The organism is Methylobacterium sp. Leaf456 (assembly GCF_001425465.1).
In the GTDB taxonomy this organism is placed as follows: Bacteria; Pseudomonadota; Alphaproteobacteria; order Rhizobiales; family Beijerinckiaceae; genus Methylobacterium.
Map to the genome: position 1 here is coordinate 447,884 of NZ_LMQV01000043.1, position 57,492 is coordinate 505,375.

The following is a 57,492-nucleotide window of genomic DNA, read 5'->3' on the forward strand; positions in this document are numbered from 1 at the left end:
GCCCCCGTACCGGAGCTAGATGTGCGTTCGACGGGGCTTGTCTATCCGAATTGGGATATTCCCCGAGTCCGAAAAAATCAGGCGGCGGTCGGACCGGTCTCCAGCGGCGCGGCCTCGCGGGGGCGGATGTCCATCGGGTTGCCGCGCCACACGATGGCCGTGCGGCCCCAGGCGCTGGCCCAGATCGCGGGCAGCAGGGCGTCGCGCACGAGGAAGGCCAGCACCAGCCGGGGCGAGCGGTGCCAGCCGGCCCGCACCGCGAGCGCGACTTCGGCGCCGTACCAGAGCGCGCCGATGCCGATCAGCAGGGCGGTCGCCTCCATGGTGCCGATCGCGAGCGCCGCGAGCGTCAGCGGCAGCAGCGGGCCGATGCCGATCTCGGGGGCGAAGAACAGCGGGAAGGTGACCCGCCGCAGCCGCGCCCAGCGCACCTGCCGCGCCCAGACCTCGCTCAACGAGCGCCGTCCGAGGGGCTGGCGGAACGGCGAAGCCACGAGATGGACCCGGCAGCCGGCGGCGCGCACGAGCTTGGTCGCCGCCGCGTCCTCGGCGATCTCGGCGTTGAGCGCGCGGATGCCGCCGCGCGCGTCGAGGAACGGCTTGTTCCACAGCATGCTCTTGCCCTGGGCGAAGCCGAGGCCCAGCGCCTCGCCGGCATATTGCCAGCGCGCCTGCAGGGTGTTGAGGAAGGCGCATTCGACCAGCGCGAAGAAGCCGTCCGGCCGGTCGCCGATCGGCGTCGAGCAGACGAGGCCGGTGTCCGCGCGCCACGCCGCCTGCATCTGGCCGATGTAGTCGGGGGGCATCATCACGTTCGAATCGGCCAGGATCACCCAGTCGTGGGCGGCGGCGTCCCAGCCGCGGACGCAGTTGTTGAGCTTCGGGTTACCGCCGATGCGCTCGTCGCCGAGGATCAGCCGCGAGGGGATGTGTGCGTACTCCGCCCGCACCCGCTCCAACATTGGCAGGATCGGGTCGGCGGCATCGGCCACGCAGAAGATCAGCTCGTAGGCCGGGTGGTCGAGCCGGAAGCTCGCCCGCAGGGTCTCCTCGCTGAAGGCCTCCAGGCCCCGCAGCGGGCGCACCACCGAGATGGGGGCGTTCGCCGGAAACGCGGAGGCGCGGCGCCGTCGCCCGATGCGAACCATCGCCACCGCGAGGCTCGCGAGGTTGACGAGCACGAGCGCGAGGACCGCCCAGAGGGCGAAGGTCGCGAGCGTGCCGCTCTCCGGCAAGGCGGCCATGCGGGGCGTCTCCGAACGTGCGGCATCGGGCGCCGGGTCGCGCCCCTTCACGCCCCTAGCAGCGCGGCCTTATCAGGCGTGTGACACCTCATCTCCGCCTCAAGGCCGTTCTTGCTGCCGATCGTGTTCCATCCGGCCTACGAGGCCGCCCTGCCGGAGGGCCACCGCTTTCCGATGCGGAAATACGGCCGGCTCGCCGAGGTTCTTCTCGCGCGCGGGCTGGTGCCGGACGGGTTCGTGACGCCGGAGCCCGCCGACGCCGCTTTGCTCTCCGGCGCGCACGATTTCGCTTACGTCGAGGCGGTGTTGACCGGGCAGGTGCCGCGGGCGGTCGAGCGGGCGATCGGCCTGCCGGTGACGGAGTCGGTGGTCGCCCGCTCCCACGCCTCGTCGGGCGGCACGCTGTGCGCCGCGCGGCTCGCCCTCGACCATGGGTTGGCGGGCAGCACGGCGGGCGGCAGCCACCATGCGCGCCGAGCCGGCGGGGCGGGGTTCTGCGTGTTCAACGACGTGGCGGTGGCGGCGCTGGCGCTCAAGCGGGAGGGGCGCATCCGGCGGGCGCTCATCGTCGATCTCGACGTGCATCAAGGCGACGGCACCGCCGACTGCCTTGCCCGCGAGCCCGACCTGTTCACGCTCTCGGTCCATTGCGAGCGCAACTACCCCACCGACAAGGTGCCGGGCGACCTCGACATCGGCCTGCCCGACGGGCTCGGCGATGCGGACTATCTGGCGGTGCTGGAAGCGCGCCTGCCGCCGCTGGTCGAGGGGTTTGCGCCGGACCTGATCTTCTACAACGCGGGCGTCGATCCCCACCGCGACGACCGCCTCGGCCGGCTCGACCTCACCGACGAGGGGCTTTCGGCCCGCGACCGTTTCGTGGTCGGGCTGGCGAAGTCGAAAAGGGTTCCGCTCTGCACGGTGGTCGGCGGCGGCTACGGCAGCGATGTCGATGCCATCGCGGCGCGGCATGCGCTGGTGTTCGAGGCGATGGCGGGGGTGTGAGGGCCCTCAGGCCGCGCTCGCCTGCGGCGGCAGCGCCCGCCGGGCCTTGAGCGGGATGCTCTCGATCAATCCCGGCACCTCCCGCGCGGGCCGAGCCGGGCTGTAGAGGAAGCCTTGCGCGCTGTTGCAGCGCTTGAGCCGCAGCAACTCGGCCTGCTGCACCGTCTCGACGCCCTCCACCGTCACGTCGATGGCCAGATCGCGGGCGATGACCATGATCGCCTCGATCACCGTGAGGCATTCGCGGCGGTGAATCAGGTCGCGCACGAAGGCACGGTCGATCTTGATCTTGTCGACGGGAAACTGGGTCAGGTAGCTCAGCGACGAGAAGCCGGTGCCGAAATCGTCGAGGGCGATGCGCACGCCCGAGGCCCGCAGGCGGCGCAGGTTCTCGATGACGCTGGGCGTGCTCCCGAGGAAGATCGTCTCGGTGATCTCGATCTCCAGGCGGTTGGGGGCCAGCCCGGTCGCCTGCAACGCCGCCTCGACCTCGGCGACGAAGCCCGGCAGGCGGAAGTGGATCGAGGAGATGTTGACCGCGACCCGCAAGGCTTCGGGCCAGCCCGCCGCCTCGGCGCAGGCGGTCCGCAGGGCCCAGCGGCCGATCTCGATGACGAAGCCGGTGCTCTCGGCGATCGGCACCGTCTCGGCCGGAGAGACCGCGCCCTCGCCCGGCCGGGTCCAGCGCAGCAGCGCTTCGAAGCCGACCACATGCTCGTCGGCGAGGCTCACCAGCGGCTGGTAGTGCAAGGCCATCTCGCCGTTCTCGAGCGCCGGGCGCATCGCCGCGTCGAGTTCGCGGTGGCGCTGGGCGCGCCGCTCCAGGCTGGCGTCGAAGGCGTGCCAGCGGCCCTTGCCGGATTCCTTGGCGGTGTAGAGGGCGAGATCGGCCTTGCGCAGCAGGCTCTCGGGATCGGTGGCGTCGCGGGGCGCGTGGGCGAGGCCGACGCTGACGCCGATCTCGGCGCGCACGCCGTCGATCCAGTAGGGCTCGCCGAGCGCCGCGACGCAGGCCTGCGCCAGGGCTTCCGCCGCCTCGACGGGGCCGCGATGCAGGATCGCGAACTCGTCCCCGCCCAGCCGGAAGCCGTGGGCCGAGGGCGCGGCGGCGGTGACGGCGCGGATGCGGTCGGCCACCTGCCGGAGAAGCGCGTCGCCCGCGCCGTGGCCGGCGCTGTCGTTGACGAGCTTGAACCCGTCGAGGTCGAGATAGAGCAGGCTCTTCGGGGTGCCGCCGGGCGCGGCGGCCGCGCGGCACGCGGTCTGCGCGATGTCGCGGAACACCGCCCGGTTCGACAGGCCGGTCAGTGCGTCGCGGGTGGCGAGATAGGCGATCCGCTCCTCGGCGGCCCGGCTCGCGGTCACGTCCGAGCCGACCCCGCGGAAGCCCGCGAAGGCGCCGCGCCGGTCCTGGAACGGCTTGCCGCTGAGCCGCAGCCAGCGCAGGCCCTCGCCCTCGGTGAAGGCCACGAGTTTCTCGCGGAACGGCTCGCGGGCGGCGAGGCACGCCAGGATCTCGGCCATGCCGTCGTCGCCCGGTGCGCCGCCGCCGAGCAGGGTGGCGAGCGAGGTCGAGTGCAGGTCCTCCTCCGTGCGCCCGAGCGCCTGCGCCATCCGGGCCGAGACGTGCTGGAGCCCGCCCGCCTCGTCGGTCTCCCACAGCCAGTCGCTGGTGTTGGCCTCGAACTCGTTGAGCAGGAGGCCGATGGTCTGGCCCTGGTCCTCGACGCGCACGCGGTCGTGGATGCGCTCCAGCGACAGCCGGCTCATCCGCGCGACGCTCGCCAGCACGAAGATCGCGTAGACGACGAGCAGCACGCCGATGCTCAGCGCGATCCCTTCCCCTGAGCGGGCGAGCCCGACGAAGCTGCCGAGGATCAGCGGCACCGCGAACAGGAACGAGACCGAGAGCAGCGGCCCGACCACGTAGGCATCCGAGATCAGCCCGGCGGCGGTGGCGACGATGATCAGGCGCTGGTCATTGCTGGCGGGCGCGAACAGCATGATCGGCATCGTCGCCCAGGTGAGCCCGAGGGCGAGCGCCAGCCCCGCCGAGATGCGGTAGCCGAGCGCGACGCCGACCTCCGACACCCCGTCGGCATAGCGGCGGCGGTAGAGCCGGTTGGTGTAGAGGGTCAGTCCGATGATCATCGTGACGACGGCGAACAACCCGGCGAGGTAGAGCCGCGACGCGGTGTCCCAGAACAGGATCGGGAGCACCACCGCCACGGCGAAATGCGTGACCGCGGAGATGTTGGCGAGCTTCAGGGTCTCGTCGAGAAGGTCGGCCCGGACCTGGAGCCGGTAGCGCTCCGGCGGCGCCTCGGCCACAGCCCAAAGCAGCCGGCGCGCGAGCCAGCCGCCCTTCTCACCGTCCCGCTCCCGCATGGCGTCACCCGGCATGGCGCGCCACCACCCGCATCGGGATGCCGCCGCGGGGCCGCAGGGTGACCCGGAACTGCGCCTCCGGCATCTCGGCCCGCTCCGGCACGAAGCGCAGGGCCGGCAGCAGGGTGGCCAGCACCACGAGGCATTCGGTGAGCGCGAGCCCCATGCCGATGCAGACCCGCGGGCCGGCGCCGAACGGGAGGTAGGCGTAGCGGTCGCGGCCCGCATGGATCGCCGGGGCGAAGCGGTCGGGATCGAAGGCGTCGGGCCGGTCCCACAGGGCCCGGTTGCGATGGAGCGCGTAGACCGGCACGTGGATCGATTCGCCCGCCGGAATCCGCGCCTCGCCGAGGCGCACCTCGGCCGTCGCGCGGCGTACGATCAGGGGGGCGGGCGGATAGAGGCGCATCGATTCCATCAGCACCTGCCGGGTGTAGGTCAGGCGCTCGACCCCGTCCGGGTTCTCGGCGAGCGGGGCGGGAAGCGCGGCGATCTCGGCGAGCATCCGTGCCTCGACCTCGGGGCGGTCGGCGACCAGCCGCAGGGTCCAGGCGAGCGCCAAGGCCGTCGTCTCGTGTCCTGCGGCGACGAAGGTGAGGAGGTTGTCGATCAGTGCGTCTTCGGGCAGGCCGAGCCCGGTTTCAGGATCGCGCGCCTCCAGCAGCAATCCGAGCAGATCGCGGCCCGGCTCGCCGCGGGCCCTGCGCCGGGCGACGGTGCGGGCGGTCTCCCGGCGCAGGAAGCGCGCGGCGGCCGCACCCCGGCGGGCGCCCGGATGCGGCATCCATTCCGGCGCGCCGAGATGGGCGAGCGCGATCTTCCACTGCGTCTGCGACAGGTAGTCGTCGATCGCCCGGCCGAAGGGGCCGACCTGCATCTCGGAATCGCCCGAGATCATGGTGGCGACGATGATCTCGAAGGCGGTGCGCATCAGCTCCGGCAGGATGTCGGCGGCCGGGGCATCGGCTTTGGCGGCCGCCTGCCAGCGCGCCCGCCCGGCCTCCGCTGCCGCCGCGATGGCCGGGACGAAGCCTCGGATGCGGTCGGGCCGGAACATCGGCGCCGCGGTCCGCCGTTGCCCGCGCCAGAACGCACCGTCCGCCGTGAGGATGCCGCGCCCCAGCGCGGGCGCGAGCGCCCGCAGCATGAAGGTCTCGCGCTCCAGCGCGTCGGACTGATCGACCAACAGACTACGGATCAGTTGCGGCTCGCAGACGAAGGTGGTGCGCCGGCCGAGGAAGCGGGTGGCGACGGCGGGCTGCGCGTACACCTCCTCCGGCCACGCCTCGATCATGCTGCGCAGCATCGTCGCCAGCAGGGGCGGCACCGTCAGGGCCTCGGCGAGCGTGCCCTTCAACGAGGACGGGCGCTGGTCGCAGAGACGGAATGTGGTCGATGCCGATGCCATCGCTCCCTCCGATGGCGTTCAGTAGCTGCCCCAAACATAAAGAATGCCTTAATTGGCCCTGTTCTTCATCGTTGAGGTTGTTGGTTGACAGTTCTTCGATGAATTAACCATCAGATGATGGGGTGGTGGTCGAATGCTGTCGGCGCAGTGCGACATCTTCGCCGTTCAAGCCTTGGCCACCGTACCGGCGCGATCGACCTGCGCCTCCGGGCGGCTGTCGGTGGTGGCGTAGTAGGGCTTGATGTCGAGGAGCGGCGTGCCGTCGATGCAATCGAGCCCGCGCACGCGCACAGTGCCGTCCTCGATGCCCAGAAGCTCGACTACCGAGAGCGCGATCGGGTTCGGGCGGGCGGGCGAGCGCAGCGAGAAGGTGCCGCGGCTGCCCTCGGCGTGGCGCGGATGCTGGCGCACGAGGTCGCGGGCGGCCCGGTCCATCCAGTAGAGCACGATCAGGTGGGTCGCCCCGTTCACGTTCTGGAGGCCGGGGCGGTAGGGCGCATCGACCTCCAATGTGCAGACCGCGTCGGTCTGGCGCCCGTTCTTCGGGCACTCGGCTCGGGCGAGCCAGGGCGTGCGGACCCGGCCGATGAAGTAGAGCCCGGCATCGTAACTCTCGGGGAGTTCGACCGTCTCCTCGCCGGGGCGGCGTTCGGCTTGCTCGTGCATCCCGTCTCCTCGCATCCGTGCTGAACTGGCTTGCCCGCCGCTGCGCTGGCGCCGATGTAGAGGCCCACACCACTGAGGGGGAGGGCGCATGGTCAGCGACGAGTTGCGGCCGATGGAGGCGATTGCCGATCCGGAGGAGGCCGTGGAGCGGCTGGAGGCGCTGCATGCGGGCGCGACGCGGGCGCTCCAGACGGCGCTCGCCCGCTACCTCGACACCCGCGAGCCGCCGAGCCCGGCCGAGCGGCTGCAATTCCGCTATCCCGAACTGCGCCTGACCTACCAGCCCGCCGGGCCGCTGCCGCGGCTCGAGCGGGCGACCGCCAAGTTCCAGGCGCCGGGGGTCTATTCGACCACCCTGACCCAGCCGGGCTATTTCCGCGCCTACCTGCTGGAGCAGCTTCGCCCGCTGGTGCGCGATTACGGCGCGGCGATCGAGGTCGGGCTCTCGGCCCAGGAGATTCCCTACCCCTACGTGGTCGAGCCCGGCACCGATCTCGGCGGCAGCGGCGTCAGCGCGAGTGACCTCGCCGCCCTGTTCCCGGTGCCCCTGCTCTCGGTGGTCGGCGACGAGGTCGCCGACGGCCTATGGCGGGAGGAGCCCGGCGAGCCGCGCCCGCTCGCCCTGTTCGACGGCATCCGCACCGATTACTCGCTGCGCCGCCTCGTCCATTATACGGGCTCGGACTGGAGCGAGATCCAGCCCTGGATCCTGCTCACCAACTACCACCGCTACGTCCACAACTTCGTCCGCCACGCCCTCGACCGGCTGGCGGCGGGCGAGGGGGAACGGCTCGTCCTGCCGGGCGGCGTGGTGGTGCGCCAAGGGGATGCCGCGGGCGCCGACCCGGAGGCGCTGATCGCCGCCTCCCCCTGGCACCGCTTCCAGATGCCGGCCTACCATCTCGTCTCCCGCGGGGCCGACGGGGCGCCGCAAGGCACGACGCTGGTCAACATCGGCGTCGGCCCCTCCAACGCCAAGACCATCACCGACCATCTCGCGGTTTTGCGCCCGCATTGCTGGCTGATGGTCGGCCATTGCGGCGGGCTTCGCCAGTCGCAGACCATCGGCGACTACGTGCTGGCGCATGGCTATCTCCGCCGCGACCGCATCCTCGACGACCTCGTGCCGCCCGACATTCCGGTGCCGGCTTTGGCCGAGGTTCAGATCGCCCTGCAATCGGCCGCCGCCGCGGTGACCGGCGAGCGGGCCGAGGCCCTGAAGCGGCGTCTGCGCACCGGCACGGTCGTGACCTACGACGACCGCAACTGGGAGCTTCGCTTCAGCCAGGAGCGGCGGCCGATCAACCTGTCGCGGGCCATCGCCGTCGACATGGAGAGCGGCACCATCGCGGCTCAGGGCTTTCGCCTGCGGGTGCCCTACGGGACTTTGCTCTGCGTCTCCGACAAGCCGCTCCACGGCGAAATCAAGCTGCCGGGCTCGGCCAGCGCCTTCTACGAGCGGGCGGTGGCGGAACATCTCGAGATCGGGCTCGCCACCCTCGACACACTGCGCGCCGACCGGGCCGGGCTGCACTCGCGCAAGCTCCGGAGTTTCGACGAGCCGCCGTTCCGGTAAGGGGCGGCTCGAAGGCTTCGGTTGATCGCCCCGGCATCGCGCGCATCTCCTCTCCCCGCATGCGGGGAGAGGAGATGCGGCGGTCTTCGATGCGATCAGGCCGCCCGCACGGTCGCCAGGAAGCGCCCGACCTCCGCGCGCAGCTGCTCGGACTGGCGCGAGAGTTCACCCGCCGCGCCCAGCACCTGCGCCGCCGCGGCACCCGTCTCCTCCGCCGCGCCCGCGACGCCGGTGATGTTGCCGGTGACCTCGGAAGCGCCGGCCGAGGCCTGGGCCACGTTGCGGACGATCTCCTGCGTCGCCGCCCCTTGCTCCTCCACCGCCGCGGCGATGGAAGAGGCCACCGCGTCGATGTCGCGGATGCGCGTCGCGATGCCGCCGATGGCCGTGACCGCCTGACCGGTCGCGCCCTGGATGCGGCCGATCTGCTGCGAGATTTCTTCCGTCGCCCGCGCGGTCTGCGTCGCGAGTTCCTTCACTTCCGCGGCCACCACCGCGAAGCCGCGACCGGCCTCGCCCGCGCGCGCCGCCTCGATGGTGGCGTTCAAGGCCAGAAGATTGGTCTGACCGGCGATCGAGGAGATCAGGCCGACTACGTCGCCGATGCGGGCCACCGCCCCGTCGAGTTCCTGCACCAGGGCCGAGGTGTTGCCCGATTCCGCGACTGCCGCCTGGGCGAGGTCGGCGGAGCTCGACACCTGCCGGCCGATCTCGGCGACCGAGGCGCCGAGTTCTTCCGCGGCCGCCGCGACGGTGTTGACGTTGGCGGCGGCCTCTTCCGCGGCGGCCGCGACGGTTCCGGCCTGGCTCGCGGTCTCGGTCGCCGTCGCGGTCATGGTCGAGGCGGTGGCCTGAAGCTCGGTGGCCGACGACGACACCATGCCGACGATGCTGCCCACCGCCCGCTCGAAGCCGTCGGCGAGTTCGATCATCGTGCGCTTGCGCTCGGCGGCGGCCGCCGCGTCGGCGATGTGGCGCAGCTCCGCCTCCTCGGCGGCCTTGCGGGCGACCATGTCCTTGATCCGCTCGACGGCTTGGCCGACCTGCCCGATCTCGTCGCCGCGGCGCGCCTCGGGCAGGTCCGCGTCGATCTCGCCCTGCGCCATCCGCCGCAGCACGCCGACGAGGCGCCCGAGCGGGCGGGTGATGCCGAACACTACGATGGCGGCGGCGAGCGCGAGGGCGAGCAGCAGGGCCAGCCCCGAGCCCGCGATCAGGATCGTCTTGGTGCGCGCCGTCTCGCCGAGCGCCGCCTGCTTCTCGGCCTGCATCTCCTCGCTGATCGTCTTGATCCGTGTGTCCACCATCTCGCGCAGCTTGGCGCGGGCGGGCGAGGCCTCCTCCTGGGCGATCTTCATCGCCGCGGCGGCCTCGTTGCGCAGGCCAAGATCGGTCGAGCGGCTCAGGATGCCGAAGAAGGACTGCGCCGACTGGAGCATCGCCCGATTGGTGGCCATGCGCTGCGGCTCGTCGGAGAGGTCGATCAGCCGGTTGATTGATCCGTAGGCCGCCTGGATCGCCGCATCCTGGCGCGCCTTGTAGGTGCTCATCTTCGAGCCGTCGGTCTCGATGATGATGTTGCGGTTCTGGATCGTCGCCTCGGTGATGGCGATCTGCGTCTTCAGGATGTTCTCCTGGCGCGCCGTCTGGATGTCGGTCAGGTGGCGGGTCTGTTCGCCGAGGCTGTCGAGCGTCCGGCTGGCATAGATGACGGAGCCGATCGACGTCGCGACGAGGAGGCCGAGCGGCAGGGCGACCTTCAGGAGAATGCGGGTGTTGGCGACAAGCTTCACGGGCGTGGCCTCAGGGATCACACGGATGTTAGGCGAGAATTATTCACTTGGGTTAAGTTCGACTTACGGGCGGCCGCTTTCGGCGCCCCTCCTCGGGTCGAAACGGCCGCCGCCGCTCACCGCTCCCGCTGCCACAGGCCGGCCCGCTCGGCGCGGGCCTGATCTTCCGCCTCGACGAGGTCGGGCGGCGCGTCCTCGGTGGCGCGCGCCCCGCCCGCGGTGACGATGAGCGCCGCGAGGTCGTCGCCGTCGAGGCGGCAGCGCATCTCGGCATCGCCCGAGCACACCACCTCGCGCCGCCGCAGGTAGCGGGCGAGCTGGCGGGCGAGCGCGCCCCGCTCGCCGACGACGCCGAGCAGCCGCACCGTGCGTCCGCGGATCGACAGCGTGCCGGTATCGACCACCTCCGGCACGCCGCGCACCTCCGGCCCGGCGTTGGTCGGGATCGAGGCAGGGGGCGTGGGCGGTGGCGGCGGGGCGACCGCGTTCGCCGCAACAGTCTCGCCGCGTGCCGCCGACGGCGTCGGGCGTTTGCGCCCCTTCAGCACCTTCTGAGCACGCTCGACGAAGTCGTGGAACACGCGGGCCGGGATGTCGCCGCCGGTGACCTTGTTCATCGGCGCATTGTCGTCGTTGCCGACCCAGACGCCGACGATCATGTCCGGCGTCAGCCCGACGAACCACGCATCGCGAAAGTCCTGGCTGGTGCCGGTCTTGCCGCCGACCGCGACGCCGTTGACCCGCGCGGCCTTGCCGGTGCCCGAATCCACCACCGCCTGGAGCGAGTCGAGGATCATGGTCTGCACCTGCGCGTCCATCGCCGCCCCCGGCTTCGGCGCGCTGCGCTGGTAGAGCGGCTGCGGCGGCCCGCCCTTCACGGCGCGCACGAGATAGGGCTCGACCGGCACGCCCGGCCCGAGCACCCCGGCATAGGCGCGGGTCATGTCGGTCAGCGTCACGTCGGCGGAGCCGAGTGCAAGGCTCGGCACGTTGGGCAGGTCGGTCTGCACCCCGAGCCGGCGCGCCTCGGCGATGACGGCCGGCATGCCGACCTCGTCGCCGAGCTGCGCTGCGATGGTGTTGACCGAGAGCGCGAAGGCGGAGCGCAGCGGCAGCGCCCCGCGGAAGCGGTTGTTGGAGTTCTGCGGCTCCCACTCGCCGATCTGGGTCGGGCGATCGACCAGCACGCTGTCGGGGAAATAGCCCTTCTGGTAGGCCGCGAGGTAGACGAACAGCTTGAACAGCGAGCCCGCTTGCCGCTTGGCCTGGGTCGCGCGGTTGAACTGGCTGTCCTCGTAGTCGCGCCCGCCCACCATCGCGAGCACGGCGCCGTCGGGCGCCAGCGCCACGAGTGCCCCCTGGCTCACCTTCTTCTTCGCCCCTTCCGCATCGAGACGGCGGGCGAGCACGCCCTCGGCGAGGCTCTGGAGATCGAGGTTGAGGGTCGAGCGCACGGTGACGTCGCCGGTCTCCGTCGTCAGGCGGCGCACGTCGGCCTGGAGCGCGTCGAGATAGTAGTTGGTGCCCGGCGGCGTCTCGGAGGGCGTGTGGAGCGTGAGCTTCTCCTTGCGTGCCTTGTCGGCCTCCGCCTGGCTGATCGCGCCGGTCTCGACCATCGCCTGGAGCACGAGGTCGGCCCGCTCCTTGGCGCCGCCGAAGTTGCGGGTGGGGGCGAGCTGCGAGGGCGCCCGCACGAGGCCCGCCAGCATCGCGGCCTCGGGGAGCGTCAGCCCCTGCGCGCCGTGGCCGAAATAGCGCCGCGCCGCCGCGTCCGCCCCGTAGGCGCCCGCGCCGAAATAGGCGGTGTTGAGATAGCCGACGAGGATTTCCGGCTTCGACAGCGTGCTCTCCAGGCGGAGCGCCAGGAACGCCTCCTGGATCTTGCGCCGGAGCGTCTTCTCCTGATTGAGCGAGGTCAGGCGGGCATATTGCTGCGTGATGGTCGAGCCGCCCTCGCGCACGCCGCCGCCGGTGGCGTTGCGCCAGAGCGCGCGAAAAAGCCCGCGCGGGTCGATGCCCCAGTGGCTGTAGAAGCGCCGGTCCTCGATCGCCACGATGGCCTCGGCGAGCCGCGGCGGCAGGGTCTTTTCCGTGAGCTTCTCGCCCTGGAAGACGCCGCGGGTGGCGAAGGTGCGGCCGTCGTCGGCCTCGACCACCAGCGCCCGCTGCCCGGCCTCCGGCGCCACCCCGCCGAGCGGCGGCAGCGTCGCGAAGGCGGCGAGCACGTAAGCCCCAAGCACCACCACGGGGACCAGAACGGCGAAGATCGCCAAAGCGAGGGCGGGCCGGCGGCGCAGGCGGGTGAGGAAGCCGGCGCGGGCCGGGGCCGGCTCGGGGGCGGCCGTCGGCACCGGTGTCGGTGCAGGTCCGCGCTCGCGCCGAAGCGCCGGGCCGGCCGCGTTGGCCGTCCGCTGCGCCGCGTCGCGGCTCTGCTGCCACAGGCTGCGCCCGGCGCTGCCGGCCAGCCGCCCGAGTTGGCGGGCGAGCAGGCCCGCGGTCCGCGCCGCCTCGCGGGCGGCGTCCTGCGCGTCGTTGCGCCCGCGTCCCGCGCCGTCGGGGTTGTCCGGTCCCTGCGCCGTCATCGAGACCCGTTCACGCCCGTTCGCTCCGCCCGCTCAGTGACTTCCCGGAGCGACCTTAGCGGAGGGGGCGGGCTTCGGGCTACGGCCGCGGACGCCGCGATCGCGAAGGCACGGACCGGGTGGCCGGAAGGACACGGCCGAGCGGTCTTCGTTGCCCTCGTGGCGTTGCGACATCGCCCGAGCGGAACCGGGAGGCCGATTCGATGAAGGCGGTGCCGCTGGCGCTGCTCTCGAAGACCGCCAAATCCGGCAGGCTTGCGCCGGCCGGACGTTGGGCTTTCATTGGATGCGCGGGTATCGGCGCGATCAGCCGGACGCCGTTACTGGATCGTCCGCGTCGTGAGCCCCGGCGCCACCGCGCCGTCGAGCCGGAGGCGGGCGTCGAGGATCGGGGTGTCAGCGACCGCCTGCTCCTGCGTCTGGCCGGCGAGTTCGGCGATGGCCTGGTACTGGCTCATGCGCTGGTCGATCATGCCGTCGAGCCGCTCGTGCACCTCGGCGACCGTCAGGCTGCGGCGCTTGCCGCCGGCCTTGGCCGTGAAGATCGAGCGGTTGGCCCGCGCGGCGCGGCCAAAGACCTTCTGGGCGACCTTGTCCGGATCGTCGGCGCTGAGCGACAGGAACTTGCCCGCGCTGGCCGTGCCGAGGAAGTGGGCGAGGTAGAGTTCGGTGGTCTTGAGCGCCCGGCCGATCCGGGCCTCGATGCGGGCGCGGTCGCGCTTGATCAGCTCGCCCGCCATCAGGCCGGAGACGAACGGGTCGTTGCGCAACGCCAGCACCCGCTTGCGCATTCCGGCGTCGGAAATCGTGATGCCGCCGCCATGGCCCTTCACCGCGGCGGCCTCCGCCTCCAGCCCGTAGCGGGCGCCGTAGGTGCGGATCATCTCCAGCCACGTGCCGGTGACGAACTGGAACAACCCCTGCGCCGAGGAGGCGGAGGACTTCACGTCGGTGTCGAAGCTGGATTCCTTGTCGGCGAGCGCCATCATGTAGACCGGATCGACGCCGGTGGCCTCGGAGGCCCGAACGATGGTGGCCACGAGATCGCGCGGCACGCTCATGTCGCCGAAGCGCAGCACGTCGTCGTCGCCGTCGCGGGGGGCGCCCATCGCGCCCTGCACCCGAGCGGCCGGGGTCGATACGGTGTCGTCCTGACCGAGGAGGGCGGAGCCGCCCCATTCGGGCTCGGCGTCGGCGGGGCGGAGGTCGGCGCGAACCAGCGCCGGGATCGAGGTGGTGATCGCGCTCTCGTAGGCGTCCGCGGCGCGCGGAGCGGAGAGCAGGGCGAGACCCGCGAAGAGAGCGAGCGAGAGGCGGGCGGCGGAACCCGCCCGAGAGGTGGCGCGGCCGGTGACCGCGTCTGCGCTGGCGAGCGACCCGCAAGGCACGAGTCGGCTCACGTCGTCGGCGCAGAGCGCCGGCTCCGGGTAAACCCCCATCGGTCTTCCTTTTTTGCCTCGGCGTTCTTTTCGGCCGGGCTTCTTTTGACGGCGGAGTGTTTCACCGCCGGGTGTGACCACAATGGGACCACCCCGTGATCCAAACGTGGTCGCGTTAATGGGACGTTAAGCGACTGTGTTTACGATGTTTTAACGATTTCGCGCCGCGGCCCGCGACATCGCCCTGCGTCAAACAAGGCAGGTCCGTCTCCGGAACGCACTAGCTAGGCCACAGTTGTCATGGGCTGCGCGGTCACCAGTTAGGGCTCATCCTAAGGCGCCTGCGCCACCACAGCAGAAAGTCGGGTTCATGGGCATTCAGACCGGTCGACGCGTCGGAGTGGCGTTCGTCGGCATGGGCGGTGCGGTCGCCACGACCGCCATCGCCGGCATCGAGACGATCAAGTCGGGCTCGAACCGTCTGGACGGCCTGCCGCTCGCGGGCGTGCCCGTGCCGGGCATGGCCGATTACAAGGATCTCGTCTTCGGCGGCTGGGACCTGAACGGCGACGACCTCGCCTCCGCCGCCACCGGCCACGGCGTGCTGTCCAACCAGGACATCGAGAACGGCGCCCAGGCGCTCAAGGGCATCACCCCCTGGCCCGCCGTCGGTTCGGCCAAGTTCTGCAAGAACATCGACGGCGGAAACCGCATCGTCGCCAAGGACCACCGCGAGGCCGTCTCGGTCATCGCCAACGACCTCAACCGCTTCCGCAAGGAGAGCAACCTCGACGACGTCGTGGTCGTGAACCTCGCCTCGACCGAGCGCTGGCCCGACCTGTCCGCGGCGACGCTCAACTCGGCCGACGCCTTCGAGAAGGGCCTGGATTCGAGCGACGAGTCGATCTCGCCCGCGATGCTCTATGCCTATGCGGCGATCAAGAGCGGCGTGCCCTACGCCAACTTCACCCCGTCCGTCGCCGCCGACGTGCCGGCGCTCATGGAACTCGCCCGCGAACTGAACGTCCCGGTCGCCGGCAAGGACGGCAAGACCGGCCAGACCATGATGAAGACGGTGCTGGCCCCGGCCCTGAAGGCCCGCTCGCTCCACGTCGACGGCTGGTTCTCGACCAACATCCTCGGCAACCGCGACGGTCTGGCGCTCAACGACAAGGACTCGCTCCAGTCGAAGCTCAACACCAAGGGCACGGTGCTCGACTCGATCCTCGGCTATCCGGTCGAGGACCATCTGGTCCACATCCACTATTACCGCCCGCGCGGCGACGACAAGGAAGCCTGGGACAACATCGACGTCACCGGCTTCATGGGCCAGCGGATGCAGATCAAGGTCAACTTCCTCTGCAAGGACTCGATCCTGGCCGCCCCGCTCGTGATCGAGATCGCCCGCGTTCTCGACCTCGCCAAGACCCGCGGCGACGGTGGCGTGCAGGAGCAGCTCTCGACCTTCTTCAAGGCGCCGATGGTCAAGAACGGCCACGGCCCGGAGCACGATTTCGGCAAGCAGCAGCGGATGCTGTTCGACTGGCTGGGCGTGCACTGAGGAAGCCTCGCCCATGGCGGGTTTCTCCGAGACCGGTCCCGCGGCGCCCCTGGCGCTGCGGGACCTCCTGGTCGAGCTCGGCGACCTGAAGCGCGTCCGCTCGGCCGGCTGCGACGGCTCCATCGCCGAGCGGCTGTTCGCGCAAGGGTGGTCGGCGCTCGTCGGCGGCACGTCGCCTGAGACGGTCGCCCTCGACATCACCGCCAAGGCGCTCGCCGCCGCGCGGCTCTGCGACCTCGACGCGGCCTTTCTCGCCGCCGTCGGCTTGGAGGATGCCCAAGCCTCCGCCATCCTCGTGGCGGGGCTCGATGCGGTCACCGAGTCGGTCGATCCGGCGCTCCGCGAGCAGTTGCGGGAGGCCCTGCGCCATCCGGCCGAACTCCGGGCCGGCCCGGTGCCGGGCTTCATCGGCGCGCTGGCACAGCAGCCGCGGGCGGGCGTCACCTGTCCGGGCAAGCCGCGCATCCTGTTGGAGCCGCCGGAGAACCATGCCGAGCATTGCCTCGTCGTGGCTATCTACGGCGTCCTGCTCAGTCCGTTCTACCGGGCCGACCCGACGACGGTGTTCCTCGCCGCGATGGCGCACCACTTCCACAATGCCGCGATGCCGGATGCCGGCTTCACCGGCGAGATGCTGCTCGGCGACCATCTCTGGCCGATCGTCGCGCGCTGCTCGGAATGGGCGCTGGACGAGCTGGACCAGCCGCTCCGCGAGACCGTGCGCTCCGCCCGCGCGGTGCTGCCCGACGACGCGACCGCGGAGGGGCGCGCCTTCCACGCCGCCGACTCGATCGACCGCATCCTGCAGATCGCCCAGCACCTGCGGGCGGCCTCGCTGACCATGGACACGGTGCTCGGCGAGATGGAACTGGTCCATGCGGGACCGGTGAAGGCTTTCCAGGATCGCGTGCTGACCGATATGCGGATTCCGTGACACAGAACGCGCTCCGGCTCACCCGGTCATGATTCCCTTCGATCTGCTCTCGCCCGAGACCGGCCATCGGCTGAAGCCCGACGGCGCGCATGCCCTGCGCGACGTCGAGACCGGCCAGCGTTGGCCGGTGATCGACGGCATCCCGTATCTTCGCACCGGACGCGAGCGGCTGGTGAAGATCGTGAATGAGGCCCTCGACGCCGACCGCGCGGACGAGGCGCTGATCCTGCTGCTCGCCGATCAGGACGATTGGTGGACCGGCCCGCCCGCCGACCCGGACGACCTGCGCCGGCTGGTGGCCGAGCGCGCGACCACGACCCTGCGCGGGGCGGTCGATCTCCTCGGCTGGGGCCGCGTCGGCGACTACTTCGTCAACCGCTGGTCGGACCCGACCTATCTCGCGGGCTTGAGCCTGCTGGAGGCCCACTGGAACGCGCCGGCCTGCGCGTTCGAGCTCGCCTGCGGCATCGGCCATTACCTGCGCGAACTGCGCCGCCGCGGCGTCAAGGTCGCGGGCGGCGACGTGGTGTTCGCCAAGCTCTGGGTCGCCAGCCACTGGGTCGTCGGCGACAAGGCCCAGTTCGTCTGCTTCGACGCGTCCTCGCCCCACTGGCCGATCGCCGAGGCGCCGGTCGATCTCGTGATCTGCAACGATGCCTTCTACTTCCTCGACGACAAGCCCGGCGTGCTCGCCTGCCTGCGCAAGACCGCGGGCGACGAGGGCTGGCTCGCCATCAGCCACATCCACAACAGCGGCCGTCCCGGCTTCTCCGCCGGCAAGGCGATCTCGTCCGCCGAAGTGGAGGAGCTGTTTCCCGACGCCCTAGTCTACGACGACGCCGAATTGACCCGCGCCCTCGTCGAGGCCCGCGCGCCGCAGCCGCAGGAGCCTGGCCATCTCAAGACCTGCGAGGCCTTCTCGGTGGTCGCCGGCCCCGGCATGCGCCCGGCCCCGCGCGCGGTGATCGACGGCATCACCCTGCCGCCGGCCGATGCGAAGCTCCACCTCAACCCACTCTACGTCCCCGAGGACGGCGGTTTCGCCATCCGCTGGCCGTCCGACCGCTACGAGGCGGAATACGCGAACCAAGCCACCTATCCGCTGCATTCGCAGGGCCCGCAGGCCATCGCCTGGGAGGGCAAGCCCGACGCGCCCGAGGTCGAGCGGGTGCGGCGGCGCGAATATGTCGATCTGCCGGAGCGCTGGTGATGGCGAAACCCATCGGCTGGGGCATCGTCGGCTACGGCTGGGTCGCCCGCGACTACATGGCGCCGGGCATCCGCGCCGCCGGACATCGCCTCGTCGCCGTGGCCGATCCGGGCGAGGCGTCGCGCGCGGCGGCCGAGGCCGAGGGCGCCCGCGCCCATGCGGAATTGGCCGGCCTGATCGCCGAGCCGGAGGTCGAGGCGGTCTACGTCGCGACGCCGAACCATCTCCACCGCGGCGCCGTCGAGGCGTTGTGTGCGGCCGGCAAGGCGGTGCTCTGCGAGAAGCCGATGGCGGCGACGCTCTCCGACGCCGAGGCTATGGCGGCGGCTGTGCGCAAGTCCGGCGCCTTCTACGGCACCGCCTTCGACCAGCGCCACCACCCCGGCCACGCGGCGCTGCGGGCGGCGATCCGTGACGGCCGCATCGGCACCGTGACGGCGATCCGCATCGTCTACGCTTGCTGGCTCGACCGGGCCTGGACCTCGTTTCAGGGTCAGCCGAACTGGCGCATCGACCCGGCCCAGGCGGGGGGCGGCGCCCTGATGGATCTCGCGCCCCACGGGCTCGACCTCGTCGATTTTCTCCTCGGCGAGCCCCTCGTCGAGATCGCCGCCATGACCCAGGCGCGCGCCCAGGATTACGCGGTCGATGACGGCGCCTTGCTGATCGGCCGCACCGAGGGCGGGGCGCTCGCTCAGCTCAACGTCGCCTACAATTGCCCCGACGCCCTGCCGCGCCGCCGCCTCGAAGTGGTCGGCACGGGCGGCCTGCTCACGGCCATCGACACGATGGGCCAGACCGCGGGCGGCTCCGTGACCTTCACCGACGGTGCGACCGGCATGAGCCAGCCGATCCCCTTCGACACGGACGCCTCGCCCTTCCTCGAACAGGTGCGCGCCTTCGGACGCGCCCTGCGCGAGCCGGCCCTGCGCGCCGCCTGGGACGCCGAGCGCGACCTTCACACCATGCGCCTGATCGCCCGCGCCTACGCGGCGGCCGGCACGCCCGCGGGCCGCGACGCGGCCTGAAGGCAACAAAGAGAGGAGACCGGCCCTTCCAACCCAACCCCCTCATCCTGAGGTGCTGAGCGAAAGCTCAGCCTCGAAGGAGGGCTCCAGAACGCGCTGCGGGTACTGGAGCCCTCCTTCGAGGCTGCTGCGCAGCACCTCAGGATGAGGGCGGTGGGTGGGATGAAACGGTCCTAAGATCGGAACGGACATGACCGAGACCCTCGACCGGGACGACCGCGCCCGCCACGCGACGCTCGCCGCGCCCCGCGCCTATCGCCGCGGTGGCCCGCGCGTCATCGAAGGCCTGCCCGAGCGGCTGCCCGAGCCGGTGCGGGCCTATCTCGACGTGCTGCCCGAGGGCCGCGTCGTCGGCTTCAACCTCGCGGGGCTCGACCGCACCGGCATCCCGGTCTGGTTCGTGGCTTTGTTCCTCGACGATCCGTTCTATGTCGGCGCGATGCCGTCCGGCATCGGCTACGGCGCTACCGACGACGAGGCGCTGATCGGCGCGGTCGCCGAGATCGCCGAGAACCTGATGCCCTCGGTCGCCCTGCTGCCGCGCCTGCGGGCACGCGGCGGCGACAACGAGGACGAGCGCTCCTACCACGACCTCGTCGGCGTCTACGGTGCGAAGTCCGTGGTCGATCCGCTGACGCTCGGCCTGCCCGCCGGCTCACCCGTGGACCGCGACACCCCGCTCGACTGGACCCGCGCCGTGCGGGCGCGGACGGGCGAATCCGTCTGGGCGCCCCTCGATGTCGCCGCGACCGACTATTTCGAGCTGCGCCAGGGCTACCAGCCCTTCACCAACATCATCACCAACGGGCTGGGCGCCGGCCCGGACGTGGCGTTCGCGCTGGGCCACGGCCTGCTCGAAATGCTCCAGCGCGACGGCAACGGCCTGCTGTTCCGGGCGCTGGACCAGGGCGTGATGCTCGATCTCGACGGGATCGGCCCCGAGACCCGCGCCATGCTCGACCGGTTGGAGGGCCTCGGCATCCGGGCGCTGCCGAAATTCGCCACCGACGAATTCGGCATGACCAACCTCTACGTCGTCGGCTACGACGAGGACCCGGCCCGCACGCCAGCCCCCATCGCCCTGTCGGCCTGCGGCGAGGCCTGCGACCCCGACCGCGAGCGGGCGCTTCGCAAGGCGCTCTTGGAATTCCAGGCCGCGCGGGTGCGAAAAACCTTCGGGCACGGCCCCCTGGCGCTCGCCGACACGGTGGCGCCCCCCGGCTACGTCGAGGCCTTCATTCAGAAGGCGCTGCCGAGCCTCGATCTGGAAGAGAGCCGCGCGCTCCAGGCCATGCTCGCCTGGATCGACATGAAGCCCGCGGAACTCCGCGGCGTGCTCAGCGAGACGGTCTACGCCGAGCGCAGCACCAAGGCGTTCACGGAGCTGCCGACCACGCCCGCCCCCGACGGCCATGCGCGCGGAAAGATCGCCCGCGAGCGGCTGGAAGAGGCCGGGTTCGACGTGCTCTACGTCGATTGCTCGCCCCCCGGGGGCGGCATCGGCGTGGTCAAGGCGATCGTGCCGGAGCTCGAGGTCGAGACCATGAGCTATTACCGGATCGGCGAGCGCAACACGAAGAAGCTGATCGAGCGCGACCACCCGCTGATCCGCTTCGGCCAGCCCACCGACACGCTGCTGCCCGTGCGCCTCACGCCCGAGGCGCTGGAGCGCTTCGGCGGTCAGCCGCTCTTCGACACGGCGCTCGCGGAAAGAATCGTCGGCTCGCACTATCCGCTCTACCGCGAGCCGGAATCGCACCACGCCCCGTTCCGCTACGAGCGCCAGGGCCGCCGCGCCGACCGGAGGCCGGCATGACGCTGCGCTTCGCCTACAACACCAACGGCACCGCCAACCACCGCATCGAGGACGCGATCCGCCTCATCAAGGATGCCGGCTACGACGGCGTCGCGCTGACGCTCGACATCCACCATCTCGACCCCTTCGCCGATACTTGGGTGGTTGAGGCCGACCGCATCGCCAGCATCCTGAGCCGCCTCGAACTCGGCTCGGTGATCGAGACCGGCGCCCGCTTCCTGCTCGACCCCACCGCCAAACACGAGCCGACGCTGGTGACGGCGGACGCGACGGGCCGCGCCCGGCGGATCGGCTTCCTCAAGCGGGCGATCGAGATCGGCAAGATCCTGAATGCCGAGGCGGTCTCGTTCTGGGCCGGCGTGCCGAAGCCCGGCGTCGATCACGACGAGGCGCGCGGATGGTTGATCGAGGGCTTGCGGGAGGTCGCCGACTTCGCCGCGGAGAAGGGCGTCGTGGCCGCGTTGGAGCCCGAACCCGGCATGCTGATCGAGACGCTGGACGACTTCGCCGGCCTCGACATCCCCGGCCTGCATCTTGCCCTCGACACCGGCCACTGCCTCGTCACCCAGGAGCGCGACCCGGCCGCGGCGGTCCACGAATTCGCCCCCCGGATCGGCACGGTGGCGATTGAGGACATGAAGCGGGGCGAGCACATCCACCTGCCCTTCGGCGAGGGCGACATGGACGTGCCGGCCGTGCTCGACGCCCTCGACGCGATCGACTTCCAAAAGCTCGTCTGCGTGGAGCTGTCGCGCGATTCGCACCGGGCCGACGTGATGGTGGGCCAAGCCCTCAACTTCCTGCGCACCTGCCGCCGCCCCGGCCCCGGCCTGCCCCGGCCGGACGAGACGCCCCGCGAGACCCCCGTTCCGGGACTGCCCAACACATGAGAATCTGCTTCGTCAGCCGCCGCTACTTCCCGGCGATCTCTGGCATGAGCGTCTACGCGCAGAACCTCCTGCGCGAGGTCGCGGGGGCCGGGCACGACGTCACCATGATCTCGCAGTATCGCGGCGATGAATTCGGCACGCGGGTCTATGGCGGCGGCCCGCCCCCCTCGGTGCCGGGCGTCCACGTCATCGGCCTGGAGCAGCGCGGCGAGCAGGAAAACGGCGATTTCGAGCGCGACATCGACGAGATGATCGCCACCATCGAAGCCGAGCACGCGAAACAGCCGTTCGACGTGCTGCACGCGCAGTACGGCTACCCGACCGGCTGGGCCGTGCTGGTGGCCGGCAAGCGGCTTGGCCTGCCGACGGTGGTGTCGATCCAGGGCGGCGACGGCCACTGGGTCGGCTCCTGCTGCGAGACCCACCGGGTCGCGATGGTCGAGGTGCTGGCCCACGCCAACGCCCTGCTGATCGGCGGCCCGTCCTTCGTCGGTGAGGTCTGCGACCGGCTGGGCTCCGACCCCGCCCGCTTCACCATCGTGCCGGGCGCCGTCGACACCGCCCGCTTTACGCCAGGCGAACGCTTCGAGGTCGAGCGCCAGGACGAGGAGCCGGTGCGCCTCTTCTATCACGGCCGCGTCGACCGCCGGAAAGGCGTGCTCGACTTCCTCGACGCCCTGGAGCGGATGTGGGAGGCCGGCCAGCCCTTCGACGCCACCATCTCCGGCATCGGCCCGGACGTGGACGCCGCCCGCGCGCGCGCGGAAGCCATCGGCTTCACCTCGCATCAGGTCCGGTTCACGGGCTATGCCGATTACGACACCGTGCCGGACCTCTACCGGCAGGCCGACGTGTTCGTCTCGCCGACCTACGCCGAGGGTTTTTCCAACACGATTCTCGAAGCGATGGCCTCGGGGTTGGCGGTGGTCTCGACCCATTCGGTCGGCGTCTCGGACTGCCTGCGCGACGGCGAGAACGGCCTGCTTGTGAACCCTGGCGACGTGTCGGCGCTGGCGAAAGCCCTCGGCCGCGTGGTCGAGGACGACGACCTCCGCAACCGCCTCGCCCGCGACGGGCTGGAGGAATGCCGCCGGGTCTATTCGTGGACGGCCGTGGGGCGTCAGATCATGGATGTCTATGCCGAGGTCGCCGGGAAGAAGCCCCACACGGACTTTCCCGACGCACTGCCCTACGATCCGTCCTGCCGCTTCCGCGCCGAGCCGCACCTGCTCTGATGCCGACCGCCCTCGCCATTTCGCCCCATCTCGACGACGCCGCCTTCTCCGCCGGCGGCACGCTGGCGCGGCTGGCAGCAGGCGGTTGGCAGGTCGTGATGGCGACGGTGTTCACCGCCTCGGTGGCCGACCCGCAGGGCTTCGCGCTGGCCTGTCAGCTCGACAAGGGGCTCTCGGCGGAGGTCGATTACATGGCCCTGCGCCGGTCCGAGGATTCTGTGGCGGCCGAGGCGCTCGGCATCGAGCCCCCGGTCCATCTCCCGTTCCGCGAGGCGCCCCATCGCGGCTACGCATTGGCCCCCGAGCTGTTCGCGGAGCTGCGCCCCGACGACATGGTCGGCCTCAACCTCGCCGACGCCTTCGAGCGCCTGATGACCGACACGCGGCCCGATCTGATCCTCGCGCCGCAGGCGGTCGGCGGCCATGTCGATCACGTCCAGGTCGTGCGTGCCTTCCGCGGCGCCCAGCCGCCGCTCCCGGTGCTGTGGTGGCGCGATTTTCCCTACACCGTGCGCGACGCGCAGCCGAAGGAGCCGCTGCGGCACCTGTTCGCGTCTTGCCCTGAGCGGACGGTCCGCCTCGGTGCCGAAGCCGAGCGGCGCAAGGCCGAGGCCTGCGCGGCCTATGCCTCGCAGATCGGGTTTCAGTTCGGTGGGGCGGAGGGGTTGAGGGCGCGGCTCGGGGCGGAGGAGGGGATCGAGCGATTCCGGGTCCAGGGGCGGTTGCCCGACGGGATTCTGGACTGATTCAGCTTCCGGTCGATCCGTCCCGTATGCGCCGGGTTCCCCTCTCCCCGCGTGCGGGGCGAGGGGATGCGCGGGTGACCGGATGAACAATCAGACAGCGCCCGCCGCCCCCAAAAGCCTCGCCGATCCGGCCGCCCTCGAAGCCCGCCGCGCCCTGCTCGGCGCCCCTCACATCGCCCCCCTGCGCGCTCTCGCCCAACGGATTGCGACAGACCGCGGCGCCCCCGTGCCCGATCCCGACCCCCTCGACGGCGGCGTCGCGGCGCGCCTCCTGCTGCTCCTCGAAACCCCCGGCCCTTCGATCGGCCGCACCGGCTTCGTCTCCCGCGACAACGCCACCGGCACGGCGGCGAACCTCTTTCGCTTCCTCGCCGAAGCCGGCATCGCGCGGGGCGACACGCTGATCTGGAACGCCATCCCCTGGGTGATCCACGCAGCCGGCGCCCGCAACCGCGCCCCGCGGCGCGCCGAGGCCAATGCCGCCGCGCCGTACTTCGCCCCGCTGCTCGCGCTGCTGCCGCGGCTTGCCGTCGTGGTGCCGGCCGGGCGCTTCGCCGCGCAGGCGGCAGCACCCCTGGCCGAACTCCGGCCCGACCTGCCGGTGATTCCGGTGCCGCATCCGAGCCCGACCTATGTCTGCACGGCGCCCGACGTGCGCGAACGCATCCTGTCCGGCCTTCGCAAGGCCGCGGTCCGGCTCGCCGCACAAGGATGACATCGATCGGCGATGCCCCCGCGACTGCGGGGCGGGGCGTCTGCCGGACGTGGGTGATCGCGGCCTTCGGTCGTGATCACCGCAACCCGGGAAAGGCGCAGGGCGGAACTGCATCGTGGGCTGCTCGCTGGCCTTTGACGGGCTTTGACCCTAAATGCGCCGAGGCGGGCATGCAGGGCACCCGCTCGGGTCGCGACGCGCGCCGACGGCGCGGAGGCGGGCGATCAGCGGAGGCGTGCGCCGATCTCAGATGAATTTTGCCGGAAAGCATAAGCCGGCGGCGAAGGCCGCACCGGCCGAGGCCGCCTCAGACGGCGCGGCCGCCACGCCGAAGGTGAAGCGCGGCCCCTACGCTTGGTTCGGCACGCTGGCGAGCGTCATCCTCATCCTCGCCTCGCTGTTCGTGCTGTGGAAGCTCTCGGAAGAGATCACCTGGGCCGAGCTGCAGAAGGCCTTCACCGAGGTCACCAACCGCCAGCTCGCCGAGGCGTTCGGGATGGTGGCGGTGAGCTACCTGTTCCTCACCTGCTACGATGCGCTGGCGCTCCGCCAACTCCGGCTCAAGGTGCCCTACCGGACGACGGCGCTCGCCTCGTTCACGAGCTACGCGGTGAGCTTCACCCTCGGCTTCCCGCTCATCACCGCGGCGACGATCCGCTACTGGATCTACTCCAAGCGCGGCCTCTCGGCGGCCAAGATCGCGGCGCTGACCGTGATCGCGGGCTTCACCTTCTGGCTCGGCATGGGCGTGGTGCTGGGCCTCAGTCTCATCATCGAGGCGGGGCAGCTCGCGAGCCTGACCTTCCAGAGCATCGGCGTGAACACGACGGTGCGGCTCAACCAGATCCTCGGCTTCGGCGCGCTGGGCTCGGTGCTCGGCTACATCGCCTGGGTCTCGGTGAAGCGCCGCTACATCACCGTGCGCCAGTGGCAGTTGGAGCTGCCCGGCGCGACCGTCTCGTTCAGCCAGATGCTGGTCGGCATCGGCGATGTCTGCGCCGCGGCCGCCGTGCTCTACGTGCTCATGCCCGAGGGCATGTCGCTCGGCTTCACCACCTTCCTGGCGATCTACGTGCTCGCCGCGATGCTCGGCATCGCCTCGAACGCGCCCGGCGGCCTCGGCGTGTTCGAGGCCACCATCCTGATCGCCCTGTCCTACCTGCCCCGCGACGAGGTGCTGGGCTCGCTGCTGCTGTTCCGCATCTGCTACTACCTCGTGCCCTTCATCCTGGCGCTGCTGATGCTCGGCACCTACGAGGGCCTGTCGCGGCTGCGCCGCCGCCGGGCGGCGAACGACCCGTGACGTGCGCGAGGGCCTGACCGTGGCCTCGGAGCCGTCGGCCTGGATCGGCGCTGCGGTGGCGGTCGCCGTCGTCCTCACCGGCGCGGCCTTGGTCGGCCATGTCGACACCGCCCTGATCGTCTCGGCGGTGCCCGCTGTGCTCGTCGGCGGCCTGCTCGGCCGCACCCGGCGCCCGGTGGTGCCGCCCCCGCGCGAGCCCGGCCTGCCCGCCCGCCACGCGGTGGCCGAGGCGCTCCTCGCCAACATTCCCGATCCGGTCATCCTCGTGGACCGCCGCGTCGTCGTGATGGAGGCCAATCCCGCCGCCCGCCGCCTGCTGCCGGGCTTGAAGCTGCGCCATCCGCTCTCGTTCTTCCTGCGCGCCCCCGACATCCTCGACGGCATCGAGGAGGTGTTGCGCACCGGCGCGAGCCTGACCGTCGACTACGTCGCCCGCCTGCCGACCGAGCGCGCCTTCGCGGTGCAGATCGGCGCGCTGCCGATGCCCGACGTTCCCGGCGGGGGCGAGCCCAACATCGTGCTGTTCCTGCGCGACCTCACCGAGGCGCGCCGCCTGGAGGCGATGCGGGTCGATTTCGTGGCGAACGCCAGCCACGAGCTGCGCACGCCCCTTTCGGCGCTCCTCGGCTTCATCGAGACCCTCCAGGGCCCGGCCCGCGAGGATGCCCGCGCCCGCGAGCAGTTCTTGGGGATCATGCGCACCCAGGCGCAGCGGATGACGCGGCTCATCGACGATCTGCTCTCCCTCTCGCGCATCGAGCTGCGCGAGCACGTGGCGCCGACGCGTCCGGTCGATCTGGGAAGAATCGCCCGCCAGCTCGTGGACATGCAGGCCCCCCTCGCCCGCGAGCGCGGAATTGCCTTATCGGTCGAGGCGCCCGACGCCCCGATGCCGGTGCTGGGCGAGCGCGACGAGCTGCTGCGGGTGATCGAGAACCTCGTCGAGAACGCGATGAAGTACGGCGGCAGCGGCGGGATCGTCACCGTCTCGCTCCACCGCCTCGACGGCAGCGACGGGCGCCCCGACCGGATCGAGCTGCGCGTGACGGATGCCGGCCCCGGCATCGCTCCTGAGCACATCCCCCGCCTGACCGAGCGCTTTTACCGGGTCGACGTCGCCTCAAGCCGCCAGCAGGGCGGCACGGGCTTGGGCCTCGCCATCGTCAAGCACAGTCTCAACCGCCACCGCGGCCGCCTGACCATCGAGAGCGAACTCGGAGCCGGCACCATCGTGCGGGTGACCCTGCCGGAATACCGGCCGGACGCCGCGGAGGCGGTGTCGGAAGCCGGATAGGATCGGGGCATTGCCGTTCGAAAGGGTGCGAACGGCCCGCAGCCTCACGCCGCGGACGCATCGCGCCGCCCGGCCCGCTTGGCGGCGTAGAGCGCCATGTCGGCCCCGTGCGCGAAATCCTCGAAGCGCATCGCCGGCCGATGCAGCGCGACACCGCAGGACATCGCCAGCGGCAGCAGGGTGCCGTCGTCGAGCGTCAGGGGCGCGCGGCGCAAGGCCTCCTGCAGGCGCGCGGCGATGGCCTCGGCTTGCTCGCGTCCGGTCCCCGGCAGCAGGATGAGGAACTCGTCGCCGCCGACGCGCCCGATCGTGTCGTGCTCGCGCAGGTCCGTTTGCAGGACCGAGACCAGATGGACCAGCGCCCGATCCCCGGTCCGGTGGCCGTACCGGTCGTTGACTGGCTTGAACAGGTCGAGATCGAGGGCGATCAGGCTCAGCGGCGCGCCGGACGGGTCCTGCATCGCGGCCATGGCCGTGGCGCCGAACGCCGCGCGGTTGAGGACGCCGGTGAGGACATCGGTGGCCGCAAGCCGAGCGAGTTCGGCGCCCTGAACTCGCAGGTCGTCCGCGCTTCGCGACAGCGAGGTGAAGCGCGCGCCTCGTGCCGAGAGGGCCGCCGCCACCGGCAGGCAGGTCAGCAGCAGGCCGGCCAGGAAGAACTGGAACAGGGCGGCCTGTTCCCGCGCGTCCGACGCGATCATGGTGATCGGCCCGTGTCCGCTCATCGTCGCCACGGTGCCGATGGCGGCGATGATCATCACGGACAGGGTCGTCCCGAGCCGCCCGAGCCGGAAGGTCACCAGCATCACCGGGCCGAACAGCACGAACAGCACCGGCCGCGCGGCGAGGTAGAACACCCCGTAGGCGACCGCCGCGTTCAGCGCCTGAAGCCCCGCGGCTTCCAGGCGCTGCCGCCCGTCCTTGCCGGAGAAGCACCGGAGGTAGTCGCCCCGCAGCAGGGCCAGGAAGATGGGCGTGAGGATCAGGAGGCCGAGGCCGTCGCTGAGGAGCCAGGTGGTGAAGGACGCCCGATAATCCTGCCCGTACAGGAGCCAGGCGATGGTCGCTCCACCGACCCCGCTGAGCGCCGGGGCGACGAGGCCGCAGACCACGATGAACCGCCCGACGACGGCCGGCGCGCTCAGGAGCCCGTCCTCCCCGAGGGAGGGCCGGAGCCAGCGGGCCGCGAGCCCGATCTCGACGAGGTTGCAGAGGCCGTAGAGCGGGAGGCCGGCACTCGGCCCCCGCGTCACCATGTTCGCGGCGACGTTGGCCAGGAAGCCGGCGACGTACACCCCCGTCCCCGTGCCCGGGCGACGATCGAGCAGGGCGGCGAGGAGCACCGCGTTGGCCGGCCAGACGGCCGCGATGCCGCGTCCGTCGCTCGTCAGGTGGACCGTGCCCGCGGCGAGCACGAAGGAGAGCAGGCCGACGATGCATTCTGTCGTTCGTGCCGTCACGGATCTTCCCTTGGGCCCCAACGTGAGGTCGCTCGATTGTGCAGGTTGTCGCCAGCCATATATTCGGGTGTTTCAGTTAACGGTGATATAACTCGCCTATAAATCGCTCGCGATGCCAGATATTGCATGTCTTGGTCTGGGATTATGCCGTGAGGCCTAAGCCGGACATCTGCAATCTACGATCGTCGCTGCGCCAATGCCGTTCGCGAAACCGGTGAGGCCGGAGCTATCCGGCCGATGCATGCCTGCGCCGACGCTGCCGGACCATGGCGGCCTGATCGACGCACTTGACCTTCCCATCATGGGAAGCCCCATCTGAGCGGCATGGAAGCCCTTGCAGACCGATCCGTCTCACCATCCCGCGCGGAAAAGCCGTCCCGGCTGAGCCTGCCCGTCGAGGGCATGAGCTGCGCCTCCTGCGTCGGTCGCGTCGAGCGGGCGCTCGCCGCTTTGCCCGGCGCCCGCGAGGTCTCGGTCAACCTCGCCACCGGTCGGGCGAGCCTTGCGGGCGTCCGCCCCGCCGAGGCCGTAGAGGCGATCCTCGGGGCCGGTTACGACGTGCCCGAGGCCGTCACCGCGGTCACGGTCGAGGGCATGAGCTGCGCCTCGTGCACCGGCCGCGTCGAGCGTGCGCTTCTGAGCCTGCCCGGCGCGGTCGCGACGAGCGTCAACCTCGCCACCGGACGGGCCGAGTTGCGCCACGCCGCCGGCACGGTTTCGCTCGCCGCGGTCGAGGCGGCGGTGCGCGAGGCCGGCTACGAGACGGTCACGGCGGAGCGCGCCGCGGACACGTCCCGCGCGGATCGGCAGGCACGGGACGAAGCGGCCCTGCGGCGCGATCTCGTCGTCGCGGCTGTGCTCGCGGCTCCGGTCGTCGTCCTCGACATGGGTGCCCACGTCTTTCCCGGTTTCCATCATGCGCTCGCGGCTTGGCTCGGCGCCGGCACCGTGCCGTGGCTCGAGGCTTTGCTCGCCACCCTCGTGCTCGCCGGCCCCGGCCGGCGCTTCTTCCGCGTCGGCGTGCCGAACCTGCTGCGCGGCCATCCCGACATGAATGCCCTCGTCGCGCTCGGGGCGGGCGCGGCGTATCTCTACTCCCTCGTCTCGGTCGCGGCGCCTCGATGGCTCCCGGCGGGCGCGGCGCATCTCTACTTCGAGGCGAGCGTCCTCATCGTCACCCTGATCCTGCTCGGGCGGACATTCGAAGCCCGCGCCCGCGGCCGGGCCGGGGCGGCCATCGCCCGGCTGATCGACCTCTCGCCCCGCACCGCCCGCCGCCTCGACGGCGATGGCGAGCGCGCGGTGCCGGTGGAGAGCCTGCGCGTCGGCGACCGGGTGCGGGTGCGCCCCGGCGAGCGCGTGCCCGCCGACGGCACGGTCGCGGCGGGCGAGTCCTACGTCGACGAGAGCATGATCTCCGGCGAGCCGGTGCCGGTGCGGAAAATCGAGGGCGCGTCGGTCGTCGGCGGCACGCTCAACACCACCGGCGGCTTCGACCTCACCGTCACCCGCACCGGGGCCGACACGGTGCTGGCCCGCATTGTCCGCATGGTCGAGGAGGCTCAAGGGGGCAAGCTTCCGGTCCAGGCGCTGGTGGATCGCATCACCCTCTGGTTCGTGCCCGCCGTGATGGGCATCGCCGCGCTGACCTTCGTGGCGTGGCTGGCGTTCGGCCCGGCGCCGGCGCTGGGCCCGGCCATCGTCGCGGCGATCTCCGTGCTCATCATCGCCTGCCCCTGCGCCATGGGGCTCGCCACGCCGGTCTCGATCATGGTCGGGACCGGACGAGCCGCCGAGCGCGGCGTGCTGTTTCGCCAGGGTGCGGCGCTCCAGGCCCTGCAGGAGGCCCGCGTCGTCGCCCTCGACAAGACCGGCACCCTGACGGAAGGCCGCCCCCGCCTCACCGATTTCTTGACCGTGCCCGGTGTCTCGCGGGGCGAGGCTTTGGCGCTCGCCGGCGCCGTCGAGGCGCGCTCCGAACACCCGATCGCCCGCGCGGTGGCGAAGGCCGCCCGCGCCGAGACCGGCTCCCTGCCCGAGGTCGCCGCCTTCGAGACCGTGCCCGGCCACGGCGTCACGGCCCGCGTGAACGGGCGGTCGGTGGCGGTCGGCAGCCGTTGCCAAATGGAGCGCCTTGGCGTCGATGTCGCCCCGCTGGCGGCGCAAGCCGAGCGCTTGGCCGGGGAGGGGAGGAGCCCCGTCTACCTCGCCCTCGACGGCCGGCTCGCGGCGCTCCTGGCGGTGGCCGATCCGGTCAAGCTCGAGGCGCGCGAGGTCGTCGCGGCACTCCAGGCGCGCGACCTCACCGTGGCGATGCTGACCGGCGACGCCGACGCGACGGCGCAGGTCGTGGCCCGCTCGCTCAATATCGAAAAAGTGCACGCCGAACTCCTGCCGGAGAACAAGGTCGAGGCCTTGCGCGCCCTGCGGAAGGCGCACGGCCCGGTCGCCTTCGTCGGTGACGGCATCAACGATGCGCCCGCGCTGGCGGAGGCCGAGGTCGGCATCGCCATCGGCACCGGCGCGGATGTGGCGGTGGAGAGCGCCGACGTGGTGCTGATGTCGGGCGCGCTCACCGGCCTCGTCGAGGCGGTCGCGCTCTCGCGGGCCACCATGGCCAACATCCGCCAGAACCTGTTTTGGGCGTTCGCCTACAACGCCGCCCTGATCCCGGTGGCCGCCGGCCTGCTCGCCGTCTTCAGCGGGCCGCAGCTTTCGCCGGTGCTGGCGGCCGGCGCCATGGCGCTGTCCAGCGTGTTCGTGGTCGGCAACGCCCTGCGCCTGCGCCGCGCCGGAGGGACATGATGAGCGTCACCATCGGCGAGGCGGCCCGCGCCAGCGGTGTCTCGGCCAAGATGATCCGCTACTACGAGGAGACCGGCCTGCTCGGGGCCGCCGAGCGCACGGCGTCGGGTTACCGCGTCTACGGCGAGGCCGATCTCCACGCACTGCGCTTCGTCCGCCGCGCCCGCGATCTCGGCTTCTCGATGGCCGAGATCGCCGACCTCCTGGCGCTGTGGCGCGACCGCGAGCGGGCGAGCGCCGCGGTGAAGGGGCTGGCGCTGGCCCATGTCGGGGATCTGCGCCGCCGCATCCGCGAACTGGAGGCCATGGCCCGCACCCTGGAGACCTTGGCCGAACGCTGCTGCGGCGATGGCCGGCCGGATTGCCCGATCCTCGACGATCTCGCCGGAGAGGGGTGAGCGGGACGGCCCATCGCTCGCGCCGGAGCCCCGTCCCAAAAACAAGCTTCGCCGTTGACCCGGCCTTGGCCTTCTGCTTGCTGGGGACGATCCGGGACGTTCGGACGTTGCTCCGCAAGGGTTCAAGATCCATGCCCGTCATCGACCGCATCGCCGGCCTCGCCGACGAGATTGCCGCATGGCGGCACGATCTCCACGCGCATCCCGAGCTGCAATACGACGTGCACCGCACCGCCGGCTTCGTTGCCGACAAGCTGCGCGAATTCGGCTGCGACGAGGTCGCCACCGGCATCGGCCGCACCGGCGTGGTCGGGGTGATCCGGGGGCGGGGCCACGCCTCGAACCGCGCCATCGGCTTGCGCGCCGACATGGACGCGCTGCCGATTCAGGAAATCCGCGACCTGCCCTACCGCTCGACCGTGCCCGGAAAAATGCACGCCTGCGGCCATGACGGGCACACCGCCATGCTGCTCGGCGCCGCCAAGTACCTCGCCGAGACCCGCGACTTCGACGGGCGCGCCGTGCTGATCTTCCAGCCCGCGGAGGAGGGCGGCGGGGGCGGCGAGGCGATGGTGAAGGACGGAATGATGGAGCGCTTCGGGGTCGAGGCGGTCTACGGCCTGCACAACATCCCGGACCAGCCGCTCGGCACCTTCGCGATCCGCCCCGGCCCGATCATGGCCTCGACCGATCGCTTCACCATCCATGTCGAGGGCAAGGGCGGGCACGCCGCCCTGCCGCACGCCGCGGTCGATACCGTGCTGGTGGCGAGCCACATCGTGGTCGCCCTGCAATCGGTCGTGTCGCGCAACGTGAAGGCGCTCGATGCCGCGGTGGTCTCGGTCTGCGCGGTGGAGGCGGGCCACGCCTTCAACGTGCTGCCGCAGCGGGCCGAGCTGCGCGGCACCATGCGGGCGCTGACCCCGAAGGTGCGCGGCCTCGTGCTGCGCCGGATCGAGGAGATCGTCACCGGCGTGGCCGGCGCCTTCGGGGCGCGGGCCAGCGTCGATTTCGCCAGCGGCTACCCGGCCACCGAGAACCACCCGGCCGAGACCGACTTCATGGCCGACGTCGCCGAGCAGGTGGTGGGCAGCGATGCGGTGGAGCGCGACGTAGCGCCGATGATGGCCGCGGAGGATTTCTCCTACATGCTGGCTCACCGGCCCGGCGCGTACATCTTCATGGGCAACGGGCCGTCGGCGGGCCTCCACCACCCGGAATACGACTTCAACGACGCGGCAATTCCCTACGGCGCCTCGTTGTGGGCGCGGATCATCGAGACGGGCTTGCCGAACGGGGCGTGAGCCGGCCTCCGCACGAACGAAAACGGGCCCCGCAGGGCCCGCATCGTCCGACTATCGTTGGAGAAAACCGTTACCGGTAGGGGTTCATGCCGGTGCGGGAGACGTAGGAGGTCGGGTCGATCCCGTCGATGAAGGAAAGGTCGACGTTGCGGATCGCGGTCGAGCGGGCGCCGATGAACGGGCCGTTGGTGATCGGGTCGGGCAGGATGCCGTTGCCGAAGCGGTCGTTGCGGCCGTAGACCGGGTTGAGTTGGTTCGAGGCGGCGATGAAGGCCGGGTTGGTGGCCGGGTTCGAGACCGAGCCGTTGCCCGGCTCCACCACGTTGCCGGCGTCGAGCCAGGAGCGCGGACGGATGCGGATCGGCAGGGGCTGGCTCACGCGCACGTAACCGGGGTTGCCGTAGGGACCCTGCGCTTCGGCCGCCGTACCGAAGCCGATAGCAGTGAGGGTCATGGCGCCCAGGAGGGCGATCTTGGTCGAGCGCATGGCACACCTTGTTGATTGCGAGGAGACCGTATCGGGGCCTTCGTTAAGAATCCCGCCTGTTGCAGGGTAGACGTTCAGGCGTGGCCGTTGTTCCCCGGATTGTGGCGGGGAGCCGATCATTTCCGCCGCCGTTTTGCCGCAATGTGTCGCCCGGCACTGGCCCCCGCGATCGACCCCGCCGCCGCGGCCACGGCGATCGAGCCGGTGTGGTCGGCGAGCACCCCGGCTACCGCCTCGGGCGCGCAGGTGCCGATGCTCCCCTTGCCCGTTTCCTCGGCGCCGAGCGCCGCCGCGACCCGGCCCGAGAGGGCGATCCGCTCGATGGCGCAGGCCACCGCCCGCTTCTCCGGCGCCTGACCGAGGATGCCGCAGAGCCAGCCGTCGAGGCGCACGCTATGGAGATCGAGGCTGCGAAAGCCCGTGCAGGTGCGGGCGCCGTCGCCGCTGAGCACGGTCTCGACCGTCTCGAAGCTGCCGTAGCGGGTCGCCACCACGCCCCGCTCGCCGGTGCGGGTGACGGACAGCCCGCGCCCGTCGGCGGCGCGCCGCACCAGGGTCACGAACAGGCTCGGGGCCGGCTCGGCGCGCGCCGCACCCGGATCGGTCGCGGTGACGACGAGCCACGGTGCCTCGATGGCATCGAAACGGCCCTGGCTGACGCTGTCCTCGCGTTGGCCGCGGGTGGGGTCCCACCGGCTCGGCTCGGCCTGCGGCGGCGGCGCGGGCAGGTCGGATGCCGCTGCGGTCAGGGTCAGCAGGGGCTCGGCGGAAGCGATCTTTCGCGGGGCCGCGGCCTCGCTCCGCGGCGGGTCGGCCCAGTCCCGCGGCTCGGGCGCGGTCATCCGCTCGCGGGCGGCGAGCGACAGGCCCGCGATGAGGGCGGCGCAGACGGTGAGCTGCGCGGCGAGCCGGGCGCGGCGCCGCGTCCGGGGCCGGGCGAGATCGCGCAGGTCGTCGAGGTCATCTTGGCTCTCGTCGCGCGCATCCGCGACGAGATTGTCGTCGAGGCTGGGGGGCATGGCGTCCTCGCGGCGTGAAGGGGCTTTGCACCCACCTTGGCCGCTCGCCTCGCACCGCCCGGTTGCCGCGCCGGCGCCGTCCTCGTGATTCTCAGGGCAAGGTGAATCGGCCGTTTCAACCCGGCCGCTTCGTCAGCGCGGTTCCCTCGCCCCCTTGACAGGGGGAGCCGACCGTCCTCTTGCTCCGCCCGCCGGAAAACCCACCTCGCTGCGTCGGGGCGGGCTCTTCCGCCTATGGATTCCCCGAGGGCCCGGCACGGATGCCGTCTGAGCGGGGAGCGGGCCGGTCTTTCATCGCAACAGAGATCACGTCCGCGCAGCGGAGTTGGACAGATGGGTTACAAGGTCGCCGTCGTCGGAGCCACGGGCAATGTGGGCCGCGAGATGCTCGACATCCTGGCCGAGCGCGCCTTCCCGGCCGACGAGGTCGTGGCGCTCGCCTCGCGCCGCAGCCAGGGCCAGGAAGTCTCCTTCGGCGACAAGATTCTCAAGGTCAAAGTCCTCGACACCTACGACTTCTCCGACACCGACATCTGCCTGATGTCGGCGGGCGGCGAGGCCTCGAAGGAGTGGAGCCCCCGCATCGGCCAACAGGGCTGCGTCGTCATCGATAATTCGTCCGCGTTCCGCTACGATTCGGACGTTCCGCTGATCGTGCCCGAGGTGAACGCCGACGCGGTCGTGGGCTTCACCAAGCGCAACATCATCGCCAACCCGAACTGCTCGACGGCGCAGCTCGTCGTGGCGCTGAAGCCGCTGCACGAGGCGGCGACGATCAAGCGCGTCGTGGTCTCGACGTATCAATCCGTCTCCGGCGCCGGCAAGGACGCCATGGACGAGCTGTTCAGCCAGACCCGCGCCGTCTTCACCGCCGGTGAAGTCGTCACGAAGAAGTTCACCAAGCGGATCGCCTTCAACGTCATCCCGCACATCGATGTGTTCATGGAGGACGGTTACACGAAGGAAGAGTGGAAGATGGTCGCCGAGACCAAGAAGATGCTCGATCCCAAGATCAAGCTCACGGCGACCGCGGTGCGGGTGCCGGTGTTCATCGGCCATGCCGAGGCCGTGAACGTCGAGTTCGAGCGCCCGCTCTCCCCCGAGCAGGCGACCGAGATCCTTCGGAATGCGCCCGGCGTGCTGGTGATCGATAAGCGCGAGAACGGCGGCTACATGACCCCGCACGAGGCGGCGGGCGAGGACGCCACCTACATCTCCCGCATCCGCGAGGACGCGACCGTCGAGAACGGCCTGAACTTCTGGTGCGTCTCGGACAACCTACGCAAGGGCGCGGCGCTCAACGCCGTGCAGATCGCCGAGGTGCTGGTGAACCGCAAGCTGCTGAACAGGGCGCGCCCGGCTGCCTGATCCTCAAGCCTTATCGATGACGTTGCGAAGCGCCGCCCCTCGGGGCGGCGTTTTCGTTTGTCAGGCCACCGCCTCCAGCGCTCCCACATCCCCGCCGCCGATCAACGCCAGATGCGCGGTGATCTTTTCGACCGGCCAGTCCCACCACGCGATCCGCTGCATCCGCGCGGCGTCCTCTTCCGACAGGCGGCGGCGCACCACGCGGGCCGGGTTGCCGGCCACGATCGCGTAGGGCGGTACGTCCTGGCTCACGACCGCATGCGCGGCTACCACCGCCCCGTCGCCGATGTGCACGCCCGGCAGGATCGTGCTCTGGAAGCCGAGCCAGACGTCGTTGCCGATCACCGTGTCACCGCGGTTGGGGAAATCCAGTTCGCCCGCGAAGCGGCCGACCCAGTCGCCGCCGAAGATCGGAAAGGGGTAGGTCGAGAGCCCGTCGAGGCGGTGATTGCCGCCGTTCATCAGGAAACGCGTGCCCGCGGCGAGGGCGCAGAAGCGTCCGATGACCAGCCGGTCGCCGAGGAAGGAAAAGTGGTAGAGGATCGCGTCGAGAAACGCCTGCGGCCCGGCCGGGTCGTCGTAATAGCTGTAGGCGCCGACCTCGACGTTCTCGGGGAGCGCGAGGTTGCGGATGAAGGTGACGCGGCTGTGGCCCGACATCGGGTGCAGGGCGTCTGGGTCGGGGCCGGGGCGATCGGGCAAATCGGTCTCCTCTCGCGTCGGGCTCCCTGCCGGAGCGCCGACGACGGGACGCGAGAGTCGTGGTGGCGCCTCCCCTGTCAACCGCGGCGGCGTTCGGTCGTGCCCGGTCGGACGGTGAGGCCGGCTCTCTGCGCCGGCTCAGACGCGCAGGCCGCGCCGCTCCCGCGCATCATCCATGGCGGCGGGCGTTCCGGTGAGAACGCGCAACGGGTAGGTGTGCACAATCCGCAGGCTTTTGGGCGTCGGGCCGCAGCCGATGCAGACGGCGTAAGTCCAGCGGACCCAGAGATCGGTGTTCCGGCGATCGACCGCCTGCTGCCGCTTGCGGGCCTCGGCGATCAAAATCCTGATCTGCTTCGCTTTCTCGTTGCTGACCGATTCCCGCTGTTGAGGTGTCACGGACGGAGCGTCCTGCCCGCCCTGCGCGAAGGCAGGGCCGCCGAAGGCCGTACCGCCGATGACGATGGCCGTGATCATACGCATTTGAATACTCCTGATGATTCAGTGAGCATTCCCCCTGTCGCCAGCATTACGGCGGGATCACGAAACAAGTTTCAGGCCAATTTTTTAATTCACTGCGTACTATAAAATAACATAGGTTGCAGAATATTGTTGTTTGATTTTGGTTTGCTTCGCGGCTCGCGCGACCGATCCGGGGCCGGGCCCGGATCCGAAGCGACGGACGACCCGTCGTTTCGTGGCCGCCTGCGCCGCCCGGGGAGGACGGGCGCAGCCGGCTTCCAGGCTGGCGGCGCCGGGCTGCGATCGAATCGCTTGAATTCTCTGCGAGGCGGGGCTAAGTCACGGCTCAACATTTCTGGTGCAGTCGATAGGCTGCTTGCGGGAGTGGGTCCTCCGGGGCCCGCTCTTTTTTGTTTCCGCAAGCCTGCCTGCACCGGAACAGTCAAGTTAACTACAAGTCGAGCGGGCCGGAAACGACAGCATGGCGGAGCCCACCGAGAAGCGTCTGGTCGGGGAGACAGGCGTCGCCGCGCGCGTCGCCCAGGTGATCGAGGGCCCGATCGAGGGTCTCGGCTTCCGGCTGGTGCGGGTGAAGATCTCGAACCAGAACGGCTGCACCGTGCAGATCATGGCCGAGCGGCCGGACGGCACCATGGGCGTGGACGAGTGCGAGACCGTGAGCCGGGCGATCTCGCCCTTGCTCGACCTCGAAGACCCGGTCGGCAGCGCCTACTACCTCGAAGTCTCCTCGCCCGGCATCGACCGGCCGCTGGTGCGCGTCTCGGATTTCGAGCGCTGGGCCGGCTACGAGGCCAAGGTGGAACTGGCCGTGCCGCTGGACGGGCGCAAGCGCTTCCGCGGCGTCATCGGCGTCCCGAGCCCGGACGGCGCCACCGTGCCGATCGATCTGCCCGACGTGAAGCCCGGCCTGCCGAGCCGGATCGACGTGCCGCTGCGCGATCTGGCCGAAGCCCACCTCGTGCTCACCGACGACCTGATTCGCGAATCGCTGCGCCGCGGCTCGGCCCCGCCCCAGGACGGCGACGAATTCGACGAGGAGGCGGAGGACGACGAGGCCGAAGGGGCCGACGAGGCGCCGCTGGTCCGCGTCATCCCGCAACCCAAGCGCCCGAAGCCGAAGGCCGACAAGCCGGTGAAGGGCAAGAAGGCGCCGTTGGGACAGAAGCCCAAGGGCAAGCCCGGCCCCGGCGTCGTCACCAAGGCCGCCCGTCTGAAGAACCGCGACACCCTCCACTAGAGCCTCGTCCCGAAAGGTGGTTTCCGGCTTTCGGACAAGGACGATGCTCCCAACAGAATGACGAAGTGTCTGCCCTGAAGGGCGGACGTTCACGAGACCGCACAAGAGGATAGACCCCATGGCCGTCGTCAGCGCCAACCGGCTCGAACTCCTGCAGATCGCCGACGCGGTGGCCCGCGAGAAGGTGATCGACCGCCAGATCGTCATCGAGGCGATGGAGGAGGCGATCGCCAAGGCCGCCCGCTCGCGCTACGGCGCCGAGACCGACGTGCATGCCGAGATCGACACCAAGAGCGGGGCCCTGCGCCTGTCGCGCCATCTGCTCGTGGTCGATCAGGTCGAGAACGACGCCCGCGAGATCACCCTAGATCAGGCCCGCCGCTACAATCCCGGCGCCCTCGTCGGCGACGTCATCTCCGACACCCTGCCGCCGTTCGATTTCGGGCGCGTGGCCGCGCAATCGGCCAAGCAGGTCATCGTCCAGAAGGTCCGCGACGCCGAGCGCGCCCGCCAGTACGACGAGTACAAGGACCGCATCGGCGAGATCCTCAACGGCGTGGTCAAGCGCGTCGAGTACGGCAACGTCATCGTCGATCTCGGCCGCGGCGAGGGCATCGTGCGGCGCGACGAGATGATCCCGCGCGAGACCTTCCGCCCCGGCGACCGCATCCGCTCCTACCTGTTCGACGTGCGCACCGAGGTGCGCGGGCCGCAGATCTTCCTGTCGCGCTCGCACCCGCAGTTCATGGCCAAGCTCTTCGGCCAGGAAGTGCCCGAGATCTACGACGGTATCGTCGAGGTGAAGGCGGTCGCCCGCGATCCGGGCTCGCGCGCCAAGATCGCCGTGATCTCCCGCGACGGCTCGATCGATCCGGTCGGCGCCTGCGTCGGCATGCGCGGCTCGCGCGTCCAGGCGGTGGTCGGCGAGCTTCAGGGCGAGAAGATCGACATCATCCCGTGGTCGCAGGATCAGGCGACCTTCATCGTCAACGCGCTCCAGCCGGCCGAGGTCGTGAAGGTGGTGCTCGACGAGGAGGCCGACCGCATCGAGGTGGTGGTGCCCGATGACCAGCTCTCGCTCGCCATCGGCCGCCGTGGCCAGAACGTGCGGCTGGCCTCTCAGCTTACCGGCTGGGACATCGACATCCTGACCGAGGCCGAGGAATCGGAGCGCCGCCAGAAGGAGTTCGCCGAGCGGACCCAGGTGTTCATGGAGGCGCTCGACGTCGATGAGACCGTCGGCCAGCTGCTCGCGGCGGAGGGTTTCCGCAACGTCGAGGAGATCGCCTACGTCGACGTGGCGGAACTCTCCAACATCCAGGGTCTCGACGAGGAGACCGGGGCCGAGATCCAGGCCCGCGCCCAGGACCACCTCGCCCGCATCGAGCAGGAGCAGGACGACCGCCGCCGCGAACTCGGCGTCGAGGACGAGCTGCGCGAGATCGACGGCGTCACCACCGCGATGATGGTGGCGCTCGGCGAGAACGAGGTGAAGTCGGTCGAGGATCTGGCCGGCTGCGCCACCGACGACCTCGTCGGCTACACCGAGGGCCGCGGCCCCGAGGCCGTGCGCCACGCGGGCTACCTCGACGGCTTCGAGCTGTCGCGGGCCGAGGCCGAGGCGCTCATCATGTCCGCCCGCCTCAAGGCAGGCTGGATCGAATCGCTGCCGGAGCCCGAGGGCGAGGCCGGCGAGGAGGGGGAGGCCGACGGCGACGCCGCGTCGTCCGACGGGGCCGAGACCGCCGAGGGTGAGGCCGAGGCGCCCGCCGAGGGCGAGGCCCGTCCCGAGACGCAGAACGCCTGAGGCACGCGCGGGTGAGCGAGAGCATCGACAGGCAGGAGGCGCCCGAGGAGGCGCTTCCCCTCGACCGTGGGCCCGCCCGCGGTCGCGATCCCCTGCGCACCTGCATCGTCACCCGGCTCACCCAATCGCCCGAGGCGATGATTCGCTTCGTGCTCGGTCCCGACGGCACGGTGGTGCCGGACCTGCGCGCCCGGCTTCCCGGCCGCGGCGCCTGGGTCACGGCCAACCGCGAGACGGTGGCCGCGGCGGTGAAGCGCCGCGCCTTCAACCGCGCCTTCAAGACGAACGGCGCGAGCGCCCCGCCCGACCTGCCCGAGCGCGTCGCCGAGGGCTTGCGCACCGACATGCGGCAGGCGCTGGCGCTCGCCAACAAGGCCGGCTGCCTCGTCACCGGCTTCGGCAAGGTCGAGTCGGCGATTCTCGGGGCCGAGAGCGTCGCCGCGCTGATTCACGCCTCCGACGCCATGCCGGACGGGCGCCGCAAGCTCGCGGCGGCCTTGCGTCGGCGCCATGGCGAGGCCATATCGGCAATTCCCGTCATCGATGACCTGTCCAACGTCGAATTGGACATGGCCTTGGGGCGGGATCATGTGATACACGCTGCCCTCGTCGCGGGAGCCGGCACCACCGGCTATCTCGCGCGTTGGCGTCGGTTCCGGGCCTTCGAAGGTGTGGCGTCGGCGTCCAAGGTGGACGCCCCGCCCGGTGCCGGCGCGACTGCCTTCGATTCGCACGACGATGTAATGACGTTGACTCGGCCGGGCGCGCCCGCCGCCGGCCGCGCTGACGATGGAAGCCCTCAGGGTTCAGACTGAATGAGCGATACGAACAATCCGGGTGACAAGACGCAGAACAGGGCCCCCTCGAAGCCGATGTCGCTGAAGCGTCCGGTCGAGCAGGGGACCGTGCGTCAGAGCTTCTCCCACGGACGGTCGAAGTCCGTCGTGGTCGAGACGGTGAAGCGGCGCACGATCGGCGCCGCCCCCGGAGCGGTCGCGCCGCGCGAGCCCGTTGCGGCGCCGCCGCCGCGTCCGGCCTCGGTCGCACCCGCGCCGACCCCGTCGGCCCGGTCTTCCGGCCGCTCCGCCTCCGGCGTCGTGCTGCGCACGCTGAGCGAGCAGGAGCGCGATGCCCGCGCCAGCGCGCTGGCCGACGCCCAGCGCCGCGAGGCCGAGAACCGCGCCCGCGCCGAGGCCGAGATCAAGGCCCGCCAGGAGCGCGAAGAGGCCGAGCGCCGCGAGCGGGAGGCCGCGGAGGCCCGCCGCCGCGAGGAGGAGGACCGTCGCCGCCAGGAGGACGAACTCCGCCGCAAGGCCGCCGAGGATTCGCGCCGTCGTGCCGAGGAAGAGGCTGCCCGCGCCGCCGCCGCTCCGGTCGAGGCCCCTGCGCCGGCTGCTCAGCCCACGGCCCCGGCCGCCGAGGCGCCCGCTGCCGCAGCCGCTGCCGCGCCCGCCCGTCCGGCCCCTGCCGCTCCGGCACGGCCCGCGGCCGCGCGTCCGGCAGCCCCGGCCCGTGCGGCTGCCGCTCCGGCTCGTCCGGGCGTCGCCCCGGCGCGTCCGGGTGCGCCTGCTCGTCCGGGTGCGCCGCGTCCGGCGGCTTCGGCTGGCCCGCGCACGGTCACGCCGCAGCCGCCCGCCGAGCCGCGCCGCGTCCTCACGGCCGACACGCGCAAGCCGCGCGACCTCAACTTCATGGCCAAGCCCGCTCCGGCCCCCGAGCCCGAGAAGGCGCCGACGCCGACCACCGCCGCCCGCCCCGCGGGTGCGGGGGCGGCCCGTCCCGCCGCGCGCCCCGGCGCTCCGGCGATGGAGGACGAGTCGGACACCAAGCGCGTGATCCGTCGTCCGGGCATGCCGCTCAAGATCATCACGCCGCCCAAGACGCCGAAGTCGCCGGGCGGCGACCGCAACCGCGGCCGCCTCACCATCGCCAACGCCACTTCGGGCGAGGACGAGCGCACGCGCTCCGTCGCCGCCTTCCGCCGCCGCCAGCAGCGGATGAGCGGGCACCGGCACGAGGAAGCCAAGGAGAAGATCGCCCGCGACGTGACGATCCCCGAGACCATCACCATCCAGGAACTCGCCAACCGCATGTCGGAGCGGGCCGTGGACGTCATCCGCCTGCTGATGAAGCAGGGCCAGATCCACAAGATCACCGACGTGATCGATTCGGACACGGCTCAGCTCATCGCCGAGGAGATGGGCCACACCGTCCGCCGCGTCGCCGAGTCCGATGTCGAGGAGGGACTCAGCTCCGACGAGCCGGATCTGGAGGAGGATCTGGAGCCGCGTCCCCCGGTCGTCACGATCATGGGTCACGTCGATCACGGCAAGACCTCGCTGCTCGATGCGATCCGCAAGGAGAACGTGGTCGAGGGCGAGGCCGGCGGCATCACCCAGCACATCGGCGCCTATCAGGTGTCGGCGCCGTCGGGTGACCTCGTCACCTTCATCGACACCCCCGGCCACGCGGCCTTCACCTCCATGCGCGCCCGCGGCGCCAAGGTGACGGACATCGTCGTGATCGTGGTGGCGGCCGATGACGGCGTGATGCCCCAGACCGTCGAGGCGATTCAGCACGCCAAGGCGGCGGGCGTCCCGCTCATCATCGCGATCAACAAGATCGACAAGCCGGACGCGAACCCGCAGCGGGTCCGCACCGAACTGCTCCAGCACGATATCCAAGTCGAGTCGATGGGCGGCGAGACCCTCGAATTCGAGGTCTCGGCCAAGACCGGCGACGGTCTGCCGGACCTGCTGGAGGGCCTGCAGCTCCAGGCCGAGATCATGAACCTGCGCGCCAACGAGAAGCGCGACGGCGAAGGCACCGTGATCGAGGCCCAGCTCGACCGCGGCCGCGGCCCCGTGGCCACGGTCCTGGTCCAGCGCGGCACGCTGTTCACCGGCGACATCGTCGTGGCCGGCGCCGAGTGGGGCCGCATCCGCGCCCTCATCGACGACACCGGCAAGCACGTGCCTTATGCCGGCCCATCGGTCCCGGTCGAGGTGCTCGGCTTCAACGGCACGCCGGATGCCGGTGATCGCGTCATCGTGGTGGCGAACGAGGCCCGTGCCCGTGAGGTCACCGAGTACCGCGCCCGCATCAAGCGCGAGCGCCTGAACGCCCGCACGGGCGGTGCCAACCGCTCGCTCGTCGACATGATGCGCGAGGCCAAGGAAGGCGCCAACCGCAAGGAACTGCCGATCATCATCAAGGGTGACGTGCAGGGCTCGGTCGAGGCGATCGTCGGCGCGCTCACGGCGCTCGGCAACGACGAGGTCGGCGTGCGCATCCTCCTGTCGGGGGTCGGCGGCATCACCGAGTCGGACATCACGCTCTCCAACGCCTCCAAGGCGGTGGTGATCGGCTTCAACGTGCGGGCCCACAAGGAAGCCCGCAACGCGGCCGAGCGCGACGGCACCGAGATCCGCTACTACAGCATCATCTACGACCTCGTAGACGACATCAAAGCCACGCTGTCGGGCATGCTGCCGCCGACGCTCCGCGAGGAGAAGCTCGGCGAGGCGCAGATCCTGCAGATCTTCGACGTGTCGAAGGTCGGCAAGATCGCCGGTTGCCGCGTCATGGAGGGCGTGGTCCAGCGCGGCGCCCATGTCCGCCTGCTGCGCAACGACGTGGTGATCCACCAGGGCCGCCTGTCGCAGCTCAAGCGCCTCAAGGACGACGCCAAGGAAGTCACGGCTGGCTACGAGTGCGGCATGTCCTTCCAGAACTACCAGGACATGCGGGTCGGCGATTTCATCGAGTGCTTCAACATCGAGGAAATCAAGCGCACGCTCTAAAGCGGCGCCCGCCTCACTGCCCTTCGGAAAGCGGGGTCGCGGCGAGAGCCGCGGCCCCTTTCCTTTCACCACGAGCCTCCGGCTCCGTTAGAACGACATGGCCCAGAAACAGACCCCGTCCGGCCCCTCGCAGCGCCAGCAGCGCGTGGCCGAACTCGTGCGCCACGCGCTCGCCGAGGTGCTCCAACGCGGCGACATCCAGGACCCGGTGCTCGGTTCGCACATCGTCACCGTGCCGGAGGTGCGCATGTCGCCCGACCTCAAGCTCGCCACCGCCTACGTCATGCCGCTCGGCGGCCAGGACGAAGCACCGGTGATCGCTGCGCTCGAGCGCAACCGGAAGGTCCTGCGCCAGGAAGTCGCCCGGCGGGTGAACCTCAAATTCGCGCCGGAACTCCGCTTCCTCCGCGACGAGACGTTCGACGAGGCCGCCCGGATCGACCGGCTCCTCAGAAGCGACAAGGTTCAGCGGGACCTTGAGAGCGCGCCGCGAGACGGCGAAACGGATTCGTCCGCGGACGATTGATCCGAAAAGCGGGCCGGCACGGACCGGCCTTCCCCTTTGCAGAAATCCGGGCCTCCGCGTGAGGCCCGATGACGGGACGAGTCTTCCCGAAAAACCCCCGTCGACCGAGGACAGGATGCAGGACGAAATCTCTCCCCCATCGTCGGACGAGGCGCCGCAGGCCCCGCGCGGCGAGGCGCGCCGCCCCGACGCGCCGCGCTCCGGCCGCCGGCCCCAGCGCGGGCGCCCGCGCCACGACCGGCCGAAGAAGAACGACGTGAGCGGCTGGGTCGTGCTCGACAAGGGCGTCGGCATCACCTCGACGCAGGCGGTCGCCATCGTGAAGCGCCTGTTCAACGCCAAGAAGGCCGGTCACGCCGGCACTCTCGATCCGCTGGCCTCGGGGATTCTGCCGATCGCGCTGGGTGAGGCGACCAAGACGGTGCCGTTCGTGATGGACGGCCGCAAGGCCTACCGCTTCGAGGTGAGTTGGGGCGTCGAGACCGACACCGACGACGCCGAGGGCAAGCCGGTCGCCACCAGCGACGAGCGCCCGACCCGCGAGGCGGTCGAGGCCGCGCTCCCGACCTTCGTCGGCGAGATCGAGCAGGTGCCGCCGCGCTTTTCCGCCATCAAGATCCAGGGCGAGCGCGCCTACGACCTCGCCCGCGACGGTGAGATCGTGGAGCTCGTCGCCCGCACGGTGCAGATCGACCACCTCTCGGTGATCGAGCATAGCGGCGACCGCACCATCATCGCCGCCGAGTGCGGCAAGGGCACCTACGTCCGGGCGCTGGCGCGCGATCTCGGCCGGATGCTTGGGTGCCACGGCCACGTCTCGGCCCTGCGCCGCACCCGCGTCGGCCCGTTCGACGAGGCGAATTCCTGCTCCGTCGCGTCGCTGGAGGAGAGCACGGAGGCGCAACTGAAGCCGGTCGAGACGGCCCTCGACGAGGTGCCGTCGGTGGCGGTGAGCCGCGACATGGGCCTGCGCCTGATGCGCGGCCAGCCGGTGATCCTGCGCGGCCAGGACGCTCCGATGGCCGGCAAGGCCTACGCGACCTGCGGCGGCGTGCTGGTCGCGGTCGGCGACGTCGAGCGCGGCGAACTGGTGCCGCACCGGGTGTTTCACCTCGGCGGAACCGCCCCGCAGCCGCGGACCTGATTCTTTTGGGTTTTTAGCATCCCCTCTCCCCGCACGCGGGGAGAGGGGCAGTCCCGCGCTTCATCAAACCCCGCGTGCGATCTCCAATTCCCGCACGATCGCGTCGCCCATCTGCGCCGTGCTGATCGCCTCTTGCCCCTCGCCGGCGATGTCGCGGGTGCGGGCGCCCGAGGCCAGCGCCTTGGTGATCGCCCCCTCCACGAGTTCGGCGGCCTCGCCCAGGCCGAACGAGTAGCGCAGGCACATGGCGAGCGAGCCGATCATCGCGATCGGGTTGGCGAACCCCCTGCCGGCGATGTCGGGGGCCGAGCCGTGGACCGGCTCGTAGAGCGCCTTGCGGGTGCCGCGGGCATCGACGGCGCCGAGCGAGGCCGAGGGCAGCATCCCGAGCGAGCCGGTCAGCATCGCGGCGACATCCGACAGCACGTCGCCGAACAGGTTGTCGGTCACCAGCACGTCGAACTGCTTCGGACGCCGCACCAGCTGCATGGCGCAGTTGTCGGCGAGCACGTGCTCCAACTCCACCTCGGCATAATGCTCGGCATGGACCTTCGTGACGATCTCCTTCCACAGGACGCCGGTCTTCATCACGTTGTTCTTCTCCACCGACGCCACCCGGCCCGAACGCTTGCGGGCGAGGTCGAACGCGACATGCGCGATCCGCTCGATCTCGGCCGTGGTGTAGACCTGGGTATCGACGGCGCGCTTCGAGCCGTCTTCCAGCGTGGTGATCTCCTTCGGCTCGCCGAAATAGACGCCGCCGGTGAGTTCACGCACGATCATGATGTCGAGCCCCTCGACCAGCTCGCGCTTGAGCGCCGACGCTTCGGCCAGCGCCGGGTAGCAGATCGCCGGGCGCAGGTTGGCGAACAGGCCGAGATCCTTGCGCAGGCGCAGCAGGCCGGCCTCCGGGCGCAGGTCGTAGGCGATGCCGTTCCATTTCGGGCCGCCGACCGCGCCGAGCAGGATCGCGTCGGCGGCGTCGGCGCGGGCCAGCGTCTCGTCGGAGAGCGGCTTGCCGTGGGCGTCGATGGCCGAGCCGCCGACATGATCGCGCTCGGTCTCGAACGAGGCCAGCCCCGCTTTCCCGAGCCAAGCCACCACCTTCTCGACCTCGGCCATCACCTCGGGGCCGATGCCGTCGCCGGGCAGGAGCAGGAGCTTGTAGGTGGACATGGCGGCCTTGGGGATCGGGTTGGCAGGATGCCCCGCGCCTTATCGGTGCGGCGATCCTGCCGCAAGTCGCACCGGTGAGAGGGCGGCGTTGCCGCTCGGCAGCGATTCCCTGCGCCGTCATTCCGGGGCCGCGTAGCGGAACCCGGAATCCACGACCGGCCGCGACGGTTCGTACAGCGTCGCATCACGGATGGATTCCGGGTTCGCCTGTGGCGCCTCGGAATGACGGTGGCTTATTGGGAAAAAATCGCCGCGATCTCGTCCGGCCCCAAAATCCGATACTCACCCGCCGCCAGGTCGTCCGACAGCGCCAACCCACCGACTTTGTCGCGGTGGAGCGCATCGACGTGGTTGCCCAGGGCGGCGAACATCCGGCGGACCTGATGGTAGCGGCCCTCGTGCAGCGTCACCGTGCAGTGGGTGGCGTCTTGCGGTTCCATCTCGACCGGCAGCAGCGGCCGATCCTCGCCTTCCAGCATCAACTCGCCGGAGGACAGGATCGCGGCCTCGTCGCCCTGGAGCGGGCGAGCCAGCGTCACCCGGTAGCGCTTGGCGACCTTGGCCTTGGGCGCGATGATCCGGTGCAGCAGGGCGCCGTCGTCGGTGAGCAACAGGAGGCCCGAGGTCTCCTTGTCGAGCCGGCCGACGGTGGACAGCGCCGGGTCGCGGCGGCGCCAGCGCTCGGGGAGCAGGCTGTAGACCAGCGGCCCCGCTTCCTTGTGCGAGCAGGTGACGCCCAGCGGCTTGTGCAGCATCAGGCACAGGCCCGGCAGCGGATCGAGCAGCTCGCCCATCACGCTCATGCGGGCGGGGAGGTCGGGATCGAGCGGGATGCGGGCGGAGGCGTCGGTCAGCGGCGCCCCGTCGCGCAGGATGCGGCGAGCACGGGCCAAGCCCTCGATCTCCCGGCGCGAGCCGTAGCCGAGATTGGCCAGCAGCCGGTCGAGGCGCAGGGCCTTCATTTGCGGGCCTCGAACAGCTTGTAGCCGCCTTCCGTCACCGTCGGCGTGACCGTCTTGAAGGCGGCCCGGAGCGGCGCCTCGTAGGGCAGGTGGGTGTTGGCCACGAGGTAGAGGGTGCCGCCGTTGCGCAAGGCGCCGGCCGCGCGGGCGATGAAGGCCTTGCCGATCGCCTGATCCTCGGCGCCGCCGTCGTGGAAGGGCGGGTTGGTGACGACGAAGTCGAGGCCGGTCAGCGCCGGCTCGGACCCACGCAGATCCGCCCAATGCGCGGTGGCGCGGGCCTCGCCGACATTGCGCCGGGCCATCTCGACGGCGCGACGGTCGATGTCGATCATCGCGAGCGACTTGACCTTTTCGGAGTGCAGCACTGCGCGCGAGAGGATGCCGAGGCCGCAGCCGAAATCGGCGCCCTTGCCCGACAGCGCCGGCAGATGGCGCAGCAGCAGCGCGGTGCCGGGATCGAGCCGGTCCCAGGAGAAGATGCCGGGCTGGGTGCAGAGGCCGAGATTGTCGATGTGGCGCGGGCGCCCCGCCTGGATCGCCTCGTCGAGGCCCGCGGGCGCGGTGGGGCGCGTGACGGCGCAGATGCGGTGATGGCGCTTGGCCTCCTCGGTGATCGCGCAACCGAGCCCGCGCAATTCCTTGGCGAGCCGGGTGCCGCCCTTGTCCTTCGGCGCCAGCACGGTGAGCCGCCCGCCGGGCTTCAGGGCCCGCAGCGCCAGGGCGACGACGTAGCGGCGTTCGACCGTGCCGGGGGGCGCGAGCAGCACCGCATTCTCCAGGCTGTCGGGGGCGATGTCCTCGAGCCGGGCCGAGCCGGGGATCAGCGGCGAGACCTGCGCGGCGCCCTCCGGCACGGCGACGAGTTCCGGAAGGGGCAGGCCGTGGACGATGGCGTCAGGGGCGGCGGACATGGACTCGCATCATCTGGCTTTGGGGTTTTTCGCTTTTCCATCCTCCCACCCGCCCCCTCATCCTGAGGTGCGGAGCGAAGCGCTGCCTCGAAGGAGGGCTCCAGTTCGCGCGGAGCTTTCTGGAGCCCTCCTTCGAGGCCGCTGCGCGGCACCTCAGGATGAGGGGAATGGTTGGGAGGCAGGGGGATCGAAAAAGGGGAAAATCAGCCCGTCGGGAATTCCAGCCCCATCTCGCGGTAGCGGGCGGGGTCGTCGGCCCAGTTCTCGCGGACCTTCACGTGCAGGAACAGGTGGACCTTGGCCTCGGCCACCTCGGAAATCTCAATGCGCGCGGCCTGCCCAATCGCCTTGATGGTCTGCCCGTTCTTGCCGAGCACGATCGAGCGCTGGCTCTCGCGCTCGACGAAGATGGTCTGCTCGATCCGCACCGAGCCGTCGGGCCGGGCCTGCCACTGATCGGTCTCGACGGTGGAGCGGTAGGGCAGCTCCTCGTGCAGCCGGTCGTAGATCTTTTCGCGGGTGATCTCGGCGGCCAGCATCCGCAGCGGCGCGTCCGAGACCTGATCCTCGGGGTAGAGCCAGGGGGAGGGCGGCATCCGCTGGGCCAGGGCGTCGCGCAGGCGCGCGATGCCATCGCCCTTGAGCGCCGAGATCATGAACGTGTCCTCGAACGGCACCAACTCGTTGAGCTTGGCGGCGAGTTCCAGCAGGCGCTCGCGCGGGATCAGGTCGATCTTGTTGAGGATCAGGATTTTCGGCCGCTTCACCTCGGGCAGGCGGCGGAGGATGGTCTCGACCTCCTCGTCCACGCCTTTTCGGGCATCGACCAAGAGGCAGACCGCGTCGGCGTCGGCCGCGCCGCTCCAGGCCGAATGCACCATCGCCCGGTCGAGGCGGCGCTTCGGCGCGAAGATGCCGGGGGTGTCCACCAGGATGATCTGGGCGACGCCCTCCATGACGATGCCGCGGACCAGCGCCCGCGTCGTCTGCACCTTGCGCGAGACGATCGAGACCTTGGCGCCGACGAGCGCGTTCAGCAGCGTCGACTTGCCCGCGTTCGGCACGCCGATCAGCGCGACGAAGCCCGCGCGCGTGTCCTGCGGCTGCCTCTGCTCGTGCGGTCCGCCTGTCGTGTCGTCCTCAGCCATGGGTATTGTCCTGATCCTGGGTGCCGCCGATGCCCTCGCGGGCCAGCACGGCGCGGGCGGCCTCCTGCTCGGCCACGCGCTTGGAATTGCCCTCGCCGAAGCCCGGCTCGATGCCATCGACCCGCACGGCGATGCGGAAGACCGGGGCGTGGTCGGGGCCGGAACGGTCCACCACCTCGTAGAACGGGATCGGCAGGCTGCGCGCCATCGCCCATTCCTGCAACGACGATTTGGCGTCGCGCCCGCGCGGGGCGCCGGTCACCTCGCCGGGGCGGAAGGCCGCCTGCACGATGACCTTGGTGGCCCCGTAGCCGGCGTCGAGGAACACCGCGCCGAGGATCGCCTCGCAGACATCGGCCAAGATGGTCTGATTGCGCCGCCCGCCGGTCTGGACCTCGCCGGGGCCGAGATTGAGATGGGGGCCGACCTCCCAGGCCTCGGCCACCGCCGCGCAGGTCTCCCGCCGCACGAGGCCGGCGAGCCGCCGCGACAGCTCGCCCTCCTCGGCCTCGGGGAAGGCGGTGTAGAGGCTCTCGGCGATGGCGAGGCCCAGCACGCGGTCGCCCAAGAATTCCAGGCGCTGGTAGCTGCCGACCCGGCCGGTATGGCCGGCCTTGCTGACATGGGTCAGCGCCAGCGGCAGCAGCGCGGTGTCGGTGAAGCGGTGGCCGATGCGGGCCTCCAGCACGTCGAGGCCCGGCCGCGGCCGCTGCGCCCGCCGGGCACGGCTGGAGCGCGGGGCGCCCTCGTCGGGCGCGCTCAACGCCGCCCGCCCGCCGGAGCGGGGTTCTGTGTCGATGCCGCGGTCACGAACGTGCAGATAGTCGTCAGTGGATCGTCGTGAAGAGGCGGTTCCAGCGGACATCCGCGGGCCAGCGCCAGAGCTGCCAAGCGGGGGTGCGCTCGTCGATCGAGAAGAAGATCATCTCGGCGCGGCCGACGAAGTTCTCGAACGGCACGTAGCCGACGCTGGAAAGATCGCGCGAATCGGTCGAGTTGTCGCGGTTGTCGCCCATCATGAAATAGTGCCCGTCCGGCACCGTGTAGACCGTGGTGTTGTCCCAGAAGCCGCGGTCGCCGTCGCGCTCGATCACCTTGTGGCTGACGCCGCCGGGCAGGGTCTCGGTGTACTGGGCCACCTTCACGGTCTGGTCGAAGGCGTCGAGGGTCTCATAGTCGGCGATGCGCTCGCGCTTGACCGGCTTGCCGTTGATGTTGAGCACGCCCTCGATCATCTGGATCTTGTCGCCGGGCAGGCCGATGACGCGTTTGATGTAGTCGGTGGCGTTGTCCTTCGGCAGCTTGAACACGGCGATGTCGCCGCGCTTCGGCTCAGCCGCCCAGATCCGCCCATGCGCCTCGAACGGCAGGTACTCGGACAGCGGCAGGGAGTATTTCGAGTAGCCGTAGGTGTATTTCGACACGAACAGGTAGTCGCCGATCAACAGCGTCGGGATCAGCGAACCCGAGGGGATGTTGAACGGCTGGAACAGGAGCGTGCGCACCACGAGCGCGATCAGCAGCGCCTGGACGCCGACCTTCACGGTCTCGCGGATGCTCTCCCAGGTGCCGGGTTCCGCCGCCCGGATCTCCGATTTGCTGTCGCGATCCACGCGTGCGGGTTCCATGATTTCGTTGCCTTCGCAGCCTTACACGCCGACGCCCGGCCCATGACCGCCCATCGCGCAACCGTTCTGCTGGGCCGGGGGTCTAGACCATGCGCGGCCCGCCCGCAACGCGAGGATAAGCCGGCTCAGCCGTGTATTCAGATCAGGGCTTGGCCGCCGGGACCGCCTCGATGATCACGAAGGCTTGTGCCAGGGGCGGTTCGTCGGTGAGCGTGATGTGCAGCCGCGCCTCGTAGCCGTCCGGGACCATGCGCGACAGGTGTTCCTGCGCACCCCCCGTCAACCGCAGCGTCGGCTTCCCGCCGGGCAGGTTCACCACCTCCATGTCGCGCCAGAACACGCCCTGGCCGATGCCGGTGCCGAGCGCCTTGGCGCAGGCCTCCTTGGCGGCGAAGCGCCGGGCATAGGACGGCGCGCGCGCCGCCCGCCGGTCGCACTTCGCCCGCTCGCCCTCGGTGAAGACGCGGTGGGTGAAGCGCTCGCCGTATTTTTCGAGGGAGTTCTCGATCCGGCGGATGTCGCAGAGATCGGTGCCGATGCCGAGGATCATAGGAAAACCGGCGCGCTGAGAAAGGATGAGGCACCCTGCCCTTCTCCCCGCACGCGGGGAGAGGCCTGCATGGACCTTGTCGTCCATGCAGGAAGCGGAGGCGAAGCCGGAGCGAGGGTGAGGGGGCGTGGACGAGTGAGACTCTTTCGGCTGCGCCCCCTCACCATCGCCTGCCGGCTCGCTTCATACCCCGACAAGGGGGCATGAAGCCCTCTCCCCGCGTGCGGGGAGAGGGGGATGCGCGGTCGGTTCGGTGATTTGTCCGAGAGGCCCATCGCTATCCGATTAACGCCGCGCCCGATCCATCGCCGCCCGCATGTCGTGCACCGCCTGCCGCAAGCCGACGAAAATCGCCTCGGCGATCAGCGCGTGGCCGATGTTCAGCTCGCGCAGCTGCGGCACGGCCGACACGGGGCCGACGCTGTCCAGCGTCAGGCCGTGGCCGGCATGGATTTCGAGGCCGAGCCCGGCGCCGTGGGCGGCGGCGCGCACGATCCGGTCGAGTTCGTGCGCCACGCGCGGGGCGTCGCCCGCCACGGCCGCCTCGCAATAGCTGCCGGTGTGCAGCTCGACGACGGGCGCCCCGAGGGCGTGGGCCGCGTCCATCACCGCCTCGTCGGGCTCGACGAACAGCGAGACGCGGATGCCGGCCTCCGTGAGCGTCGCGATGCGGGGCGCGAGGTGTTCGCGCCCGCCGACGATGTCGAGCCCGCCCTCGGTGGTGCGCTCCTCGCGCTTCTCCGGCACGAGGCAGGCGGCGTGCGGCCGGGTGTGGAGCGCGATGCCGACCATCTCGTCGGTCGCCGCCATCTCCAGGTTCAGCGGCACCGGCAGCGCCTTCAGGGCGGCGATGTCGGCGTCGCGGATGTGGCGGCGGTCCTCGCGCAGATGCGCGGTGATGCCGTCGGCACCCGCCGCCACGGCCTCTTGGGCGGCGCGCACCGGATCGGGCATGGACCCGCCGCGGGCGTTGCGGACGGTGGCGACGTGATCGATGTTCACGCCCAGGCGCAGGGACGACACGGCTTCTCTTGCCCGCTCATAAAGGGTTGGGCCGCCGGTTTAGCCGCTGCCGCCGGGGCTTGGAAGCGGCTCGGAAGCGGGACTTCGCCACGGGCTGCGGCGGCGGGCGCGGTTGCGCGGGCGGCGGAAGTGCCCAGATTGAGGCGCGGCCGTTCCGGCCGGAAGCCCAACCGATCGAGCGCGCATGCACGGCACGTTGTCCCGGCCGGATTCCCCGAAAAGCCGGCCGGCCGCCTCCCGGCTGCCGCTGACCCTGCGCTTGGCGTTGAGCGAACTGCGCGGCGGGCTCTTGGGCTTTCGCGTCTTCATCGCCTGCATCGCGCTGGGTGTCGCCGCGATCAGCGGCGTCACCTCGATCGCCGCCTCGCTCTCGGGCGGGCTCGGGCGCGAGGGCCGACGGATCCTCGGCGGCGACCTCACCTATTCGCTCGTCAATCGCGAGGCCTCGCCCGCCGAGCGCGCGGCGCTCGCCGAGAGGGGGCCGCTCTCCGAAGTCGCGACGCTGCGGGCCATGGCGGTGGCGGGCGACGGCGCGGCTTTGGTCGAGCTGAAGGCGGTCGATGCGTCGTATCCGGCGGTCGGCGCGCTCGAGTCCGATCCGGCCAAGCCGTTGCCCGAACTCCTGGCCGAGCGCGACGGAACCTACGGCGCGGTCGCCGATCCGGCGCTCCTGACCCGGCTCGATCTCAAGCCCGGCGACCGGGTGACGCTCGGCGGCTTCCCGGTTCAGATCCGCGCCGCGCTCGTGTCGGAGCCCGACAAGATCGCCGCAGGCGTCGGCTTCGGCCCGCGGCTGATGATCTCGCTGGCGGCGTTGCGCGCCACCGGCCTGATCCAGCCCGGCAGCCTCAACCAGTGGAGCTACCGCCTCCAACTCCCCGGCCTCGACGACGCGCAACTGACGGCCGCGGATGCCGCGATCCAGAAGGCCCTGCCCGAAGCGGGCTTTCAGATGCGCGCACGCACCAACGCCGACCCGCGCTTCGCCAAGGGCATCGAGCGCTTCACCCAGTTCCTGACGCTCGTCGGACTCACCGCTCTCATCGTCGGCGGCGTCGGCGTCGCCAACGCCGTGCGGGCCTTCGTCGATGGCCGGCGGGGCGCCATCGCGACGCTGAAGAGCGTCGGCGCGCCGGGCTCGCAGGTGGTCGGGCTCTACCTCGTGCAGGTGATGCTGATCGCGTCGCTCAGCACCGTGCTCGGGCTGATGCTCGGCGCCGCGCTGCCGTTCCTCCTCGACTTTGCCTTGCGCGACCAGCTTCCGCTGCCGCTCGATCCCGAGATCGCGCCGGGCCGCCTCGCCCTCGCCGCCGCCTACGGGCTGCTCACCGCGCTCGCCTTCGCGATCCTGCCGCTCGGCCGCGCCCACGACGTGCCGGTGGCGAGCCTGTTTCGCGACGGCGTCGATCCCGAGCGCCGTCGACCGCGCACACGCTACCTCGTCGGTTTGGCGCTGGCGCTCCTGGCGCTGGCCGGCCTTGCGCTCGCCACCGCCTTCGACCGGAAGGTGGCGCTGTATTTCATGATCGCCGCCGCGCTGGCCTTCGGCGGCCTGCGGCTCGTCGCCTCCGGCATCATGGCGCTCGCCGCCCGCCTGCCGCGCCCGCGGGCGATGGCGCCGCGGATGGCGCTCGCCAACCTCCACCGCCCCGGCGCGCTCACCCCCGCGGTGGTGCTCTCGCTCGGCCTCGGCACGACGCTGCTGGTGACGCTCGGCGCCATCGACGCCAACATCACCCGCGCGTTGGAGAGCTCGCTTCCGGGCCGCGCCCCGAGCCTGTTCTTCCTCGACGTGCCCTCGCGCGACGCGGAGGCCTTTTCGGCCTTCCTCGGCTCGCGCGCGCCGGACGCCAAGATCGAGCGGGTACCGATGATGCGGGGCCGCATCACCGCGCTCAACGGCACGCCCGCGGGCCAGATCAAGCCGCCGGAGGACGCCGCCTGGATTCTCGACGGCGACCGCGGCATCACCTACGCCGAGATCCTGCCCGAGGGCTCGCAGATCCTCGACGGAAAGTGGTGGAACGCGGAAGAAGCCAAGCAGCCGCTGGTCTCGTTCGAGTCGGACGCCGCCCGGGCGCTGGGCCTCACCGTCGGCTCCAGCGTCACCGTCAACGTGCTCGGCCGCGCGATCACCGCGAAGGTCGCCAACCTCCGCAAGGTCGAGTGGCGCTCGCTCGGCATCAACTTCGTGATGGTGTTCTCCCCCGGCACTTTTCGCGGGGCGCCGCATGCGGACTTGGCCACCCTGACGCTGCCGAACGGCCCGGAGCCCAAGCTGGAGGCCGAGATCGTGCGCGACGCCGCCAAGGCGTTCCCCTCCGTCACCAGCGTGCGGGTGAAGGACGCGCTGGATGCCGTCAACGACCTCGTCCACAAGCTGACGCTGGCGATCCGCGGCGCCAGCGTGGTGGCGATCCTGACGAGCCTGCTCGTGCTGGCCGGCGCGCTCGCCGCCGGGCACCGGGCCCGGCTCTACGACGCGGTGGTGCTCAAAGTGCTCGGCGCCACGCGCAAACGGCTTCTCCTGGCCTACATCCTCGAATACGGTGCGCTGGGTGCCGTCACCGCCGTCTTCGGCATCGTCGCCGGAACGCTGGCCGGCTGGGGCATCGTCGCACGGGTGATGCGGCTCGATTTCCGGCCCGATCCGGCCGGCGCCCTGATGGTGGCGGCCATCGCCGTCGCCTTCGCGGTGATCGTGGGCCTTGCCGGCACGTGGCGCATCCTCGGCCAGAAGCCGGCACCCTATCTGCGTCAGTTTTGAATTATGTTTCGCCAACGGCGCAAGACAAGCTTTAATCCCGGTCTTTGGTTAAAAACTTTCGCGCGCAGAACGACTTGAAATCTTGGGCCGAAGCTTCAGCGCCCTCTTGTCTGAGACTGTCGGAGCGAACATATTCCCCGGCGAGGCGCGCCCGACGCGCCGGGGTTCGCGCGTGGACCTCGTATCGATCCCGCGCCGGGAGCTTCCAAGGGAAACTTTCATGGCATTCGACAACAGCCCGTTCCGCTACGGTGCTCAGCCGCAGGGATACGCCGGCTCCCAGGTCGAGATCGACCAGGGCCTGCGCAGCTTCATGCTGGGCGTCTACAACAACATGGTCGTCGGCCTCGGGATCTCCGGTCTCGTGGCTTTGGGCCTCAACATGGCCGCCGTCGCGCAGACCGGCACCGGCCGCGTCGCGCTCACGCCGTTCGGCCAGTTCCTCTACACCAGCCCGTTCAAGTGGGTGCTGATGCTGGCGCCGATCGCCTTCATCTTCGTCTTCTCGTTCCGGATGGACCGGATGTCGGCCGCCTCGGCGCGGACGACGTTCTGGGCCTTCGCGGCGGTGATGGGCGCCTCCATGTCCACCCTGCTGCTCGTCTATACGGGCGCCAGCGTGGTCCGGGTATTCTTCATCACGGCGGCGACCTTCGGCGCGCTCAGCCTCTACGGCTACACGACCAAGCGTAGCCTGTCGGGCATGGGCACGTTCCTGATGATGGGTGTGATCGGCCTGATCATTGCCTCGATCGTCAACATCTTCCTGGCGTCCTCCGCGCTGCAATTCGCGATCTCGGCGCTCGGCGTGCTGATCTTCGCGGGCCTCACCGCCTACGACACGCAGAAGCTCAAAGAGATGTTCCTCTACAGCGGCCTCGACGCCGAGGGCGCGGCCAAGATGTCCATCAACGGCGCCCTGACGCTGTACCTGGACTTCATCAACATGTTCCAGTTCCTGCTCTCGCTCCTCGGCGACCGCCGCTAAGCGAACCGCAGACTGAGATGAGGAAGAGCCCCGGCCGAAAGGCCGGGGCTTTTTCGTTGTCTGGGTGCCTTTCTTCGCCGCACCGACCACGCCCGTCATTCCGGGTTCCGCTCCGCGGCCCCGGAATGACGGCGGAGTGTCATCGGGAACCGTCGGCAGACCTCACCCCGCCATCGCCCGCTCCAACTCCGAAAACACCCGCGGTTCGCCGCATTGCCCAACGTTGAAGCGCAAAAAGTCGCCCGCGCCCTGGCTGAGCGAAAAGACGTTGCCCGGCGCCAGCACGACGCCCCGCGCCAGCGCCCGGCGGGAGATGTCGGCGGCGTCGAGCCCGTCCGGCAGGCGCGCCCACAGGAACATGCCGCCGGTCGGCACGAACGGCACGGTGAGCCCGGCCTTGCCCAATCGTTGCACCACCCGGCCACGCTGGTCGGCGAGCCGCGTGCGGAGCGCGTCGAGATGGTGGCGGTAGCTGCCCTCACTGAGGAAGCGGTGGATCGTCGCCGCCGCGAGATGCCCGTCGCTGAGCGAGACCGCGAGCTTGAGATCGACCAGCCGTTCCACCCAGTCGCCGCGGAGCGCCACGACGCCGGCCCGCACCCCGGTCGAGAGCGTCTTCGAGAAACCGCCGACATGGATCACCCGGTCGAGCCCGTCGAAGCCCGCGAGCCGCGGCCCCGGCTCGACCTCGAAATCGGCATAGGCATCGTCTTCCACGATCAGGGTGCCGTGCACCTCGGCGAGCCGCAGGATGCGATGGACCACCATCGGCGTCAGCGTCGCGCCGGTCGGATTGTGCAGGCCGGAATTGGTGACGTAGAGCCGCGGCTTGTGCTCGGTGAGTACCCGCTCGAACGCGGCGAGGTCGGGCCCCTCCGGCCCGAACGGCACGCCGACCATCCGCAGCCGGTGGGCGCGGGCGAGCGCCTGAAAGCTGAAATAGCACGGATCGTCCAAGAGCACCGTGTCGCCGGGCTCGGTGAGGAAGCGCAGCGTCAGGTCGAGCGCCTGCGTGGTCGA

The 57,492-nt window shown here is 70.8% G+C and carries 46 protein-coding genes (1 of these 46 running past the window's edge); 25 read left to right on the forward strand and 21 right to left on the reverse strand.

Going from position 1 to position 57,492, the window contains the following annotated elements; genetic code table 11:
• Positions 1 to 77: 77 nt before the first annotated feature.
• Entirely contained in the window at positions 78 to 1,244 is a 1,167-nt protein-coding gene (locus ASG52_RS23575; RefSeq protein WP_056248614.1) for a ceramide glucosyltransferase, read from the reverse strand.
• Positions 1,245 to 1,355: 111 nt separating this feature from the next.
• Here ASG52_RS23575 and ASG52_RS23580 point away from each other — a divergent pair, with 111 nt between their 5' ends.
• A complete protein-coding gene (locus ASG52_RS23580; protein WP_056248617.1) occupies positions 1,356 to 2,249 on the forward strand; it encodes a histone deacetylase family protein in 894 nt (297 codons plus the stop codon).
• Between the two features lie 6 nt (positions 2,250 to 2,255).
• On the opposite strand, the gene ASG52_RS23585 is transcribed toward ASG52_RS23580, so the two are convergent.
• From ASG52_RS23585 to tsaA, 3 genes are all read right to left on the reverse strand, one after another.
• Positions 2,256 to 4,652, reverse strand: a complete 2,397-nt coding sequence (locus ASG52_RS23585; protein WP_082552711.1) for a putative bifunctional diguanylate cyclase/phosphodiesterase — start codon at positions 4,650 to 4,652, stop codon at positions 2,256 to 2,258.
• Positions 4,642 to 6,045, reverse strand: coding sequence for a cytochrome P450 (locus ASG52_RS23590; protein WP_056248620.1), 1,404 nt, complete (start codon positions 6,043 to 6,045; stop codon positions 4,642 to 4,644). Before ASG52_RS23590 ends, ASG52_RS23585 begins: the two co-directional genes overlap by 11 nt.
• A 165-nt stretch (positions 6,046 to 6,210) precedes the next feature.
• Positions 6,211 to 6,711: a tRNA (N6-threonylcarbamoyladenosine(37)-N6)-methyltransferase TrmO gene (gene tsaA / locus ASG52_RS23595; RefSeq protein WP_056248623.1), complete on the reverse strand. Its 501-nt coding sequence runs from the start codon at positions 6,709 to 6,711 to the stop codon at positions 6,211 to 6,213.
• 88 nt (positions 6,712 to 6,799) lie between these two features.
• Here tsaA and ASG52_RS23600 point away from each other — a divergent pair, with 88 nt between their 5' ends.
• Entirely contained in the window at positions 6,800 to 8,287 is a 1,488-nt protein-coding gene (locus tag ASG52_RS23600) for an AMP nucleosidase (RefSeq protein WP_056248626.1), read from the forward strand.
• Between the two features lie 95 nt (positions 8,288 to 8,382).
• On the opposite strand, the gene ASG52_RS23605 is transcribed toward ASG52_RS23600, so the two are convergent.
• The 3 genes from ASG52_RS23605 to ASG52_RS23615 form a co-directional block, all read right to left on the reverse strand.
• A complete protein-coding gene (locus ASG52_RS23605; protein ID WP_056248629.1) occupies positions 8,383 to 10,080 on the reverse strand; it encodes a methyl-accepting chemotaxis protein in 1,698 nt (565 codons plus the stop codon).
• Between the two features lie 116 nt (positions 10,081 to 10,196).
• The gene (locus tag ASG52_RS23610; protein ID WP_056248631.1) at positions 10,197 to 12,662 is read right to left on the reverse strand and encodes a PBP1A family penicillin-binding protein; all 2,466 of its coding nucleotides are present in this window, start codon (positions 12,660 to 12,662) and stop codon (positions 10,197 to 10,199) included.
• Positions 12,663 to 12,982: 320 nt separating this feature from the next.
• Entirely contained in the window at positions 12,983 to 14,101 is a 1,119-nt protein-coding gene (locus ASG52_RS23615) for a transglycosylase SLT domain-containing protein (protein WP_056248635.1), read from the reverse strand.
• 310 nt (positions 14,102 to 14,411) lie between these two features.
• On the opposite strand from ASG52_RS23615, the gene ASG52_RS23620 reads away from it, so the two are divergent.
• From ASG52_RS23620 to ASG52_RS23670, 11 genes are all read left to right on the forward strand, one after another.
• The gene (locus ASG52_RS23620; RefSeq protein ID WP_056248639.1) at positions 14,412 to 15,602 is read left to right on the forward strand and encodes an inositol-3-phosphate synthase; all 1,191 of its coding nucleotides are present in this window, start codon (positions 14,412 to 14,414) and stop codon (positions 15,600 to 15,602) included.
• A 13-nt stretch (positions 15,603 to 15,615) separates the two neighbouring features.
• Complete coding sequence (locus ASG52_RS23625; RefSeq protein ID WP_056248642.1) at positions 15,616 to 16,536, forward strand: HD domain-containing protein; 921 nt, start codon at positions 15,616 to 15,618, stop codon at positions 16,534 to 16,536.
• A 28-nt stretch (positions 16,537 to 16,564) separates the two neighbouring features.
• On the forward strand, positions 16,565 to 17,746 hold the full coding sequence (locus ASG52_RS23630) for a class I SAM-dependent methyltransferase (RefSeq protein WP_056248646.1): 1,182 nt from the start codon (positions 16,565 to 16,567) through the stop codon (positions 17,744 to 17,746).
• On the forward strand, positions 17,746 to 18,774 hold the full coding sequence (locus ASG52_RS23635) for a Gfo/Idh/MocA family protein (RefSeq protein WP_056248647.1): 1,029 nt from the start codon (positions 17,746 to 17,748) through the stop codon (positions 18,772 to 18,774). The genes ASG52_RS23630 and ASG52_RS23635 overlap by 1 nt, the downstream gene beginning before the upstream one ends.
• Before the next feature lie 190 nt (positions 18,775 to 18,964).
• Positions 18,965 to 20,590, forward strand: a complete 1,626-nt coding sequence (locus ASG52_RS23640) for a YcaO-like family protein (protein WP_056248650.1) — start codon at positions 18,965 to 18,967, stop codon at positions 20,588 to 20,590.
• Complete coding sequence (locus tag ASG52_RS23645) at positions 20,587 to 21,480, forward strand: sugar phosphate isomerase/epimerase family protein (RefSeq protein WP_056248653.1); 894 nt, start codon at positions 20,587 to 20,589, stop codon at positions 21,478 to 21,480. The genes ASG52_RS23640 and ASG52_RS23645 overlap by 4 nt, the downstream gene beginning before the upstream one ends.
• Complete coding sequence (locus tag ASG52_RS23650) at positions 21,477 to 22,715, forward strand: glycosyltransferase family 4 protein (RefSeq protein ID WP_056248654.1); 1,239 nt, start codon at positions 21,477 to 21,479, stop codon at positions 22,713 to 22,715. Before ASG52_RS23645 ends, ASG52_RS23650 begins: the two co-directional genes overlap by 4 nt.
• On the forward strand, positions 22,712 to 23,461 hold the full coding sequence (locus tag ASG52_RS23655; RefSeq protein WP_156384105.1) for a PIG-L deacetylase family protein: 750 nt from the start codon (positions 22,712 to 22,714) through the stop codon (positions 23,459 to 23,461). Before ASG52_RS23650 ends, ASG52_RS23655 begins: the two co-directional genes overlap by 4 nt.
• Positions 23,462 to 23,543: 82 nt before the next feature.
• The gene (locus ASG52_RS23660) at positions 23,544 to 24,176 is read left to right on the forward strand and encodes a uracil-DNA glycosylase (RefSeq protein ID WP_056248660.1); all 633 of its coding nucleotides are present in this window, start codon (positions 23,544 to 23,546) and stop codon (positions 24,174 to 24,176) included.
• A 250-nt stretch (positions 24,177 to 24,426) separates the two neighbouring features.
• Positions 24,427 to 25,479, forward strand: coding sequence for a lysylphosphatidylglycerol synthase domain-containing protein (locus ASG52_RS23665; RefSeq protein ID WP_056248664.1), 1,053 nt, complete (start codon positions 24,427 to 24,429; stop codon positions 25,477 to 25,479).
• 1 nt (position 25,480) lies between these two features.
• Positions 25,481 to 26,773, forward strand: coding sequence for an ATP-binding protein (locus tag ASG52_RS23670; RefSeq protein ID WP_286159153.1), 1,293 nt, complete (start codon positions 25,481 to 25,483; stop codon positions 26,771 to 26,773).
• 44 nt (positions 26,774 to 26,817) lie between these two features.
• Here the strand turns inward: ASG52_RS23670 and ASG52_RS23675 are convergent, their stop codons facing one another.
• Positions 26,818 to 28,233, reverse strand: a complete 1,416-nt coding sequence (locus tag ASG52_RS23675) for a GGDEF domain-containing protein (RefSeq protein ID WP_056248667.1) — start codon at positions 28,231 to 28,233, stop codon at positions 26,818 to 26,820.
• A gap of 324 nt (positions 28,234 to 28,557) precedes the next feature.
• Here ASG52_RS23675 and ASG52_RS23680 point away from each other — a divergent pair, with 324 nt between their 5' ends.
• From ASG52_RS23680 to ASG52_RS23690, 3 genes are all read left to right on the forward strand, one after another.
• Positions 28,558 to 31,038: a heavy metal translocating P-type ATPase gene (locus ASG52_RS23680; protein WP_056248670.1), complete on the forward strand. Its 2,481-nt coding sequence runs from the start codon at positions 28,558 to 28,560 to the stop codon at positions 31,036 to 31,038.
• On the forward strand, positions 31,035 to 31,436 hold the full coding sequence (cueR, locus tag ASG52_RS23685) for a Cu(I)-responsive transcriptional regulator (RefSeq protein WP_502691107.1): 402 nt from the start codon (positions 31,035 to 31,037) through the stop codon (positions 31,434 to 31,436). Before ASG52_RS23680 ends, cueR begins: the two co-directional genes overlap by 4 nt.
• Before the next feature lie 131 nt (positions 31,437 to 31,567).
• Positions 31,568 to 32,740 carry a M20 aminoacylase family protein gene (locus ASG52_RS23690; protein WP_056248677.1) on the forward strand — a complete coding sequence of 391 codons (1,173 nt, stop codon included), beginning with the start codon at positions 31,568 to 31,570 and terminating at the stop codon, positions 32,738 to 32,740.
• A gap of 70 nt (positions 32,741 to 32,810) precedes the next feature.
• On the opposite strand, the gene ASG52_RS23695 is transcribed toward ASG52_RS23690, so the two are convergent.
• A complete protein-coding gene (locus tag ASG52_RS23695) occupies positions 32,811 to 33,227 on the reverse strand; it encodes a hypothetical protein (protein WP_056248681.1) in 417 nt (138 codons plus the stop codon).
• A gap of 116 nt (positions 33,228 to 33,343) precedes the next feature.
• Positions 33,344 to 34,246 (reverse strand): hypothetical protein, encoded by a 903-nt coding sequence (locus ASG52_RS23700; RefSeq protein ID WP_056248685.1) that lies wholly within the window; start codon positions 34,244 to 34,246, stop codon positions 33,344 to 33,346.
• A 333-nt stretch (positions 34,247 to 34,579) separates the two neighbouring features.
• Between ASG52_RS23700 and ASG52_RS23705 the strand changes: the two genes are divergently transcribed.
• On the forward strand, positions 34,580 to 35,614 hold the full coding sequence (locus ASG52_RS23705) for an aspartate-semialdehyde dehydrogenase (protein WP_056248688.1): 1,035 nt from the start codon (positions 34,580 to 34,582) through the stop codon (positions 35,612 to 35,614).
• A 60-nt stretch (positions 35,615 to 35,674) separates the two neighbouring features.
• Here ASG52_RS23705 and ASG52_RS23710 read toward each other — a convergent pair whose 3' ends face one another.
• Both ASG52_RS23710 and ASG52_RS23715 read right to left on the reverse strand, forming a co-directional pair.
• Positions 35,675 to 36,274, reverse strand: a complete 600-nt coding sequence (locus tag ASG52_RS23710) for a CatB-related O-acetyltransferase (protein ID WP_056248691.1) — start codon at positions 36,272 to 36,274, stop codon at positions 35,675 to 35,677.
• Between the two features lie 180 nt (positions 36,275 to 36,454).
• The gene (locus ASG52_RS23715) at positions 36,455 to 36,799 is read right to left on the reverse strand and encodes a hypothetical protein (protein ID WP_156384098.1); all 345 of its coding nucleotides are present in this window, start codon (positions 36,797 to 36,799) and stop codon (positions 36,455 to 36,457) included.
• A 460-nt stretch (positions 36,800 to 37,259) separates the two neighbouring features.
• On the opposite strand from ASG52_RS23715, the gene rimP reads away from it, so the two are divergent.
• From rimP to truB, 6 genes are all read left to right on the forward strand, one after another.
• Complete coding sequence (gene rimP / locus ASG52_RS23720; protein WP_056248696.1) at positions 37,260 to 38,036, forward strand: ribosome maturation factor RimP; 777 nt, start codon at positions 37,260 to 37,262, stop codon at positions 38,034 to 38,036.
• A gap of 118 nt (positions 38,037 to 38,154) precedes the next feature.
• Positions 38,155 to 39,843, forward strand: a complete 1,689-nt coding sequence (gene nusA / locus ASG52_RS23725) for a transcription termination factor NusA (protein WP_056248699.1) — start codon at positions 38,155 to 38,157, stop codon at positions 39,841 to 39,843.
• 23 nt (positions 39,844 to 39,866) lie between these two features.
• A complete protein-coding gene (locus ASG52_RS23730) occupies positions 39,867 to 40,658 on the forward strand; it encodes an RNA-binding protein (protein ID WP_156384107.1) in 792 nt (263 codons plus the stop codon).
• Positions 40,659 to 43,646, forward strand: a complete 2,988-nt coding sequence (gene infB / locus ASG52_RS23735) for a translation initiation factor IF-2 (protein ID WP_056248705.1) — start codon at positions 40,659 to 40,661, stop codon at positions 43,644 to 43,646.
• Positions 43,647 to 43,743: 97 nt separating this feature from the next.
• Positions 43,744 to 44,172, forward strand: coding sequence for a 30S ribosome-binding factor RbfA (gene rbfA, locus ASG52_RS23740; protein ID WP_056248707.1), 429 nt, complete (start codon positions 43,744 to 43,746; stop codon positions 44,170 to 44,172).
• 115 nt (positions 44,173 to 44,287) lie between these two features.
• Positions 44,288 to 45,316 carry a tRNA pseudouridine(55) synthase TruB gene (gene truB / locus ASG52_RS23745; protein ID WP_056248710.1) on the forward strand — a complete coding sequence of 343 codons (1,029 nt, stop codon included), beginning with the start codon at positions 44,288 to 44,290 and terminating at the stop codon, positions 45,314 to 45,316.
• A 63-nt stretch (positions 45,317 to 45,379) separates the two neighbouring features.
• On the opposite strand, the gene leuB is transcribed toward truB, so the two are convergent.
• The 8 genes from leuB to ASG52_RS23785 all read right to left on the reverse strand — a co-directional run bounded on the left by leuB (position 45,380) and on the right by ASG52_RS23785 (position 52,717).
• On the reverse strand, positions 45,380 to 46,492 hold the full coding sequence (leuB, locus tag ASG52_RS23750) for a 3-isopropylmalate dehydrogenase (RefSeq protein ID WP_056248713.1): 1,113 nt from the start codon (positions 46,490 to 46,492) through the stop codon (positions 45,380 to 45,382).
• Positions 46,493 to 46,725: 233 nt separating this feature from the next.
• A complete protein-coding gene (locus tag ASG52_RS23755) occupies positions 46,726 to 47,454 on the reverse strand; it encodes a pseudouridine synthase (RefSeq protein WP_056248714.1) in 729 nt (242 codons plus the stop codon).
• Complete coding sequence (locus ASG52_RS23760; protein WP_056248717.1) at positions 47,451 to 48,368, reverse strand: class I SAM-dependent methyltransferase; 918 nt, start codon at positions 48,366 to 48,368, stop codon at positions 47,451 to 47,453. The genes ASG52_RS23755 and ASG52_RS23760 overlap by 4 nt, the downstream gene beginning before the upstream one ends.
• A 203-nt stretch (positions 48,369 to 48,571) precedes the next feature.
• A complete protein-coding gene (gene era, locus ASG52_RS23765; RefSeq protein WP_056248719.1) occupies positions 48,572 to 49,516 on the reverse strand; it encodes a GTPase Era in 945 nt (314 codons plus the stop codon).
• Positions 49,509 to 50,279 (reverse strand): ribonuclease III, encoded by a 771-nt coding sequence (gene rnc / locus ASG52_RS23770; protein WP_056248721.1) that lies wholly within the window; start codon positions 50,277 to 50,279, stop codon positions 49,509 to 49,511. The genes era and rnc overlap by 8 nt, the downstream gene beginning before the upstream one ends.
• A gap of 64 nt (positions 50,280 to 50,343) precedes the next feature.
• Entirely contained in the window at positions 50,344 to 51,144 is an 801-nt protein-coding gene (gene lepB / locus ASG52_RS23775; RefSeq protein WP_056248722.1) for a signal peptidase I, read from the reverse strand.
• Between the two features lie 142 nt (positions 51,145 to 51,286).
• On the reverse strand, positions 51,287 to 51,694 hold the full coding sequence (gene acpS / locus ASG52_RS23780) for a holo-ACP synthase (protein ID WP_056248724.1): 408 nt from the start codon (positions 51,692 to 51,694) through the stop codon (positions 51,287 to 51,289).
• 285 nt (positions 51,695 to 51,979) lie between these two features.
• On the reverse strand, positions 51,980 to 52,717 hold the full coding sequence (locus ASG52_RS23785) for a pyridoxine 5'-phosphate synthase (RefSeq protein ID WP_056248726.1): 738 nt from the start codon (positions 52,715 to 52,717) through the stop codon (positions 51,980 to 51,982).
• Positions 52,718 to 52,901: 184 nt separating this feature from the next.
• Here ASG52_RS23785 and ASG52_RS23790 point away from each other — a divergent pair, with 184 nt between their 5' ends.
• Positions 52,902 to 55,484, forward strand: a complete 2,583-nt coding sequence (locus ASG52_RS23790; protein WP_056248729.1) for an ABC transporter permease — start codon at positions 52,902 to 52,904, stop codon at positions 55,482 to 55,484.
• A gap of 220 nt (positions 55,485 to 55,704) precedes the next feature.
• A complete protein-coding gene (locus tag ASG52_RS23795) occupies positions 55,705 to 56,472 on the forward strand; it encodes a Bax inhibitor-1/YccA family protein (protein ID WP_056248732.1) in 768 nt (255 codons plus the stop codon).
• Positions 56,473 to 56,634: 162 nt separating this feature from the next.
• Here the strand turns inward: ASG52_RS23795 and ASG52_RS23800 are convergent, their stop codons facing one another.
• Positions 56,635 to 57,492 carry the 3' portion of an aminotransferase-like domain-containing protein gene (locus ASG52_RS23800; protein WP_056248735.1) on the reverse strand. The gene runs 537 nt beyond the window's last position, so only the last 858 of its 1,395 coding nucleotides appear in the window; its start codon lies off the right edge, out of view; its stop codon occupies positions 56,635 to 56,637.

Excerpts from the sequence above, each read along its gene's own strand:
- ASG52_RS23650 (WP_056248654.1), top strand. The coding sequence starts at position 21,477 with ATGAGAATCTGCTTCGTCAGCCGCCGCTACTTCCCGGCGATCTCTGGC.
- ASG52_RS23645 (WP_056248653.1), top strand. The coding sequence starts at position 20,587 with ATGACGCTGCGCTTCGCCTACAACACCAACGGCACCGCCAACCACCGC.
- ASG52_RS23640 (WP_056248650.1), top strand. The coding sequence starts at position 18,965 with ATGACCGAGACCCTCGACCGGGACGACCGCGCCCGCCACGCGACGCTC.
- ASG52_RS23585 (WP_082552711.1), bottom strand. The coding sequence starts at position 4,652 with ATGCCGGGTGACGCCATGCGGGAGCGGGACGGTGAGAAGGGCGGCTGG.
- ASG52_RS23700 (WP_056248685.1), bottom strand. The coding sequence starts at position 34,246 with ATGCCCCCCAGCCTCGACGACAATCTCGTCGCGGATGCGCGCGACGAG.
- ASG52_RS23715 (WP_156384098.1), bottom strand. The coding sequence starts at position 36,799 with ATGCGTATGATCACGGCCATCGTCATCGGCGGTACGGCCTTCGGCGGC.
- lepB (WP_056248722.1), bottom strand. The coding sequence starts at position 51,144 with ATGGAACCCGCACGCGTGGATCGCGACAGCAAATCGGAGATCCGGGCG.
- ASG52_RS23760 (WP_056248717.1), bottom strand. The coding sequence starts at position 48,368 with ATGTCCGCCGCCCCTGACGCCATCGTCCACGGCCTGCCCCTTCCGGAA.
- rimP (WP_056248696.1), top strand. The coding sequence starts at position 37,260 with ATGGCGGAGCCCACCGAGAAGCGTCTGGTCGGGGAGACAGGCGTCGCC.
- ASG52_RS23795 (WP_056248732.1), top strand. The coding sequence starts at position 55,705 with ATGGCATTCGACAACAGCCCGTTCCGCTACGGTGCTCAGCCGCAGGGA.
- truB (WP_056248710.1), top strand. The coding sequence starts at position 44,288 with ATGCAGGACGAAATCTCTCCCCCATCGTCGGACGAGGCGCCGCAGGCC.
- nusA (WP_056248699.1), top strand. The coding sequence starts at position 38,155 with ATGGCCGTCGTCAGCGCCAACCGGCTCGAACTCCTGCAGATCGCCGAC.
- ASG52_RS23755 (WP_056248714.1), bottom strand. The coding sequence starts at position 47,454 with ATGAAGGCCCTGCGCCTCGACCGGCTGCTGGCCAATCTCGGCTACGGC.
- ASG52_RS23695 (WP_056248681.1), bottom strand. The coding sequence starts at position 33,227 with ATGCGCTCGACCAAGATCGCCCTCCTGGGCGCCATGACCCTCACTGCT.
- ASG52_RS23590 (WP_056248620.1), bottom strand. The coding sequence starts at position 6,045 with ATGGCATCGGCATCGACCACATTCCGTCTCTGCGACCAGCGCCCGTCC.
- ASG52_RS23710 (WP_056248691.1), bottom strand. The coding sequence starts at position 36,274 with ATGTCGGGCCACAGCCGCGTCACCTTCATCCGCAACCTCGCGCTCCCC.
- ASG52_RS23630 (WP_056248646.1), top strand. The coding sequence starts at position 16,565 with ATGATTCCCTTCGATCTGCTCTCGCCCGAGACCGGCCATCGGCTGAAG.
- acpS (WP_056248724.1), bottom strand. The coding sequence starts at position 51,694 with ATGATCCTCGGCATCGGCACCGATCTCTGCGACATCCGCCGGATCGAG.
- ASG52_RS23610 (WP_056248631.1), bottom strand. The coding sequence starts at position 12,662 with ATGACGGCGCAGGGACCGGACAACCCCGACGGCGCGGGACGCGGGCGC.
- ASG52_RS23705 (WP_056248688.1), top strand. The coding sequence starts at position 34,580 with ATGGGTTACAAGGTCGCCGTCGTCGGAGCCACGGGCAATGTGGGCCGC.
- ASG52_RS23635 (WP_056248647.1), top strand. The coding sequence starts at position 17,746 with ATGGCGAAACCCATCGGCTGGGGCATCGTCGGCTACGGCTGGGTCGCC.
- ASG52_RS23660 (WP_056248660.1), top strand. The coding sequence starts at position 23,544 with ATGAACAATCAGACAGCGCCCGCCGCCCCCAAAAGCCTCGCCGATCCG.
- ASG52_RS23620 (WP_056248639.1), top strand. The coding sequence starts at position 14,412 with ATGGGCATTCAGACCGGTCGACGCGTCGGAGTGGCGTTCGTCGGCATG.
- leuB (WP_056248713.1), bottom strand. The coding sequence starts at position 46,492 with ATGTCCACCTACAAGCTCCTGCTCCTGCCCGGCGACGGCATCGGCCCC.
- rbfA (WP_056248707.1), top strand. The coding sequence starts at position 43,744 with ATGGCCCAGAAACAGACCCCGTCCGGCCCCTCGCAGCGCCAGCAGCGC.
- ASG52_RS23680 (WP_056248670.1), top strand. The coding sequence starts at position 28,558 with ATGGAAGCCCTTGCAGACCGATCCGTCTCACCATCCCGCGCGGAAAAG.
- ASG52_RS23625 (WP_056248642.1), top strand. The coding sequence starts at position 15,616 with ATGGCGGGTTTCTCCGAGACCGGTCCCGCGGCGCCCCTGGCGCTGCGG.
- ASG52_RS23690 (WP_056248677.1), top strand. The coding sequence starts at position 31,568 with ATGCCCGTCATCGACCGCATCGCCGGCCTCGCCGACGAGATTGCCGCA.
- ASG52_RS23600 (WP_056248626.1), top strand. The coding sequence starts at position 6,800 with ATGGTCAGCGACGAGTTGCGGCCGATGGAGGCGATTGCCGATCCGGAG.
- ASG52_RS23665 (WP_056248664.1), top strand. The coding sequence starts at position 24,427 with ATGAATTTTGCCGGAAAGCATAAGCCGGCGGCGAAGGCCGCACCGGCC.
- ASG52_RS23575 (WP_056248614.1), bottom strand. The coding sequence starts at position 1,244 with ATGGCCGCCTTGCCGGAGAGCGGCACGCTCGCGACCTTCGCCCTCTGG.
- ASG52_RS23790 (WP_056248729.1), top strand. The coding sequence starts at position 52,902 with ATGCACGGCACGTTGTCCCGGCCGGATTCCCCGAAAAGCCGGCCGGCC.
- cueR (WP_502691107.1), top strand. The coding sequence starts at position 31,035 with ATGATGAGCGTCACCATCGGCGAGGCGGCCCGCGCCAGCGGTGTCTCG.
- infB (WP_056248705.1), top strand. The coding sequence starts at position 40,659 with ATGAGCGATACGAACAATCCGGGTGACAAGACGCAGAACAGGGCCCCC.
- ASG52_RS23615 (WP_056248635.1), bottom strand. The coding sequence starts at position 14,101 with ATGGGGGTTTACCCGGAGCCGGCGCTCTGCGCCGACGACGTGAGCCGA.
- era (WP_056248719.1), bottom strand. The coding sequence starts at position 49,516 with ATGGCTGAGGACGACACGACAGGCGGACCGCACGAGCAGAGGCAGCCG.
- tsaA (WP_056248623.1), bottom strand. The coding sequence starts at position 6,711 with ATGCACGAGCAAGCCGAACGCCGCCCCGGCGAGGAGACGGTCGAACTC.